Annotated in this window: 38 protein-coding genes, 1 other RNA gene and 1 pseudogene; 18 read left to right on the plus strand and 22 right to left on the minus strand. The window is 60.7% G+C overall.

Annotated features, from left to right (window positions below; genetic code table 11):
* Positions 1 to 127: 127 nt before the first annotated feature.
* Both KGA97_RS16860 and KGA97_RS16865 read left to right on the plus strand, forming a co-directional pair.
* Positions 128 to 1255 carry an NAD(P)/FAD-dependent oxidoreductase gene (locus KGA97_RS16860; protein WP_192228978.1) on the plus strand — a complete coding sequence of 376 codons (1128 nt, stop codon included), beginning with the start codon at positions 128 to 130 and terminating at the stop codon, positions 1253 to 1255.
* A gap of 90 nt (positions 1256 to 1345) precedes the next feature.
* Positions 1346 to 1972, plus strand: coding sequence for a transcriptional regulator (locus tag KGA97_RS16865; protein WP_008026625.1), 627 nt, complete (start codon positions 1346 to 1348; stop codon positions 1970 to 1972).
* A 327-nt stretch (positions 1973 to 2299) separates the two neighbouring features.
* Here KGA97_RS16865 and hmpA read toward each other — a convergent pair whose 3' ends face one another.
* Positions 2300 to 3481, minus strand: a complete 1182-nt coding sequence (hmpA, locus tag KGA97_RS16870) for an NO-inducible flavohemoprotein (RefSeq protein WP_223481129.1) — start codon at positions 3479 to 3481, stop codon at positions 2300 to 2302.
* A gap of 156 nt (positions 3482 to 3637) precedes the next feature.
* Between hmpA and norR the strand changes: the two genes are divergently transcribed.
* The 5 genes from norR (at position 3638) to KGA97_RS16895 (ending at position 8101) form a co-directional block, all read left to right on the plus strand.
* Positions 3638 to 5188: a nitric oxide reductase transcriptional regulator NorR gene (gene norR, locus KGA97_RS16875; protein ID WP_223481130.1), complete on the plus strand. Its 1551-nt coding sequence runs from the start codon at positions 3638 to 3640 to the stop codon at positions 5186 to 5188.
* Positions 5189 to 5410: 222 nt separating this feature from the next.
* On the plus strand, positions 5411 to 6313 hold the full coding sequence (locus tag KGA97_RS16880; RefSeq protein WP_008026621.1) for a chemotaxis protein CheV: 903 nt from the start codon (positions 5411 to 5413) through the stop codon (positions 6311 to 6313).
* Positions 6314 to 6338: 25 nt separating this feature from the next.
* On the plus strand, positions 6339 to 6797 hold the full coding sequence (locus KGA97_RS16885; RefSeq protein WP_192228975.1) for a GNAT family N-acetyltransferase: 459 nt from the start codon (positions 6339 to 6341) through the stop codon (positions 6795 to 6797).
* Positions 6798 to 6941: 144 nt separating this feature from the next.
* Positions 6942 to 7268: a hypothetical protein gene (locus KGA97_RS16890; RefSeq protein WP_223481131.1), complete on the plus strand. Its 327-nt coding sequence runs from the start codon at positions 6942 to 6944 to the stop codon at positions 7266 to 7268.
* A gap of 83 nt (positions 7269 to 7351) precedes the next feature.
* Positions 7352 to 8101, plus strand: coding sequence for a YkgJ family cysteine cluster protein (locus KGA97_RS16895; protein WP_223481132.1), 750 nt, complete (start codon positions 7352 to 7354; stop codon positions 8099 to 8101).
* Here KGA97_RS16895 and KGA97_RS16900 read toward each other — a convergent pair.
* The 3 genes and pseudogenes from KGA97_RS16900 to KGA97_RS16905 form a co-directional block, all read right to left on the minus strand.
* Positions 8098 to 9141 (minus strand): methyl-accepting chemotaxis protein, encoded by a 1044-nt coding sequence (locus tag KGA97_RS16900; protein ID WP_404943255.1) that lies wholly within the window; start codon positions 9139 to 9141, stop codon positions 8098 to 8100. The genes KGA97_RS16895 and KGA97_RS16900 overlap by 4 nt on opposite strands.
* Positions 9142 to 9399: 258 nt before the next feature.
* Positions 9400 to 9681 (minus strand): annotated as a pseudogene (locus KGA97_RS29605) (PAS domain-containing protein); the annotation flags it as partial.
* A 155-nt stretch (positions 9682 to 9836) separates the two neighbouring features.
* Positions 9837 to 10094 (minus strand): hypothetical protein, encoded by a 258-nt coding sequence (locus KGA97_RS16905; RefSeq protein ID WP_008026610.1) that lies wholly within the window; start codon positions 10092 to 10094, stop codon positions 9837 to 9839.
* 190 nt (positions 10095 to 10284) lie between these two features.
* Between KGA97_RS16905 and KGA97_RS16910 the strand changes: the two genes are divergently transcribed.
* The 7 genes from KGA97_RS16910 to KGA97_RS16940 all read left to right on the plus strand — a co-directional run bounded on the left by KGA97_RS16910 (position 10285) and on the right by KGA97_RS16940 (position 20195).
* On the plus strand, positions 10285 to 11445 hold the full coding sequence (locus KGA97_RS16910; protein WP_223481133.1) for an efflux RND transporter periplasmic adaptor subunit: 1161 nt from the start codon (positions 10285 to 10287) through the stop codon (positions 11443 to 11445).
* Entirely contained in the window at positions 11442 to 14546 is a 3105-nt protein-coding gene (locus tag KGA97_RS16915) for a multidrug efflux RND transporter permease subunit (protein WP_008037306.1), read from the plus strand. The genes KGA97_RS16910 and KGA97_RS16915 overlap by 4 nt, the downstream gene beginning before the upstream one ends.
* Before the next feature lie 9 nt (positions 14547 to 14555).
* Positions 14556 to 15233, plus strand: a complete 678-nt coding sequence (locus KGA97_RS16920) for a heavy metal response regulator transcription factor (protein ID WP_007916978.1) — start codon at positions 14556 to 14558, stop codon at positions 15231 to 15233.
* The gene (locus KGA97_RS16925; RefSeq protein ID WP_008032291.1) at positions 15223 to 16587 is read left to right on the plus strand and encodes a heavy metal sensor histidine kinase; all 1365 of its coding nucleotides are present in this window, start codon (positions 15223 to 15225) and stop codon (positions 16585 to 16587) included. The genes KGA97_RS16920 and KGA97_RS16925 overlap by 11 nt, the downstream gene beginning before the upstream one ends.
* Positions 16588 to 16821: 234 nt before the next feature.
* Positions 16822 to 17046 carry a hypothetical protein gene (locus KGA97_RS16930; protein ID WP_008032290.1) on the plus strand — a complete coding sequence of 75 codons (225 nt, stop codon included), beginning with the start codon at positions 16822 to 16824 and terminating at the stop codon, positions 17044 to 17046.
* A gap of 194 nt (positions 17047 to 17240) precedes the next feature.
* The gene (locus KGA97_RS16935) at positions 17241 to 18551 is read left to right on the plus strand and encodes an OprD family porin (RefSeq protein ID WP_223481134.1); all 1311 of its coding nucleotides are present in this window, start codon (positions 17241 to 17243) and stop codon (positions 18549 to 18551) included.
* Between the two features lie 147 nt (positions 18552 to 18698).
* Positions 18699 to 20195, plus strand: coding sequence for a sensor domain-containing diguanylate cyclase (locus KGA97_RS16940; protein WP_223450560.1), 1497 nt, complete (start codon positions 18699 to 18701; stop codon positions 20193 to 20195).
* A gap of 179 nt (positions 20196 to 20374) precedes the next feature.
* Here KGA97_RS16940 and lpxC read toward each other — a convergent pair whose 3' ends face one another.
* From lpxC to rsmI, 18 genes are all read right to left on the minus strand, one after another.
* Positions 20375 to 21286 carry a UDP-3-O-acyl-N-acetylglucosamine deacetylase gene (gene lpxC / locus KGA97_RS16945; RefSeq protein WP_008025989.1) on the minus strand — a complete coding sequence of 304 codons (912 nt, stop codon included), beginning with the start codon at positions 21284 to 21286 and terminating at the stop codon, positions 20375 to 20377.
* A gap of 112 nt (positions 21287 to 21398) precedes the next feature.
* Positions 21399 to 22592, minus strand: a complete 1194-nt coding sequence (ftsZ, locus tag KGA97_RS16950; RefSeq protein WP_008025988.1) for a cell division protein FtsZ — start codon at positions 22590 to 22592, stop codon at positions 21399 to 21401.
* A 70-nt stretch (positions 22593 to 22662) separates the two neighbouring features.
* The gene (gene ftsA, locus KGA97_RS16955) at positions 22663 to 23922 is read right to left on the minus strand and encodes a cell division protein FtsA (RefSeq protein ID WP_008025987.1); all 1260 of its coding nucleotides are present in this window, start codon (positions 23920 to 23922) and stop codon (positions 22663 to 22665) included.
* Between the two features lie 14 nt (positions 23923 to 23936).
* Entirely contained in the window at positions 23937 to 24806 is an 870-nt protein-coding gene (locus KGA97_RS16960) for a cell division protein FtsQ/DivIB (protein ID WP_223481135.1), read from the minus strand.
* 4 nt (positions 24807 to 24810) lie between these two features.
* Positions 24811 to 25767, minus strand: coding sequence for a D-alanine--D-alanine ligase (locus KGA97_RS16965; protein WP_008025985.1), 957 nt, complete (start codon positions 25765 to 25767; stop codon positions 24811 to 24813).
* Complete coding sequence (gene murC, locus KGA97_RS16970; RefSeq protein ID WP_008037298.1) at positions 25764 to 27224, minus strand: UDP-N-acetylmuramate--L-alanine ligase; 1461 nt, start codon at positions 27222 to 27224, stop codon at positions 25764 to 25766. The genes KGA97_RS16965 and murC overlap by 4 nt, the downstream gene beginning before the upstream one ends.
* Positions 27217 to 28287: an undecaprenyldiphospho-muramoylpentapeptide beta-N-acetylglucosaminyltransferase gene (gene murG, locus KGA97_RS16975; protein ID WP_008037296.1), complete on the minus strand. Its 1071-nt coding sequence runs from the start codon at positions 28285 to 28287 to the stop codon at positions 27217 to 27219. Before murG ends, murC begins: the two co-directional genes overlap by 8 nt.
* Positions 28277 to 29494, minus strand: coding sequence for a putative lipid II flippase FtsW (gene ftsW, locus KGA97_RS16980; RefSeq protein WP_008037295.1), 1218 nt, complete (start codon positions 29492 to 29494; stop codon positions 28277 to 28279). The genes murG and ftsW overlap by 11 nt, the downstream gene beginning before the upstream one ends.
* Positions 29491 to 30837, minus strand: a complete 1347-nt coding sequence (gene murD, locus KGA97_RS16985) for a UDP-N-acetylmuramoyl-L-alanine--D-glutamate ligase (RefSeq protein ID WP_223481136.1) — start codon at positions 30835 to 30837, stop codon at positions 29491 to 29493. The genes ftsW and murD overlap by 4 nt, the downstream gene beginning before the upstream one ends.
* Positions 30838 to 30843: 6 nt before the next feature.
* Complete coding sequence (mraY, locus tag KGA97_RS16990) at positions 30844 to 31926, minus strand: phospho-N-acetylmuramoyl-pentapeptide-transferase (protein WP_008037292.1); 1083 nt, start codon at positions 31924 to 31926, stop codon at positions 30844 to 30846.
* Positions 31926 to 33293 (minus strand): UDP-N-acetylmuramoyl-tripeptide--D-alanyl-D-alanine ligase, encoded by a 1368-nt coding sequence (locus KGA97_RS16995; protein WP_223481137.1) that lies wholly within the window; start codon positions 33291 to 33293, stop codon positions 31926 to 31928. Before KGA97_RS16995 ends, mraY begins: the two co-directional genes overlap by 1 nt.
* Positions 33286 to 34749, minus strand: coding sequence for a UDP-N-acetylmuramoyl-L-alanyl-D-glutamate--2,6-diaminopimelate ligase (locus KGA97_RS17000; RefSeq protein ID WP_008025973.1), 1464 nt, complete (start codon positions 34747 to 34749; stop codon positions 33286 to 33288). Before KGA97_RS17000 ends, KGA97_RS16995 begins: the two co-directional genes overlap by 8 nt.
* Entirely contained in the window at positions 34749 to 36488 is a 1740-nt protein-coding gene (locus KGA97_RS17005) for a peptidoglycan D,D-transpeptidase FtsI family protein (protein WP_177318160.1), read from the minus strand. The genes KGA97_RS17000 and KGA97_RS17005 overlap by 1 nt, the downstream gene beginning before the upstream one ends.
* On the minus strand, positions 36488 to 36781 hold the full coding sequence (gene ftsL, locus KGA97_RS17010) for a cell division protein FtsL (RefSeq protein WP_032828607.1): 294 nt from the start codon (positions 36779 to 36781) through the stop codon (positions 36488 to 36490). Before ftsL ends, KGA97_RS17005 begins: the two co-directional genes overlap by 1 nt.
* The gene (gene rsmH / locus KGA97_RS17015; RefSeq protein WP_008037287.1) at positions 36778 to 37725 is read right to left on the minus strand and encodes a 16S rRNA (cytosine(1402)-N(4))-methyltransferase RsmH; all 948 of its coding nucleotides are present in this window, start codon (positions 37723 to 37725) and stop codon (positions 36778 to 36780) included. The genes ftsL and rsmH overlap by 4 nt, the downstream gene beginning before the upstream one ends.
* Complete coding sequence (mraZ, locus tag KGA97_RS17020) at positions 37722 to 38177, minus strand: division/cell wall cluster transcriptional repressor MraZ (RefSeq protein ID WP_008025967.1); 456 nt, start codon at positions 38175 to 38177, stop codon at positions 37722 to 37724. Before mraZ ends, rsmH begins: the two co-directional genes overlap by 4 nt.
* 353 nt (positions 38178 to 38530) lie before the next feature.
* Positions 38531 to 38884, minus strand: an RNA gene (gene rnpB / locus KGA97_RS17025) — RNase P RNA component class A.
* Between the two features lie 75 nt (positions 38885 to 38959).
* Positions 38960 to 39865, minus strand: a complete 906-nt coding sequence (gene rsmI, locus KGA97_RS17030) for a 16S rRNA (cytidine(1402)-2'-O)-methyltransferase (RefSeq protein ID WP_162130705.1) — start codon at positions 39863 to 39865, stop codon at positions 38960 to 38962.
* A 176-nt stretch (positions 39866 to 40041) separates the two neighbouring features.
* On the opposite strand from rsmI, the gene KGA97_RS17035 reads away from it, so the two are divergent.
* The 4 genes from KGA97_RS17035 (at position 40042) to KGA97_RS17050 (ending at position 43488) form a co-directional block, all read left to right on the plus strand.
* Positions 40042 to 41853, plus strand: coding sequence for a penicillin-binding protein activator (locus KGA97_RS17035; RefSeq protein ID WP_008037284.1), 1812 nt, complete (start codon positions 40042 to 40044; stop codon positions 41851 to 41853).
* Positions 41853 to 42215, plus strand: coding sequence for a YraN family protein (locus tag KGA97_RS17040; protein ID WP_223481138.1), 363 nt, complete (start codon positions 41853 to 41855; stop codon positions 42213 to 42215). The genes KGA97_RS17035 and KGA97_RS17040 overlap by 1 nt, the downstream gene beginning before the upstream one ends.
* A 104-nt stretch (positions 42216 to 42319) precedes the next feature.
* A complete protein-coding gene (locus tag KGA97_RS17045) occupies positions 42320 to 42913 on the plus strand; it encodes a phosphoheptose isomerase (RefSeq protein WP_008025961.1) in 594 nt (197 codons plus the stop codon).
* Positions 42910 to 43488, plus strand: coding sequence for a BON domain-containing protein (locus KGA97_RS17050; RefSeq protein WP_008025960.1), 579 nt, complete (start codon positions 42910 to 42912; stop codon positions 43486 to 43488). Before KGA97_RS17045 ends, KGA97_RS17050 begins: the two co-directional genes overlap by 4 nt.
* Positions 43489 to 43521 lie beyond the last annotated feature (33 nt).

The following is a 43521-nucleotide window of genomic DNA, read 5'->3' on the forward strand; positions in this document are numbered from 1 at the left end:
AGGCTTGCCCGCGAAGGCGGTGTGTCATTAAACATATATTGAGAATGACACACCGCCTTCGCGGGCAAGCCTCGCTCCTACAGGGGGCACCGACACTATTGGCATTTGCGCTCGACAGGAGACATTCATGAGCCAGGCAGACTTCATCATCATCGGCGGCGGGATCGCCGGCGCTTCCACCGGTTTCTGGCTGTCGCAGCACGCCCGAGTGATCGTGCTCGAACGCGAATCCCATCCGGCCTACCACTCCACCGGACGCTCGGCGGCGCTATTCACCGCCGCTTACGGCACACCGCAGGTCCGGGCGCTGACCCAGGCCAGTCGCGATTTCTTCGACGCCCCGCCTGCCGGCTTCTGCGAACACCCGTTGCTGACCCCGCGCGGCGAAATGACCGTGGACTTCACCGGCGACCCGGCCGAGCTCAACAACCAATACCTGAGCGCCAAAGCCACGGTGCCAGAGATGCAACTGCTCAGCGCCGACGAGGCCTGCGCGCGCCTGCCAATCCTGCGCCGGGAAAAAGTCCACGGCGCGATCTACGATCCGACCGCCAGCGACATCGACACCGACGCCTTGCACCAGGGTTACCTGCGTGGCATCCGACGCAATAAAAGTGAAGTGCATACCGACACTGAAGTCCTGAGCCTGACCCGCGACGGCGAAGGTGTGTGGCAGGTTCAAACCAACAGCCAGACCTTCAGCGCCCCGGTCATCATCAACGCTGCCGGCGCCTGGGCCGACAAGATCGGCGAACTGGCCGGCGCGAAGCCGCTGGGCCTGCAACCGAAACGCCGTGCAGCATTCATCTTCGCCGGGCCGGAAGGCGCGGACATCCACCATTGGCCGATGCTGGTCAGCCTCGACGAGTCGTTCTACATGAAGCCGGACGCCGGCATGTTCCTTGGCTCGCCGGCCAATGCCGACCCGGTTGAACCACACGACGTGCAGCCCGAAGAACTGGACATCGCCATGGGCATCTACCAGATCGAAGAAGCCACCACCCTGACCATCCGCCGCCCGACCCGCACCTGGGCCGGCCTGCGCAGCTTCGTCGCCGATGGCGATTTGCTGTCCGGTTTCGATCTGCAGGTGCCGGGGCTGTTCTGGGTTGCGGCGCAAGGCGGTTACGGCATCCAGACTTCACCCGCCATGGGCCAGGCCAGCGCCGCGCTGGTACGCGGCGAAGCACTGCCCGAGCAACTCAAGCGTTTTGGCCTGGACGCCGGGATGCTGTCCCCTGCTCGCCTGGGCTGACCGGCGTCCTCAGGTGACGTGTCGACACGATTACGGCAAACTTCCAGCGCCCTTTTTGCAGGGCGCTGACGCTGCCTGGAGCTCCATTGTATGAACGCACCTGTAAAAGACCCGGCCCTGGACAACTTCCGCGCGATCGCCGATGCCATCGCCACGTTGTTCTTCCCCCACGCCGAGGTGGTGCTGCACGATCTGCGCACACAGAAAGTCGACTACATCGCCAACAACCTGTCGAAACGGGAAGTGGGTGACGACTCGGCGCTGGAAGACATGCTCAGCGATGACATCAGCGAACGAAACATCGGGCCGTACGAAAAGTTGAACTGGGATGGTCAGAAAATTCGCAGCTTGAGCAGCGTGCTGCGCGACAGCGACGGTCATCCGCTGGCGGTGTTGTGCATCAACCTGAATATTTCGTTGTTCGAAAATGCCAAGGCCGCGCTGGACCTGTTCCTGTCGCCGAGCAAGCTGATCCCGCAACCGGACTCACTGTTCCGCGATGACTGGCAGGAGCGCATCAATACCTTCCTTCACGGCTGGCTGCGCGAACGTCAACTGAGCCTGAACCTGCTGACCCGCGACCACAAACGCGAACTGGTACTAGCCCTGCACGCCGAAGGCGCCTTCAAAGGCAAAAGCGCCTCGAACTATGTGGCCAACGTGCTGAACATGGGACGGGCGACGGTGTACAAGCATTTGAAAGAATTGAAAGGCTGAAACACCCCGGATTGCCAGCGACACACGCCCTGTAGGAGCACGGCTTGCCTGCGAAGGCGTCTTCAAGATCGCCATCGCCGGCAAGCCAGCTCCTACAAGGTTCTGCGCAAACCACACGATGTTGAGCCCCCCCCAAAAACCTGTAGGAGCCAGCTTGCTGGCGATGGCGATTTTGAAGACACCATCGCCGGCAAGCCGGCTCCTACAAGGTTCTGCGCCAGTCACACAACTCTGATGCGTCCCCAAATCTGTAGGAGCACGGCTTGCCGGCGAAGGCGATCTCAAAGACGCCTTCGCAGGCAAGCCTTGCTCCTACGGGTTTTGTGTTTATTCCAACGCCGAAGCCGGGCCGAAGAACTCGTAGCGGCTTTGCTTCTCCGGCACACCCAAGGCTTTCAGGTGACGTTTCACCGCCGCCATGAAGCCTTTAGGCCCCAGGAAGTACGCATCCAGATCGCGCTGCTGTGGCAACCACTCACCCAGTTGTTCCTGACTCAACAACCCGACCTTGTGCGCCGCCGGGCTCACGCCGTCATCTTCGTCGTAGCAGTAGAAACGCTTGAGTTGCGGGTGACGCTCAGCCAATCCATCAATCCAGTCACGGAACGCGTGAACGCTGCCATTGCGTGCGCAGTGGATAAAATGCACCGGCCGCTTGGTTTCCAGTGCCGCTTCGAGCATGGCCAGGGTCGGGGTAATACCAACGCCGCCGCTGATCAGCACCAACGGTTTATCGCTGTCGCTCAGGGTGAATTCGCCCGATGGCGGGAACAGTTGAATGCTGGCGCCTACGTGCAGTTGATCATGCAAATGGTTCGAGGCGCGGCCACCGTGTTCACGCTTGACGCTGATGCGGTACTGACCTTTGTTCGCCAGGGCCGACAGCGAATAGTTACGACGAATCTCTTCGCCATCGAGGATCAGTTTCATGCCGATGTACTGGCCGGGTTCTGCCGCGAGTATCGGACCTTTGTCTGCCGGTTCGAAGTAGAACGAAATGATTTCCGCGCTTTCCTCGACCTTGGCCGCAACGATGAACTCCCGCGCACCGCGCCAGCCGCCCGGGGCCTGTTCTTTCTGGTCGTAGATGCTGGTTTCAGCGCCGATCAGGATCTCGGCCAGTTGACCGTACGCCGCGCCCCAGGCACTCATCACTTCCGGCGTGGCAATCTCGTCACCCAACACTTCGGAAATCGCACGCAACAGGCAGGTGCCGACAATCGGGTAGTGTTCCGGGAGGATTTGCAGCGCCACGTGCTTGTTGATGATTTTGGCCACCAGGTCGCCCAATTGGTCGAGCTGATCGATGTGGCGCGCATACATCAACACGCCGTTGGCCAGGGCGCGAGGTTGATCACCGGTGGCCTGGTGCGCCTGGTTGAACAGCGGGCGGACTTCCGGGTATTCGGAGAGCATCATGCGGTAAAAATGCGTGATCAATGCTTCGCCGCCGCTTTCCAGCAACGGTACAGTGGATTTGACGATTGCACGGTCTTGAACGCTAAGCATAAGGTGACTCCTGAACGACTTGGTTTTCTAACTGACTGCCCTATGCCTATCAGTTTCCGTGCCAGTTATTTAATCGTTACAAATCAACAAGTTAAAAACATTCTAGTCATAACGACACCCCCTACCTTATAGTCATACCGACTACACGGAGTCACTATGACTGCAAAATCCTTGCTCACCACACTGCTTCCCCTGGTCTCGGACCTGTCCCGCGAACTCCCCGAGGGCGAGCGCTATCGGCGCCTGCTCGAAGCCATGCGCGCCTTGCTTCCCTGCGACGCCGCCGCACTGCTGCGCCTCGATGGCGAGTGGCTGGTGCCGCTGGCCGTCGACGGCTTGAGCACCGACACCCTCGGCCGACGCTTCAAGGTCAGCGAACACCCGCGCTTCGAAGCCCTGCTCAGTAGCCCCGGCCCGACCCGTTTCGCCGCCGACAGCGACATGCCCGATCCTTATGACGGACTGGTCGATGGCCTCGACGATCACCTTGAAGTCCATGACTGCATGGGTTGCCCGCTGTTTATCGACGAACGTCCGTGGGGTTTGCTGACCCTCGACGCCCTCGACCCGGAACGCTTGGAACCGATCGAACTGGACGCCCTGCAAGCCTTCGCCAGCCTTGCCGCCGCCACGGTCAATGCCGCCGAGCGCATCGAACGGCTGGCCAATCGTGTCGAAGACGAGCATCAACGCGCCGAGGTGTACCGACAGGCCAGCGGCCAGCAGAACCGCGAAATGATCGGTCAGAGCAAGGCCCATAAACGCTTGGTGGAAGAGATCAGCCTGGTCGGCGGCAGTGACCTGACCGTGTTGATCACCGGCGAAACCGGGGTCGGCAAGGAACTGGTGGCTCAGGCGATTCACGCCGCCTCGCCCCGGGCCGACAAGCCGATCATCAGCCTCAACTGCGCCGCGCTGCCGGACACGCTGGTGGAAAGCGAACTGTTCGGCCATGTGCGCGGCGCCTTCACCGGGGCAACCAGCGACCGTCGCGGCAAATTCGAACTGGCCAATGGCGGCACGCTGTTTCTCGATGAAGTCGGCGAACTGTCGCTGACGGTGCAGGCCAAATTGCTGCGCGTGCTGCAAAGCGGTCAATTGCAGCGACTGGGTTCGGACAAGGAACATCAAGTCGATGTGCGGCTCATCGCCGCGACCAATCGCGACCTGGCCGAAGAAGTGCGCAGTGGCCGTTATCGTGCCGACTTCTACCACCGGTTGAGCGTTTACCCGCTATTGGTGCCGGCCCTGCGGGATCGCGGGCGGGATGTGTTGCTGCTCAGCGGTTTCTTCCTGGAGCAGAACCGTTCGCGCATGGGCCTCAACAGCCTGCGCCTGAACAGCGATGCCCAGGCATCGTTGCTGGCGTATGACTGGCCGGGCAATGTGCGGGAGCTGGAGCATTTGATTGGGCGCAGCGCGTTGAAAGCGCTGGGTAACTGCAGGGAACGGCCAAAGATTCTCAGCTTGAGTGCGGCGGATCTGGATTTGCCCAGCGGCAGCGTTGAGGTAACGCCCGAGTCGCCGACCGCGACTCCAGTGACGTTGGTGTCAGGGGATTTGCGCGAGGCGACTGAAAGTTATCAGCGGCAATTGATCAGCGCGTGCCTGGATCGGCACCACAGTAACTGGGCGAGCGCGGCGCGTGAGCTAGGCTTGGATCGGGCGAATCTTGGGCGGATGGCCAAAAGATTGGGCATGAAATGAACGCTTTTGTAGGAGCCAGCTTGCTGGCGATGGTATCGCCGTGGTTTGTCTGACTGACCGCGGAAATGCTATCGCCAGCAAGCTGGCTCCTACAGGTTCGGGGTAGCATTTCGATTGCATCGGCATTTAGCCTAAAGCCTGCCCCCATCAAGTCGATAACCCGGCATCGATAGCTTTTGGCGACTTCCATTCGCCCATCACCTTTTTCCACAGAAGGTTTTTATGTCCTCCACCAAAGCCCGCGCAGATTCACTTTCGCTTCTGCTGTTTACCTTGCGCAGCGGCAAGTTGATGGCGATCAACCTGCTCAAGGTCAGTGAAATCATCCCCTGCCCGCCGCTGACCAAGCTGCCGGAGTCGCATCCTCACGTCAAAGGCATCGCCACCCTGCGCGGCGCGTCGTTGTCGGTGATCGACCTGAGCCGTGCGATCGGCGAGCGGCCGCTGGAAGACCCGAACGGCGGCTGCCTGATCGTCACCGACGTCAGCCGCTCCAAACAGGGCCTGCACGTTCAGGCGGTGAGCAAGATCGTCCACTGCCTGACCACCGACATCCGTCCTCCGCCCTTCGGCTCCGGCGGTGTGCGCTCGTACATCACTGGCGTGACCTCGGTCGACGGCACGCTGGTGCAGGTGCTGGACATCGAAAAGGTCATCCACGGCATCGCCCCGGCGCAGATCGAAACGGCCCCGACCGAACTGAGCATGGAAGACGCGGAAGTGCTCGGCAACGCGCGCATCCTGGTGGTCGACGACAGCCAGGTGGCCCTGCAGCAATCGGTGCACACCCTGCGCAACCTCGGCCTGCAATGCCATACCGCGCGCAGTGCCAAGGAAGCCATCGATTGCCTGCTGGACCTGCAAGGCACCGCCCAGCAGATCAACCTGATTGTTTCAGACATCGAAATGTCAGAGATGGACGGCTACGCCTTCACCCGCACCCTGCGCGAAACCCCGGATTTTGCGCACCTGTATGTACTGCTGCACACCTCGCTGGACAGCGCGATGAACAGCGAAAAAGCGCGTCTGGCCGGCGCCAACGCGGTGCTGACCAAGTTCTCTTCGCCGGACCTGACCAAGTGCCTGATCGAAGCGGCCAAGGCGGTCGCCGAACAAGGTCACTGAGTTGGCCGAGGCTTTTTGTTTTCTGATGCGGCGCAACCTGGCGGAGGTTGTGCCCGCAATCACTTGGCCCCAGGGCATTGTCCTGCACGAATATCGTCCAGAACTGGCAGAAGACGTTCATCGTTTGATGGAGCTGGGTTATCTGGACGGTGGCGGGCGCGTACCGGCATTGGATATCTGGCAACAGCGGTTTGAGACGGACCCTGAATACGATCCCTCCCTGTGCTTCATTGCGCAGGATACCGACGGTATCGTGGGTGTATGCCAGTGCTGGACCAGCGCCTACATCAAGAATCTGGTCGTGCACCCGCGAGCCCAGGGTCAGGGTTTGGGCCGGGCGTTGTTGTTGAATGCATTCAACGTGTTTCAGCAGCGTCGCGAAGGTTTTGTGGATTTGAAGGTATTGGAAGACAACCTTCGGGCGCAGCGGTTGTATGAAAGTGCCGGGATGATCGTGGTCCGCCGGGAGCCGGTTCCGGCCTGATACATCGCCTTCGCGGGCAAGCCTCGCTCCTACATTGTGATCACCGTACCTGTAGGAGCGAGGCTTGCCCGCGAAGGGGCCGACACATTCAACCTCATCCCATCAGGCATACTCGGCCCACCCATGCCCAAGGATGCCTGACCCATGAAAGCCACCACTCTCACCTTCCTCTGCCTCACCGCCCTCGCCACCCAAACCCACGCCTCCACCCCAGACGCCTGGGCCGCTTTCGACAAAGCCATGCTTGCCAGTTGCATCAAGGCCAGCGGCCTGACGGACGCTTCCCCCGTCGGCAAAGCCGCACAGTTCGATGACCGTGTCGACTACACCGCCGTGCTCCTGCAAGGCCGCTACCCGCAAAAACACATGAAAGGCCAGCAAGGCACCGAGCTGTGCCTCTACAACAAAAAAAGCAAAACCGCCTACGTGACCGAATGGGACTCCATCCGCCTACCCGCCAAATCCCGGTAAATGGCGCATAACTTGCTTCGTCGCTGACTTCTGCGGTGGCATTCTGTCGCCATTTCGGGCCCTGACAAGCGACTGATCTTTCAATGAATACAACGTTTTCCTGCGTAGGTTGCGGCAAATGCTGCAATGACCATCACGTCCCCCTGACCCTGGCCGAAGCCCGGATGTGGGCGGCCGACGGCGGTCAGGTGATCGTGCTGGTGGAAGGCTTCCTCGGTAATGGCCTCGGCCTGCCGATGCAGCAACGCGAACATGCCGAGCGCCGCTCGGTGGTGGTTCAAAGCGGCGACTGCGAGGCCTACGTGGCCATCACGTTTGCGGCGTACAACGTCGGTCCCTGCCGGAATCTTGACGAAGACAACCTCTGCCGCATCTACGAACGCCGGCCGCTGGTGTGCCGCATCTATCCGATGGAAATCAATCCGCACATCCCCCTCAACCCGGCGATCAAGGAATGCCCGCCGGAATCGTGGGAAAAAGGCCCGGATCTGATCGTTGGCGGTGAATTGGTCGATCACGAGCTCGCAGGACTCATCCAGCGTTCCCGTCAGGCGGATCGCGACGATATCCGCACCAAAGATGCGATTTGCGCCTCACTGGGGATTCGGACCACGGCCCTGAAGGGCGATGGATTCACTGCGTATCTGCCGGACATGAGCGCGTTCGCCACAGTCATCGATCAGGTGGCACAACAGCCGCTGACAGGATCGGACAGTGACTGGCAGTTCCACGTATCGGGTGACGACATCGCCGGGCAAGTGTTGGCGGCGGGTGCGCACGTGGCCACCGAGACGCCGCTCAACTATGCCTTCATTTCGTTGCGCGCGGCTTAACGGCGGGCTCGCCAAAACTCTTGCGCCAACAACCGCAAGTCCCCCGCCAGCCCCGCCACATCGGTGGAATTCGCCTGGCTTTGCTGCCCCTCACTGACCGTGACCTCGCAGGCTGAGCGAATACTGATGATGTTGCGGTTGATGTCTTCGCTGACGCTGCTCTGCTCTTCCACCGCCGAAGCGATTTGCAGGCTCATTTGCGTGATCTGATTGACCCGCCGACTGATCGCGTCCAGCGAATCGGCGGCGCGTCGGGCCTGTTCGACGCTGTTGTCCACCTGTTCACTGCTTTGTTGCATCACCACCACCGCGTCCCGCGTGCCGTTTTGCAGGGTGCTGATCATGCGCTGAATCTCGTTGGTCGATTGCTGGGTACGCTGGGCCAGGCCACGGACTTCATCGGCCACCACCGCGAAACCGCGCCCGGCATCCCCGGCACGCGCCGCTTCGATGGCCGCGTTGAGGGCCAGCAGATTGGTTTGCTCGGCGATGCTGCGAATCACATCCAGCACGCCGGTAATCTCGCTGCTGTGCCCCTCCAGTTGATGAATCACCTCGGTGGCGCGCGCCAGCTCCTCGGCCAGACGCAGCACCGCATGGCGACTTTCACTCACCAATTGATGACCTTCACGGGTTTCGTTGCCGGCCAGGTCGGCCGCCTGGGACGCCTGCTGCGCATGACCGGCAACCTCGGCCACGCTGGCAGACATCTGGTGAATCGCCGCCGCCACCTGATCGGTTTCCGCCTGCTGGGCCAGCGTGCTGTTATGACTGCCTTGCAGGTGTTCGACCAGTTCCGCCGCGTGCCCGGCCAGGCGCTGCGACGCATCGCCGATGCGCCCCACCACCGCGCCGATCTGCGCTTCGAGCATCTGGAAGGCAAACTCGATCTGGCCGAACTGATCGCGGCGACCGGTGTAAACAGCCTGACTCAACGGGTTGTCGGCAATCTGCCGGGCGCGCTCGGTCAACGCTTTCAGCGGACGCAACATGAATCCGGTTCCGACCGCTGCCAAACCACTGCCCACGACAAACGCCAGTACGCCGAAAACGGCTGACGAAGGGTTTAGCCATGCTTCGATGCCCACCACGCAGGCCAATGTCGCGCTGAACAGCGCCGTCACCTTGAGACCCGGACCGAGCACCGGCAGCCGCTGCCACAGTGATGTACGACCACTGCGAAGCTGTGCGTAGGCTTTTTCCGCGGCTTCGATCTGCCGCACCGAGGGTTTGGTCCGGACCGACTGATACTCCACGGCTTTACCGTTCTGCGTCACCGGCGTGGCATACGCGCTCACCCAATAGTGATCGCCATTCTTGCAGCGATTTTTCACCAGCCCCATCCATGAGCGGCCGCTTTTAAGGGTCTGCCACATATGCGCGAAAGCCGCCGCCGGCATGTCCGGGTGGCGCAGCAAGTTGTGCGTCGAGCCCAGCAACTCCTCACGGCTGTAGCCGCAGATGTTGATGAAGTCGTCGTTGGCGTAGGTGATCGCGCTGGTCAGATCAGTGGTCGAGAGGATATTCGCATCAGCCGCAACGTCGACATTACGGCCGGTCACCGGGAGGTTGATCTTCATGGAAAGCGCGCTCGTTGGATGGAAAGAGTCGGCAGGGCTGCTGACTCTAAGCGCACTGATTCCACAAACGTTGATCTGGCTCAGGATATGAGCACTTAGCCATCACCGCGATTGAAAACCGCGGCCGATGGCCAATGGCGGGGGGGCGTTAAAACTCAGCGTTTGCCCATCGAACGACGGGTGCCGGGAGGCGCTGCGCCGGGGGTCTTGGTGTGGCCGTTCTTGGCGCCGTTCTTGTACCAGGGCTGGCTGGCGGTTTTCGCAGCGGCCAGTTCACCCGGTTTGAACGGGAACTTGAATGCCGGGATCGCGGCTTTGGTTTCGCTGTCTGCGCTGGAGTCGACGCTGTCTGGCAGGTCTGCCTGGTCGTCGCTCAAAGCGTCGGCAACCGGCGGTTGTGTCGGGGAAGTCATGAAAGCTCCGGGTGATGCAAAAGAGTCGGGCCCGGTCAGCGAGCCGCGAAAGGCGGCAGTTCAGTCACCACACATCCCAAACTGACAGCGCCGTCAGTTAGCAGTCACCTTCCTGACCGGCGAACAGGTTTATAAAGGAAGGTATAACCCTGACAAAATTCCGTCCTCCCAGCCCCGGCGCCCCACTCGCATGCGAATTCAGAAAAAACCCGCCCTGCTCGCCGCCCTCCTGATTGTCCTGGCAGCGCTGGGCGTGTGGTACGCCACCAAACCGGCCACGGCCAGACTCGCCGCGCCCACGGCGATCCCGGTTCGAGTGGTCAACGTCGCCGAAAAAGACGTCCCTCGTTACGTCAGCGGCATCGGCTCGGTGCTGTCCCTGCACAGCGTGGTGGTACGTCCGCAGATCGACGGCATCCTCACCAGAATCCTGGTCAAGGAAGGTCAATTGGTGAGCAAGGGTGACTTGCTCGCCACCATCGATGATCGCTCGATCCGCGCCAGCCTGGATCAGGCCCGCGCACAGCTCGGCGAAAGCCAGGCGCAGCTGCAAGTGGCGCTGGTCAACCTCAAGCGTTACAAACTGCTGAGCGTCGACGACGGCGTATCCAAACAGACTTACGACCAGCAACAAGCGCTGGTCAACCAGCTCAAAGCCACCGCCCAAGGCAATCAGGCGTCGATTGACGCCGCTCAGGTGCAGCTTTCCTACACACAGATTCGCTCCCCGGTCAGCGGTCGCGTGGGGATTCGTACGGTGGACGAAGGCAACTTCCTGCGCATGACCGACACCCAAGGCTTGTTCACGGTGACGCAGATCGACCCGATTGCCGTGGAGTTTTCCCTGCCACAGCAAATGCTGCCAACCCTGCAAGGCCTGATCAACGATCCGGAACACGCCCAGGTGAAGGCCTACATCGGTGCCGACACCGACGGCGAAACCGGCAACCTGCTGGGCGAAGGCCACCTGACCCTGATCGACAACCAGATCAACGCCAACACCGGGACCATCCGCGCCAAGGCCGAATTCAACAACCCCGGGCAGAAACTGTGGCCGGGCCTGCTGGTAACGGTAAAAATTCAGACAGCGCTGGAAAAGGATGCGCTGGTAGTGCCGCCCACCGTCGTACAACGAGGCCTCGATCAACACTTTGTGTACCGGGTCAAAGGTGACAAGGTTGAAACCGTCCAGGTGCAGATGGTCTATCAAGGCAGCGGTCAGGACATCATCAAAGGCGTGAAACCGGGCGACGTGCTGGTCAGCGACGGTCAGTCGCGCCTCAAGCCCGGTTCGACGGTCCAGGTGCTGACTGACCCCGCGCAAATGGTGCAAACGGAGTCGAAACCATGAAGGGCCACGGCTCGGTTTCTGCGTGGTGCATCGATCATCCGGTGGCGACGATCCTGCTGACGTTTGCCCTGGTATTGCTCGGCGTCATTGCGTTCCCACGGTTGCCCATCGCGCCGCTGCCGGAAGCCGAATTCCCGACCATCCAGGTGGCCGCGCAACTGCCCGGTGCCAGCCCGGAAACCATGGCCTCCTCGGTGGCCACGCCGCTTGAAGTGCAATTCAGCGCCATTCCCGGCGTGACCCAGATGACCTCGAGCAGCGCCCTCGGCTCGACCAACCTGACCCTGCAATTCACCCTCGACAAAAGCATCGACACCGCCGCGCAGGAAGTGCAGGCCGCGATCAACACCGCCGCCGGCAAACTGCCCAAGGACATGCCGAACCTTCCGACCTGGCGCAAGGTCAACCCGGCCGACAGCCCGGTGCTGATTCTCAGCATCAACTCGACCCTGATGCCCGGCCCCGAACTCAGCGATCTGGTGGAAACCCTGCTGTCCCGTCAGATCAGCCAGATCGACGGTGTAGGCCAGATCAACATCACCGGCCAGCAACGTCCGGCGATTCGCGTTCAAGCCTCGGCGGACAAACTCGCGGCCATCGGCCTGACGCTGGCGGACATTCGCCTGGCGATCCAGAACACCAGCCTCAACCTGGCCAAAGGTGCGTTGTATGGTGAGTCGAGCATCTCGACGCTGTCGACCAACGATCAGTTGTTCCACCCCGAGGAGTACAGCCAGCTCATCGTTTCCTACAAGGACGGTGCACCGGTTCACCTGAAGGATGTCGCCAAAGTCGTCAACGGTTCGGAAGATGCCTACGTGCAAGCCTGGGCCGGTGACAAGCCCGGGGTGAACCTGGTGATTTCCCGGCAACCGGGCGCCAACATCGTCGAGACCGTGGATCGCATTCAGGCCGCCCTGCCCGCTCTCGAAGCGATGCTGCCGGCGTCGGTGCAGGTCAAAGTGCTGGTTGACCGGACCCAGACCATCCGCGCCTCGTTGCATGAGGTGGAAGTCACCCTGCTGATCGCGATCATGCTGGTGGTGGCGGTGATGGCGCTGTTCCTGCGTCAGTGGTCGGCGACGCTGATCGTGTCGGCGGTGCTGGGTGTGTCGCTGGTCGCCAGTTTTGCCCTGATGTACATCATGGGCTTCAGCCTGAACAACCTGACGCTGGTGGCGATCGTGGTGGCCGTGGGGTTCGTGGTCGACGATGCGATTGTCGTGGTGGAGAACATTCACCGACACCTGGAGGCCGGCGACGGCATGCGCGAGGCGGCGATCAAAGGCGCCGGCGAGATTGGTTTTACCGTGGTCTCGATCAGTTTTTCGCTGGTGGCGGCGTTCATTCCGCTGCTGTTCATGGGCGGCGTGGTCGGGCGGCTGTTCAAGGAATTCGCCCTGACGGCCACCTCTACAATCATGATTTCAGTGGTGGTGTCGCTGACGTTGGCGCCGACCCTCGCCGCGCTGTTCATGCGTGCGCCGGTGCATCACGCCCACAGCAAAAAAACCTTTGGCGAACGCTTGCTGGCCGGCTACGAAAAGCTCCTGCGCCGTGCCCTCGCCCATCAGAAATTGATGATCGGGGTGTTCGGCATGTCCCTGGCCCTGGCCATCGCCGGCTACATCTTCATTCCGAAGGGTTTCTTCCCGGTGCAAGACACCGGTTTTGTCCTCGGCACCACCGAAGCCGCCGCCGATATTTCCTACGGCGACATGGTGAAAAAACACCTGGCGATGGCGGAAATCGTCGCGGCAGATCCAGCGGTCGCGGCGTTTTCCCACTCCGTCGGCGTCTCCGGCAGTAACCAGACCATCGCCAACGGCCGCTTCTGGATTTCCCTGAAAAAACGCAGCGAGCGCGACGTCTCGGCCAGCCAGTTCATCGACCGCATCCGTCCGCAACTGATGAAAGTCCCGGGCATCGTGCTGTACCTGCGCGCCGGCCAGGACATCAATCTCAGCTCCGGCCCGAGTCGCGCGCAGTACCAATACGTGCTCAAGAGCAACGACGGCGCGACCCTAAGCACCTGGACCCAGCGCCTCACGGAAAAACTGCGCGCCAACCCGGCGTTCCGCGACATTTCCAACGACCTGCAACTGGGCGGCAGCATCACCCACATCAGCATCGACCGCAGCGCCGCCGCGCGTTTCGGCCTGACTGCCAGCGATGTCGACGAAGCGCTGTACGATGCGTTCGGTCAGCGGCAGATCAACGAGTTCCAGACCCAGATCAACCAGTACAACGTGATCCTGGAACTGGACACCAGGCAACGCGGCAAGGCCGAAAGCCTCAACTATTTCTACCTGCGCTCGCCGCTCAGTGGGGAAATGGTGCCGCTGTCGGCGCTGGCGAAATTCGATGCGCCGACGGTTGGCCCGTTGTCGATCGCCCATGACGGGATGTTCCCGGCCGCCAACCTGTCGTTCAACCTGGCGCCCGGCGTGGCGCTTGGCGATGCGGTGATCATGCTCAACCAGGCCAAGGCCGAGATCGGCATGCCGGCCGCCATGAGCGGCAACTTCCAGGGCGCGGCCCAGGCGTTCCAGAGTTCGCTGGCCAGCCAGCCGTGGCTGATTCTGGCGGCGCTGGTGGCGGTGTACATCATTCTCGGCGTGCTCTATGAGAGCTTCGTCCACCCGTTGACCATCATCTCGACGCTGCCCTCGGCGGGGCTCGGGGCGGTGATCATGCTGTGGATTTGCGGCCAGGATTTTTCGATCATGGCGTTGATCGGGCTGGTGTTGCTGATCGGTATCGTGAAGAAAAACGGCATCCTGATGATCGACTTCGCCCTCGACGCCCAACGCAACCGTGGCCTGCCGCCGGAAGAGGCGATTTTCCAGGCCTGCATCACGCGGTTCCGGCCGATCATCATGACCACCCTCGCCGCCCTGCTCGGCGCGCTGCCGCTGATGCTCGGCTACGGCACCGGCGCCGAACTGCGCCAGCCACTGGGGATCGCGGTGGTCGGCGGCTTGCTGGTGAGCCAGGCGCTGACGCTGTTCACCACTCCGGTCATATACTTGTGGCTGGAGCGACTATTTCATCGGCCCAAAAAACCAGCGCCCGTACCGGTGCTGGCGACCACAGACTGAGGCGGGGTCATGCGCGTTCTGATTATCGAAGACGAGGAAAAAACCGCGGATTATTTGCACCGCGGCCTGACGGAACAGGGTTACACCGTGGACCTGGCGCGGGACGGCGTTGAAGGCCTGCACCTGGCGCTGGAAAGCGACTACGCGGTGATCGTCCTCGACGTGATGTTGCCGGGCCTCGACGGCTTCGGCGTGCTGCGCGCCTTGCGTGCGCGCAAGCAAACCCCGGTGATCATGCTCACCGCCCGCGAGCGTGTCGAAGACCGCATCAAAGGCCTGCGCGACGGCGCCGACGATTACCTCGGCAAACCGTTTTCCTTCCTCGAACTGGTGGCGCGTCTGCAAGCGCTGACCCGGCGCAGCGGCGGTCATGAACCGGTGCAAGTGAGCATCGCCGACCTGTGGATAGATTTGATCAGCCGCAAGGCCACCCGCGCCGGCACGCGTCTGGACCTGACCGCCAAGGAGTTCTCGCTGCTCAGCGTGCTGGCCCGCCGGCAAGGGGAAATCCTCTCGAAAACCGCGATTGCGGAAATGGTCTGGGACATCAATTTCGACAGCGACGCCAACGTCGTCGAAGTCGCGATCAAACGCCTGCGCGCCAAACTCGACGGGCCGTTTGACGAGAAACTGCTGCACACGATCCGTGGCATGGGTTATGTGCTGGAGAGCCGTGGTGTCCAGTAATTCGATTGCCCTGCGCCTCAGTGGAATGTTCACGCTGGTGGCGCTTTTGGTGTTTCTGCTGATCGGCTGGGCGCTCTATCAGCAGGTCGACAAAGGCCTGGGTTTGCTGCCCGAAGCCGAACTGGACGCACGTTACAGCGTGCTCGAATCCACCGTCGGCCGTTACGGCACGCCCGAGCATTGGGTGAAGATCAACAACAAGCTCAAGCTGCTCGGCGAAGAAGACAAACGCATCAGTTTCTGGATCACCAGCGGCGATCCGCACTACGAATATGGCAACCCGACGCCGCAGATCCGCGCCTTCGCCGAGGGCCCGCTGGGCATGCGCGATTTGCAGTTGCCGGGCCAGCCTTATCCAATGAAAGTGCTGGTCAGCCAGTTCCCGGCCAAGGATCAACGCCCGCCGCTGCGCTTTATGATCGGCATCGACACCGAGACGTTTTTTCAAACCCAGCATCATCTGCTGATTGCGCTGATCAGCCTGGCGATTGTCGGCGTGCTGCTGGCCTCGGCACTCGGTTATTGGGTGGCGCGGATCGGCCTCAAACCGTTGATCAAGTTGTCTCAGGAGGCTCAGCGCCTGGCGCCGCCGCTGCGTTCCGGGCGTTTGCGCTTATCGTCGTTGCCGCCGGAGCTCAATCAGTTCGTCAACTCGTTCAATTCCACTCTGGAACGGGTCGAACAGGCTTACTCGCGGCTTGAGTCGTTCAATGCCGACGTCGCACATGAACTGCGCTCACCGCTGACCAATCTGATTGGTCAGACCCAGGTTGCGCTGACGCGCGGGCGTTCGGCGGAACACTATTTCGAAGTGCTGCAATCGAATCTTGAGGAGCTTGAGCGACTGCGTTCGATCATCAACGACATGCTGTTCCTCGCCAGTGCGGATCAGGGCAGCAAGGCGACCAAACTGACGTCTACCTCGCTGGCGGATGAAGTGGCGACGACGCTGGAGTATCTGGATTTCATTCTTGAAGACGCGCAGGTTCAAGTGCAGGTCCGTGGCGATGCGCAGGTACGGATCGAGATCGCGCATCTGCGTCGGGCGCTGATCAACTTGCTGAGCAACGCGGTGCAACACACCGAGCCTGGGCAGGTGATTCAGGTGCAGATCGACGTCGAGGACCATCAAGTCAGCATCGGCGTGGCAAACCCCGGTGCACCGATTGCCAACGAACATCTGCCGCGATTGTTCGAGCGCTTCTACCGGGTCGATGCGTCGCGCAGCAACAGTGGCAACAACCACGGCCTGGGGCTGGCGATCGTCAAGGCGATTGCGTTGATGCACGGCGGGGATGTGTTTGTGCGCAGTGACCACGGCATGAATACCTTCGGTATTCACCTTCCTGTCTGACAGACCTGAAAATCTCGCCCCACGCCCCCCCCTGTAGGAGCTGGCTTGCCAGCGATGGCGTCTTCGAAAACAGCGCAAAACTGAAGACCGATCGCCAGCAAGCTGGCTCCTACAAATCGGTGATCTTTGCTTATCCCGCAACAGTCCTTTATTGAATTGGCTCTGTTTCCCATCGGCCAGGATCCTTATCTTTGCGCCACCAAACAGCACTTGCCAAGCAAGAAGGTTTTAAAGATGTCCAACACTATGGGTATTGCCAGCGCTTTCGTTTTGTCCTCTTTGTTCCTCTCCCCATTCGCCATGGCTGAAGAGTCGCAGTCCTTCGTCGCACACAATGCAGCGCGCGCTGCAGCGTTTGAAGAACATCAGAGCGAAATGACGGCCAAGGCGCAGGACGCTGCGCAAACCCCTCAAGCGTCGACCATTCAGGCCCAGCCACGGGTCGAGAAAGATAGCTGATCGCTCACATCGCTCTATTTCCCTCGACACTTTTCATTGGCTCTTCCTGTTGAAAAGTTGTCTTCAAAGCCGCTGCTATCAGCGGCTTTTTTTTGTTGTGGTTCAAACGCTGTCCGGTTCGTCTTCCCTGACAAGAAACATCCCGCACTTCAAAACAATGAAGTGTTCAGTAGACCCAAGGAGCTGTACCGCTAGTGCGTTTCCCTCAAAGATTCAACCCGCTGTTCATTGCAATCGCCGTAACGATGCCAATCAACGCCAAGGCCGCCGACCAAGAAGGTTTTGTCGAAGGTTCGAGCCTCAACCTCAATGCCCGCAACTACTACATGAACCGCAACCGCCTGCAGCAGGCGGACGACAACATTGAATGGGGCCAGGGTTTCCTGGGGGTCTTCGAATCGGGTTTTACCGAAGGCACCGTCGGTTTCGGTCTGGATGCCCACGCCATGCTCGGGCTCAAGCTCGACGGCGGAGGCGGCACCGATAATTCGAGCATCCTGCCGGTCGGCGATGGCAATGGCAAAGCGCCGGGGTCGTTTTCGACGGCGGGTGGCACGCTGAAAATGCGCGCCTTCGATACCGAGCTGAAGGCCGGTGACCTGTTTCTCGCCAACCCGGTGATCGCCGGCGGCGAGACGCGCATGCTGCCGCAGACCTTTCGCGGCGTCAGCTTGACCAATCACAGCTTCGACGGTTTTCTGATCGAAGGTGGCCAGGCGAGTTTCACCAAGCCCTACAACCAAAGCGGTCATACGCGCATCGGCACGTCCTATGGCAGCCTCGCCGAGGGCGACGAAAGCCAGCACCTGAACTGGGCCGGCGTGGCCTGGAGCGGCCTGCCGGGGTTGACCAGCAGCCTTTACGCCGCCGAACTCAAGGACATCTGGAACCAGTACTACTACGACCTGGATTACACCTACGCGCTAAACGAACGGGTCAGTCTCAATCCGGGCCTGCACGTTTATCACACGCAGGACACCGGCGATGCGCTGCTGGGCAACATCGACAACAACACTTACAGCCTGCATTTCACCGTCGGCGTGGGCAATCACAGCGTCACCGCCGCTTACCAGCGGGTCAACGGCAACACGCCGTTCGACTACATCAGCCAGGGCGACAGCATTTTTCTCGACAACTCCCAGCAGTATTCCGACTTCAATGGCCCGAATGAACGCTCGTGGAAACTCAAGTACGCCTACGACTTTATCGGACTCGGCCTACCCGGCCTGACCTCGGCAGTGTCTTACTCTCGGGGCGAGCTGGACCTGACCAAAGCCGATCCAGACAGCCGCGGCTACGCCTCGTGGTACAGCGCCGACGGCAAAAATGCCAAGCACTGGGAGCGTGACATTGATCTGAAGTACGTGGTCCAGGGCGGCAAGACCAAGGACCTGGCGGTGCGCCTGCAATGGGCCACCAACCGTGGGGGCAACGGTTATGGCGCGCTGGATCAGGACACTGATGAATACCGGCTGATCGTCGACTACCCGCTGAATGTCTTCTAAGCTTCGCTAAGCAAAAGGCCAGCATCTTTTGCTGGCCTTTTTTTTATCCGGCCTTTATACAAGCCCTCTGGACGCGACCGGTTTCTGGGACTCTGCCCGACTCTTGTAAAAAACTTTCATAACACCTTATTTGCAGAAGCCAGAACCATGAGTGTGAGCAGTGTGAAATCTCAAGATCCGATCGGGTCGACACGATCGGAGCGACTTCTGATTCTCGGCAGTGTGCTGTTGGTGATTGCGATACTCAGCATCGTGACGTTTCTGCTGATCCGTGAGCGCGCCAACGCCGAATTGTCCGCCGCTCGCGCCGCCAACAACATCGTGCAATTGATCGACGCCGACGTGCTGCGCAATGTCGAACTCTATGATATTTCCCTGCTGGGCTTGATCGCCGCCTCCCAGCGAGAGGATCTCAAGAGCGTATCTCCAGCCATTCGCCATATGGCCTATTTCGACCGCGCCACTGCCGCGCCGTACAAGGGCAATATTTTGTTGCTCGACAACAAGGGCGACGTGATCGCCGACTCGGCTTCGGTGGAGCCCAGGCAAGGCAACTACGCCGATCGCGAATACTTTCAATCTCACGTGAACAACCCGGACCCAGGCATGTTCATCAGCCCCCCCTTTAGAGCCAGGTCGCCCGAACAGGATTGGCGTATCAGTTTCAGTCGGCGGCTGAGCGGCTCCCAGGGTGAGTTTCTGGGAGTAGCCGAAGCCGCCATGCGCTTGAGTTACTTCGATCAGTTGTTCAACAGTTTGAGCATCGGCCGCGATAGCACGGTCAATCTGATCAGCAAGAATGGGATTCTCCTGGCCCAACAACCACGCCTGGCCGAAGAGCTGATTGGCAAGGATTTCAGTAATCGCCCCAATTTCCAGCGCATCGTCAAAGAAGGCAATGGCAGCTTCACCAGCATGTCCGATCGATACCGTGACAAGCGTCTGTACACCTTTTCCAAGGTCGGAAATTTGCCACTGATCGTCATCGTTGCGCTGTCCAGTGATGAAGTTTTTGCGGCCTGGAAGCGCACGGCAGTGGTGGTCAGCTCTGCAACCGTAGCCTTGTGCGTAAGCCTGCTGTGGCTGACGTGGTTGCTACGCCGTGAATTGCGCCGACGTCACAACGCCGAACACGAGCTGGCACAACTGGCCGCCACCGATGCCTTGACCGGCGTAGCCAACCGCCGAACGCTCGATCAAACCCTGCGCCATGAGTGGTTTCGCGCGCAACGCTCCGGCAAACCGCTGTCGGTGTTGATGATCGATGCCGACCACTTCAAAGCGTTCAACGATCAACATGGCCATCAGGCGGGTGACGATGCGCTGCGCGCACTGGCCAAGGTGATCGCCGAGAATGTGCGGCGACCGACGGATCTGGTCGCCCGCTACGGAGGGGAGGAGTTCTCGGTGGTGCTGGCGGAAACGGACAGCGCAGGCGCGCGGCAAATTGCTGAACACATTCGGTCTGCGGTGGAACAACTGCCGTTTGTGGCGGGCGTGGAATCGCCGATTACTGTCAGTATCGGCATCAGTACCTGGACTTCGACGACTGATACCAGCCTTGAACAGTTGCTGATTGCGGCGGACAAAGCGCTGTATCAGGCCAAGGAAAGTGGGCGCAATCGAGTGGTGGCTACGCAGTGAAATTTTCGCTGTAGCGGCCGGCCTCTTCGCGGGCAAGCCTCGCTCCTACAAGTTCAATGCGTACCCTGTAGGAGCGAGGCTTGCCCGCGAAGGCGTCATCACTACCACCACACGACTTTCTGGCAGGCATAAAAAAAGGCCACCCGAAGGCAGCCTTTAAAAACTAGAGAGGTTTTTACTTACACCGCCGCAACCGGACGCATGTAAGAGATCGGTGCAGTGCTGGCGTCTTCGAAAGTCACGACTTCCCAAGCATCTGGCTGCTCAATCAACTTGCGCAGCAGCTGGTTGTTCAATGCATGTCCGGACTTGAAGCCCTTGAACTCACCAATCAGGCTATTGCCCAGCAGGTAGAGGTCACCAATTGCATCGAGGATCTTGTGCTTCACGAATTCGTCTTCATAGCGAAGGCCGTCTTCGTTCAGTACACCATCCGCGTCGACCACAATAGCGTTTTCAACGCTGCCGCCGAGTGCGAGGTTGTGCTTGCGCAGGTACTCGATGTCACTCATGAAACCAAAGGTACGGGCGCGGCTGACTTCTTTTACGAACGAAGTGCTGGAAAAATCCACGCTTGCACTTTGTGTGCGGTTACGGAAAACCGGGTGATCGAAATCGATCTCGAAACTCACCTTGAAGCCTTCGAAAGGGACGAAAGTGGCGCGCTTGTCGCCGTCTTCCACTGTCACTTCCCGCAGGATCCGGATGAACTTCTTGGCTGCGTCCTGTTCTTCCAGGCCGGCCGATTGAATCAGGAATACGAAAGGTCCAGCGCTACCATCCATGATCGGGACTTCGGACGCGGAGAGCTCGACGTAGGCGTTATCGATGCCCAGGCCGGCCATGGCCGAGAGCAAGTGCTCAACCGTGTCCACTTTCACGTCACCGTTGACCAGCGTCGTCGACATAGTTGTCTCGCCGACGTTGGCAGCACGAGCCGGGATCTCGACCACTGGATCGAGGTCGGCACGGCGAAAGACGATTCCGGTGTCGATCGGTGCAGGCTTGAGGGTCAGGTATACCTTCTCCCCGGAGTGCAGACCTACACCGGTGGCACGGATAATATTTTTCAGTGTGCGTTGTTTAATCATGGCTTGGGCCGCTTCAGCGCAAATTGCGAACTGGTATCAACAAAGGCTGGCGATGATAGCAGACCAGACCTTTGCTGAACACCAATCACCTTCATAGCCCTGATACATTCCATTAATCGGCCTGACGACGCAGGAAAGCCGGGATGTCCAGGTAGTCCAGATCATCTTGCGGATTCATCTTCGCGGCAGTCGCAGCACCGGCCTGAGCCTGGTTGCGCATGACGGTCGGACGGTCCAGGTCACGGTAGTTCACCGCTGGAGCTTCCTGACGAGCGGGAGCCGATTGTTGCGGTTGCGGCGCCATGGAAGTGTGAACGGTATTGTCGATGACCTTCACAGGCTTCTCGATTTTCGCGCCCAGACCAGTGGCAACGACTGTTACGTGCAGCTCGTCGCGCATGTCCGGATCGATAACGGTACCGACCTTGACCATCGCGTGCTCGGAAGCGAAGGCTTCGATGATGCTACCCACGTCGGAGTACTCACCCAGGGACAGGTCAGGACCGGCGGTGATGTTCACCAGGATGCCGCGTGCACCTTGCAGGTTCACGTCTTCCAGCAGCGGGTTGCGAATGGCCGCTTCGGTGGCTTCGCGTGCACGGTTCGGACCGCTGGCGCAGCCAGTGCCCATCATCGCCATGCCCATTTCGCTCATCACGGTACGAACGTCGGCAAAGTCGACGTTGATCATGCCCGGACGCTTGATGATGTCGGAGATACCGCGAACGGCACCGGCCAGTACATCGTCTGCCTTGGCGAAAGCCGACAGCAGGCTGGCGTCTTTACCGAGGATGGTCAGCAGCTTCTCGTTGGGAATGGTGATCAACGAGTCGACGCTTTCCGACAGCAGGCGGATGCCTTCGTCGGCCAGTTGCATACGCTTGCGACCTTCGAACGGGAACGGACGGGTCACCACCGCAACGGTGAGGATCCCCATTTCCTTGGCCACTTCAGCAATGATCGGCGCAGCACCGGTACCGGTACCGCCGCCCATGCCGGTGGTGATGAACACCATGTTGGTGCCCTGCAGGACTTCGGCAATGCGCTCGCGATCTTCGAGAGCGGCCTGACGACCTACTTCAGGGTTGGCGCCGGCGCCGAGACCTTTGGTCACGCTGGTGCCCAGTTGCAGGATGGTCCGCGCACTGATGCTCTTCAGCGCCTGGGCATCAGTGTTGGCGCAGATGAATTCAACGCCTTCAATGTTGCTCTTGACCATGTGATTGACAGCGTTGCCGCCGCCTCCGCCAACACCGATAACCTTAATGACCGGGCTTGCGGGGATGTTGTCTACGAGTTCGAACATTTTCCCTCTCCTTTGATTCTCTAGTTTTTTCGCCTACTGCCTGTATCTACAACGGTGCTGCGGTAATTCTTCAGAAGTTGCCTTGTACCCAGCTCTTGATGCGATCGAGCAAGGCGGCTTTCGGTTCGTCATTGCTGTAGCTGTCGCGGCTGCTGATGCCCGAGAACGAAATCCCGTCGGACTGCTTCTGCAGGCCGTACATCAACAGGCCGACGCCGGTGGAATAAATCGGGTTGCGCACCACGTCGTCGAGACCCTTCACGCCATGTGGCACGCCCAGGCGGACCGGCATGTGGAAAATCTCTTCGGCCAGTTCGACCGCGCCTTCCATCTTCGACGTACCACCGGTCAGCACGATGCCGGCCGGGATCAGGTCTTCGTAGCCGCTGCGACGCAGTTCGGCCTGGATCAGCGTGAACAGCTCGTCGTAACGCGGCTCGACCACTTCGGCCAGGGCCTGGCGGGACAGCTCGCGCGGTGGACGGTCGCCAACGCTCGGGACCTTGATGGTTTCACCGGCACCGGCCAGTTTGGCCAGGGCGCAGGCGTAGCGAATCTTGATTTCTTCGGCGTACTGGGTCGGGGTGCGCAACGCCATGGCGATGTCGTTGGTCACCTGATCGCCCGCAATCGGGATCACTGCGGTGTGACGGATCGCGCCTTCGGTGAAGATCGCGATGTCGGTGGTGCCGCCGCCGATGTCCACCAGGCACACGCCCAGCTCTTTCTCGTCGTCGGTCAGTACCGAGTACGCGGAGGCCAGTTGCTCGAGAATGATGTCGTCGATTTCCAGACCGCAGCGGCGCACGCATTTTTCAATGTTCTGTGCGGCGTTGACGGCGCAAGTGACCACGTGGACCTTGGCTTCCAGACGTACGCCGGACATGCCCAGAGGCTCACGTACGCCTTCCTGGTTATCGATCACGTAATCCTGCGGCAGGGTGTGCAGCACGCGCTGGTCAGCCGGGATTGCCACAGCCTGGGCAGCGTCGAGGACGCGCTCAAGGTCGGCGGAGCTGACTTCGCGATCACGAATCGCCACGATGCCGTGGGAGTTCAGGCTGCGGATGTGATTGCCGGCCACACCGACGAACGCCGAGTGGATTCGGCAACCGGCCATCAGCTGCGCTTCTTCGATGGCGCGCTGGATCGATTGCACGGTGGACTCGATGTTCACCACCACGCCTTTTTTCAGGCCGCGGGACGGATGAGTGCCGATCCCGACGATTTCCAGCGTGCCGTCGTCCGAGACCTCGCCTACCAGCGCCACCACCTTGGAGGTGCCGATATCGAGACCGACGATCATTTTGCCGCTTTGCACGTTTGCCATGGGTCCTGCCTCTCTTAATTCTTCGCGACAGCGGGTTGGGCTGTCGTAGGCGCTACAGGTTCCCGCCAGCCAACAGCGAGGCCGTTGGCGTAGCGCAGATCGATGCGCGCAATGTTCGTAATCTGTTCTTTAAGCGTCTTGTCGTAGATGGCAATGAAGCGGCGCATCTTTTCCACCAGGTTGCCGCGGCCCAGCAGCAGTTCGATCCCCGGGCCCGCACTGCCTGCGCCGGTGGTCAGGAACCAGCTGCCTCGTTCACGCAACTCCAGGCGTGCAATCGAGAAGCCCAACGGCCTGAGCATCTGGCTCAGCACCTGGTATTGCTGCATCACTTGCTGCTGAGCCCGTTGTGGGCCGAACAGCTGTGGCAAGTGTTCGTAGTTCGCCAGCTCACGCGGGGTGAACGCCTGCCCCTGGTTGTTCAACAGCGATTCATCGCCCCAACGGGCCACCGGCAGTTGTTCTTCCAGGCGGATCACCACTTGATCCGGCCACACCCGACGTACTTCGGCGTGGGCAATCCATGGCATCTGTTCCAGCTCGGTGCGCATGCTCGCCAGGTCGATGGTGAAGAAGCTCGACGCCACGTACGGGGCGATTCGCTGCTGCACCGCTTGCTGGCTGATGTAACTCAGGTCGCCCTGCACCGCGATCTTGGTGATTGGCCGGTCGGCGTACGGCAGCAAACGCTGTGCGCCTTCGTAAGTGCCAAACCCCAGTGCGACCAGCAGCACCGGCCAGAACAGGCTTTTCAGAAAACCAAAATTGGCTTTCGGCAGGCGCGCAGACATCGGCTCTTTGGCCACCATTCGGCTGGCACCCCGCGGCACCGGCTTGCGGCCGGGTGCTGGAGGGGGCTGATGTCTGAGCTGTGCGCCTTGCATGGTCTTACCCTCGAACCTCAACACTGGCGGCCAGGATCGCCAGGACCAATTGCTGGAAATCCAGACCGGCGGCACGGGCCGCCATCGGGACCAGACTGTGATCGGTCATGCCCGGTGCGGTGTTGACTTCCAGGAACCAGAACTGCCCGTCGGCGTCCTGCATCACGTCAGCCCTGCCCCAACCGGCGATACCCAGCGCCTCACAGGCTTTCGCCGTGAGGTCCATCAGTTCTTTTTCCTTGTTGCTGTCGAGGCCGCACGGGATCCGGTACTGGGTATCGGAGGCCACGTACTTGGCGTCGTAGTCGTAGAAACTGTGCGTCGTGCCCAGGGCAATCGGTGGCAACACCTGGTCACGCAGGGTGGCGATGGTGAACTCCGGACCTTGAATCCATTGCTCGACCAACACTTGCGAATCGTAGGTACTGGCCGCTTTCCACGCGTCGATCAACTCCGGCGCGGAAGTCACTTTGGCCATCCCGATACTTGAACCTTCATGGGCCGGTTTGACGATCAAAGGGAAGCCCAGTTCCGTCGCCGCCGAAATACAATCGGCCTCGGAACTCAGTACCGCGTGGCGTGGCGTCGGAATGCCGAGGCTGTGCCACACCTGCTTGGTGCGCAGCTTGTCCATGGCCAGCGCCGACGCCAGAATGCCGCTGCCGGTGTACGGAATGCCCAGGCATTCCAGCAGGCCTTGCATGCTGCCGTCTTCACCGCCACGACCGTGGAGAATGATGAACGCGCGGTCGATTTTCTCGTTGAGCAAACGCTGCAACAGGTCATCACCGACATCGAGACCGAACGCGTCCACACCGGCGCTTTGCAGCGCTGCGAGAACCGCGTTGCCCGACTTCAGGGAAACTTCACGCTCCGCACTCTTGCCGCCGAACAGCACGGCAACGCGGCCGAAATCTTTCGGCGCGACAGTGGAGACGAGGTTGGCGTAAGCAGCAGTCATTTCAACTTCCCCACGCTTGGCGCGGCAACGGCGCCAGCGAACAACGGACTCTTCAACAGTTTCGGTGCGAGACCGCCGATATCACCGGCGCCCTGGCACAACAGGATGTCGCCGGCACGCAGCAGCGGCTTGACGACAGGCGCGAGATCGACACCGCGCTCGATGTAGATCGGGTCGAGCTGACCGCGCTGACGGATGCTGTTGCACAGCTTGCGGCTGTCGGCACCCGGGATCGGCTCTTCGCCGGCCGGATAGACTTCCATCAGCAACAGCACGTTGGCGTCGGCCAGTACATTGACGAAATCGTCGTACAGGTCGCGGGTGCGGCTGTAACGGTGCGGCTGGTAGACCATCACCAGACGGCGCTCCGGCCAGCCACCACGCACGGCCTTGATCACGGCCGCGACTTCGGTCGGGTGGTGACCGTAGTCGTCGACCAGCATCACGCTGCCGTCTTCGACCGGCAGTTCGCCATAGACCTGGAAGCGTCGGCCGACACCCTGGAACCCGGACAGGCCCTGGACGATGGCTTCATCGCTGACGCCTTCGTCAGTGGCGATGCAGATGGTGGCCAGCGCGTTCAGCACGTTGTGGTTACCCGGCATGTTCACCGAGACGTCCAGCGGCTCGCGGTCAGGACGCAGCACGGTGAAGAAGGTCTGCATGCCCTGCTGACGCACATTGATCGCGCGCACATCGCAGTCATCGCCGAAGCCGTACGTGACGACCGGACGTTTGACCTGCGGCAGAATTTCACGCACCACCGGATCGTCCAGGCACACCACCGCCAGACCGTAGAACGGCAGGTTGTGCAGGAACTCGACGAAGGTTTTCTTCAGTTTGTTGAAGTCACCGTCGTAGGTCGCCATGTGGTCGGCGTCGATGTTGGTGACCACGGCCACCAGCGGCTGCAAGTGCAGGAAGCTGGCGTCGCTTTCGTCGGCTTCGGCGATCAGGTAGCGGCTGGTGCCGAGCTGGGCATTGGTGCCCGCGGCATTCAGACGACCACCGATGACGAACGTCGGGTCGAGGCCACCGGCCGCAAATACCGAAGCGATCAGACTGGTAGTGGTGGTTTTGCCGTGTGTACCGGCGACGGCGATGCCGTGGCGATAGCGCATCAGCTCGGCCAGCATCTCGGCACGCGGCACCACCGGAATACGGCGTTCAAGCGCAGTGGCGACTTCCGGGTTGGAGGTGTTCACCGCGCTCGATACCACCAGCACGTCGGCGGCAGCGGCGTTCTCGGCACGGTGGCCGATAAAGATCTGGGCGCCGAATGATTCGAGACGCTCGGTGACCGGCGAAGCTTTCAGGTCGGAACCGGACACTTCATAGCCCAGGTTCAGCAACACTTCGGCGATCCCGCACATGCCCACGCCGCCGATACCGACGAAGTGGATGCGACGGATGCGGCGCATTTCCGGGTGCGGCATGGCTTTCTGATTCTCAACCATGGGCCACCTCCAGGCAGGTATCGACCACGTTACGGGTCGCATCGGGTTTGGCCAGGCGGCGTGCCGCAGTGGCCATGTCGGTGAGTCGTTGTGGTTGCATCAGGACCTCTGTCAGGCGTGCGGCAAGATCCGCTGCGCCAGTCGTTCTTTGCGGCATCAGGAAGGCAGCGCCTTCACGGGCCAAATAATCGGCGTTGCGGGTCTGGTGATCGTCGATCGCGTGGGGCAAAGGCACCAGCATCGAGGGCAGACCGGCGGCAGCCAGTTCACTGATGGTCAACGCGCCTGCGCGGCACACCACCAGGTCGGCCCAGCCATAGGCGTGGGCCATGTCTTTGATGAAAGGCTGCACTTGCGCCTCGACGCCAGCCGCGCGATAGCGCTCTGCAGTCACTTCATCGTGGTTTTTGCCGGCCTGATGGAACACGTCCGGACGCAGGTCGGGGGCGACGTGCGACAGGGCTTCAGGCAGTAATTTGTTCAACGGTTCTGCGCCCAGGCTTCCGCCGAGGATCAGCAAACGCGCCTTGCGACCAGCCAGGGCAGGTCGCGGTGTGTCGAGGAACAGCTCGGTGCGCACCGGGTTACCGGTGGTCCGTCGGCTGTCCGACAGGGTAAAGGTGTCGGGGAACGCTTCACAGACTCGGGCGGCCAACGGCACCAGCAACCGATTGGCGGTACCGGCCACGGCGTTCTGTTCGTGAACGATCACCGGCACACCGGCCAGTTTGGCTGCAACGCCGCCAGGACCGGTCACATAACCACCGAAACCGACCACGCACACCGGCCGCAACTGGCGAATGATCGCCCGCGCCTGCCAGACGGATTTGAGCAACATCAACGGCGCCTTGAGCAGGGACAACTTGCCCTTGCCGCGCAGACCGCTGGCGTTGATCCGGTGCAGCTCGATGCCGGCCATCGGCACCAGGTCATTTTCGATACCACGTGGAGTGCCAAGCCAATGCACGGTGTAACCACGGGCCTGGAACTCGCGAGCGCAAGCCAGTGCCGGGAACACGTGTCCGCCGGTGCCGCCTGCCATGATCAATACGTTAGCGCCCATGGGTCGGCTCCTCGGCGAAGTCGCTCTCATGGAACTCCATCTCCTCACTGCCCAGGTGGGTTCGACTCTCCCACTCAATGCGCAGCAACAAGCCGAGACAGGCACAGCAGATCACCAGCGAGCTGCCGCCATAACTGAGGAACGGCAAGGTCAGGCCTTTGGTTGGCAGCAGGCCGACGTTCACCCCGATATTGATCAGGAACTGACCAATCCACAGGAACGACAGACCGTACGCAATATAGGCAGCAAAGAACTGCTTGGCCTTCTCGGCCCAATAACCGATGTACATGCCGCGAATACAGACAAAGACGAACAGCGCCACGGTGCACAGGGAACCCACGGCACCCAGCTCTTCGGCCAGAACCGAGAACACGAAGTCGGTGTGGGCTTCCGGCAGGTAGAACTGTTTCTGCACGCTGTTGCCCAGGCCTACGCCCAGCCACTCACCGCGACCGAACGCGATCAATGCTTGCGACAACTGATAACCGGCGCCGAACTGGTCGGCCCACGGGTCGGCAAAGTTGGTCAGACGCGCCATCCGGTATGGCTGCACCTGAATCAACAACACCACCGCCGCAACCGCCAGGACCACCATCAACGAGAACCGGAACAGCCCGACCCCGCCAAGGAACAGCATCGCCGCAGCCGCGCCCATCATCACGACGGTGGCACCGAAGTCCGGCTCCATCAGCAACAGCCCCGCCATCGGCAGCAGTACGATGAACGGCTTGAAGAAACCCATCCAGCTTTCACGCACTTCTTTCTGGCGACGCACCAGATAACCGGCGAGGTAGATCACCACGAACACCTTGGCAATCTCGGAAGGCTGAACGTTGAAGAAACTGAAACCGATCCAGCGCATCGAACCGTTCACTTCACGGCCGATCCCCGGAATGATCACCATCACCAGCAAGCCGAACGCACCGATCAGCATCAGCCAGCCCAGGCGTTGCCAGGTGGCGATCGGAATCATCATGGTAACGATGCAGGCAGACAGGCCCAGCACCACGTAGATCAAGTGGCGAGTCATGTAGTACAGGGCACTGCCCGACTGCACGGCGCCCACTTCGGTCGAGGCCGAGGCGATCATGACCAGCCCGAGGCCGAGCAAGGCCAGGCAACCGGCGAGCATCGGAAAATCGAGGTCGATGCCGCGCCCGGTGATGAGCGGCGAAGGAAACGGCTTGATGATATTGAGCAGGCTCATGCCAGATCCTCCACTGCCTGGACGAACTGGTGACCACGGTCTTCGTAATTCTTGAACATGTCGAAGCTGGCACAGGCCGGCGACAACAACACCACGTCGCCCGGTTGCGCAGCGGCGCGGCATTGCTCCACCGCTTCGACCAGCGAAGCAGCGCGGATCAGCGGCACGGCGTCGCCAATGGCCTCACCGATCTTGTCGGAGTCGCGGCCCATCAGGATCACGGCGCGGCAGTTGGCCGCCACCGGATCACGCAGATCATTGAACTCGGCACCCTTGCCGTCGCCACCGGCGATCAGCACGACCTTGCCGTCGATGTCCGCGCCCAGGCCTTCGATGGCGGCCAGTGCGGCGCCGACGTTGGTGGCTTTGGAATCGTTGTAGTAGCTCACGCCGTCCAGGTCACGAACCCACTGGCAGCGATGTTCGAGACCGGCGAACGTGCGCAGGCTCGACAGCATGGCGTCGAACGGCAGGCCGACCGCGTGGCCCAGGGCCAGCGCTGCCAGGGCATTCGACTGATTGTGGGCGCCGCGAATTTTCAGCTCGCGCACCGGCATCAGGTTCTGGAATTCGAAGGCGAGGTATTTCTCGCCGTCTTCTTCGCGGATACCAAACGCCTTGAAATCGGGTTTGCTCAAACCGAAGGTCCAGCAGGGCTGACCTTCGCCCATCAACGGACGGCTCAGGGCGTCCTGACGGTTGACCACGAACTGCTTGGCGCCACGGAAAATCCGGTGCTTGGCCAGGTGATAGGCCGGCAGGCCGCTGTAGCGGTCCATGTGGTCTTCGCTGACGTTGAGCACGGTCGCCACTTCGGCGTTGAGCTGGTCGGTGGTTTCGAGCTGGAAGCTCGACAGTTCCATCACGTACAACTCGATGTCATCGCGAAGCAGGTCCAGCGCCGGCGTACCGAGGTTGCCGCCGACAGCGACGCGCTTGCCGGCCGCAGCCGCCATCTCGCCCACCAGCGTGGTCACGGTGCTTTTCGCATTGGAGCCGCTGATGGCGACAATCGGCGCCTTCGAGTTACGCGCGAACAGCTCGATGTCGCCGGACAGCTTCACGCCACGAGCGGCGGCAGCCTGCAGGGCCGGGGTCGCCAGCGCCAGGCCGGGGCTCACATAGAGCTCATCGGCGCGGCACAGGAATTCGACGTCCAGCTCGCCACAACGCACTTCCACGTGCGGATAGTCACGCTTGAGCGTGGCCAGTTCCGGTGGATTTTCCCGCGTATCGGCCACGGCAAACGACGTGCCCCGGTTCGCCAGGAAGCGAACCAGGGACATGCCGCTCTTGCCGAGGCCGACAACGATGCGGAAGTGGTCAGAAGCGATCAGAGACACGAGTTTCTACCTCAGCTTCAGGGTGGCAAGGCCGACCAGCACGAGAATCACGGTGATGATCCAGAAACGGACGATCACACGCGGCTCGGGCCAGCCCTTGAGTTCAAAGTGGTGGTGAATCGGTGCCATGCGGAACACACGGCGACCGGTCAGTTTGAAGGAAGCAACCTGAATGACGACTGACAGGGTCTCCATCACGAACACGCCGCCCATGATGAACAGGACGATTTCCTGGCGAACGATCACCGCGATGGTGCCCAGGGCCGCGCCCAGCGCCAGCGCGCCGACGTCGCCCATGAAGACTTGTGCCGGGTAGGTGTTGAACCAGAGGAAGCCGAGGCCCGCACCGATCAACGCACCGCAGAACACGATCAGTTCACCGGCGCCGGGTACGTACGGGATCAGCAGGTATTCGGCGAATTTCACGTTACCCGACAGGTAGCAGAAGATCCCCAGACCACCACCGACCATCACGGTCGGCATGATCGCCAGGCCGTCGAGGCCGTCGGTCAGGTTGACCGCGTTGCTCGAACCGACGATCACGAAGTAAGTCAGCACGATGAAACCTGCGCCCAGCGGAATGCTGTAGTCCTTGAGCATTGGCAGGATCAGGGTGGTTTCGACCGGCGTCGCGGCGGTCATATAGAGGAAGATCGCCGCGCCGAGACCAAACACCGACTGCCAGAAATACTTCCAGCGGCTCGGCAGGCCTTTGGAGTTTTTCTCGATGACCTTGCGATAGTCATCGACCCAGCCGATGGCACCGAACAGCAACGTCACCAGCAACACGGTCCACACATAGCGGTTGCTCAGGTCAGCCCAGAGCAAGGTGCTGACGCCGATGGACGACAGGATCAGCGCGCCACCCATGGTCGGGGTGCCGGATTTGGACAGGTGCGATTGCGGGCCGTCGTTACGAACGGATTGACCGATCTGACGGTTCTGCAACGTGCGGATCATCCACGGGCCATAGCACAGCGACAAAACCAGCGCGGTCAGCACACCGAGAATCCCGCGCAGGGTCAGGTACTGAAAGACCGCGAAGCCTTTGTAGAACTGTTGCAGATACTCCGCTAGCAGCAGCAGCATTAATGTTTCTCCAGACTGGACCCGCACAAAGCGGCAACGATGTTTTCCATCGCAGCGCTGCGCGAGCCCTTGATCAAAATGGTGGTGTTTGTGTCTTGCTCGGCGCCGAGGGCCTTGATCAGTTCAGCCTGAGTGGTGAAGTGATAAGCCTGCTCGCCAAAAGCGTTTACGGCGTGAGTCATCAACGGCCCGACCGCGTAAAGCGCAGAAACCTTGCCACGGGCATACTCGCCCACGTCGCGGTGCCCCTGCTCCGCCCAGTCGCCCAACTCGCCGATATCCCCGAGCACCAGAACGGTGCGGCCGGAAAAGCCGGCGAGTATATCAACGGCCGCGCACATCGAGGTGGGGTTCGCGTTGTAAGTGTCATCGATCACGCGCATGCCATTGCTGGCCAGTTGCGCGACGGTACGGCCCTTGACCGGCTGCACCGCGCCGAGGCCGGTGGCGATGCCGGACAGCGACACGCCCAAGGCGTGCGCGGCAGCGGCGGCGGCCATGGCATTGGCGACGTTATGGGTGCCGAGCAGGTTCAGTTGAACGCGCTCCACACCGTCAGGGCTGTGCAGATTGAACGCCGGGCAACCGCGAGCATCGCGGTCCAGATCGCTGGCGTAGAAGTCGGCGCTGACGTTGCTCAGGGCAAAGGTCAGCACTTTGCGACCGGCGGCGCGGGTCTTCCAGATGTCGAAGGCCTTGTCGTCAAGATTGAGCACGGCGATGCCATCGGCCGCCAGCCCTTCAATAATCTCGCCCTTGGCTTCCACGATTTTTTCCGGCCCGCCGAACTCGCCGACGTGGGCGGTCCCTGCGTTGTTGAGCACGGCCACGTGGGGCTTGGTCATGCCAACGGTGTAGGCAATTTCGCCGAGCCGCGAAGCACCCAGCTCGATCACCGCGGCGGTATGTTCCGGCGCGAGTTCAAGCAAGGTCAGCGGCACGCCGAGATCATTGTTCAGGTTGCCACGGGTCGCCAACACCGGACCGCGTGTGCGCAGGATGCTCGCAAGCATTTCCTTGACCGTGGTCTTGCCGCTGGAGCCGGTGATGGCGGCGACTGGGTGAATAAACGCAGCACGGTTCATCGCACCCAGTTGGCCAAGGGCCTGACGGGCGTCCTTGACCAGCAATTGCGGCAGCCCACTGTCGGGCACTTCGCGCTCGACCAGGGCAGCCACCGCGCCTTTGTTCGCCACGTCGTTCAGGTAGTCATGGCCGTCGAAACGCGGGCCAGTCAAGGCAATAAACAGTTGGCCCGGCTTGATCGCACGGCTGTCGATGCTGACGCCATCGAACGTGGCATCGGCGATGATCATGCGGCCATTCAGCGCGCCGGTCAGTTCGCTCAGTTTCAAGTGTTTAAGCATGAGCCACCTCCCACGCGGTCAGTGCGCGATCAGCCTCGACCAGATCAGAGAAGTCATGACGCTGGCCGTTGATTTCCTGATAGTCCTCGTGACCTTTACCGGCCAGGACAATCACGTCATCCACCGAAGCACTGGCGATCAATTGCGCAATGGCCTGACCACGACCGGCGACGAACGTCACCTTATCCACGTTGGTGAAACCGGCGCGGATGTCATCGAAAATCACTGCAGGGTCTTCGGTGCGCGGATTGTCATCGGTGACCAGCACGCCGTCAGCAAGACGTTCGACCACTTCAGCCATCAGCGGGCGCTTGCCGCGATCGCGATCACCGCCGCAGCCGAACAGGCACAGCAAGCGACCTTTGGCGTGCGGACGCAGGGCCATCAATACTTTTTCCAGCGCATCCGGGGTGTGGGCGTAATCGACCACCACCAGCGGTTGAGTACCGCCGCCCAGGCGCTGCATGCGACCGGCCGGGCCTTCGAGTTTCGGCAGGACCTTGAGGATTTCGTCCAGCGCGTAGTCGAGACCGAGCAAGGCACCGACCGCTGCCAGGACGTTGCTCAGGTTGAAGCGACCAAGCAAGGTGCTGCGCAGATGATGCTCGCCTTGCGGCGTGACCAACGTGGCGCGCACGCCTTCGTCGTCGAACTGCGCTTCGCGGCAAAACAGGTAGGCGCTGCTGTCGAGCAGGCTATAGGTGATCAAGCGCGACTCACGTTTTTCAGCAGCCAGTTGCCGGCCGAAATCGTCGTCGAGGTTCACCACCCGACATTTCAGATCGTTCCAGTCGAACAGCTTGGCCTTGGCTTCGCCGTAGGCCTGCATGGTGCCGTGGTAATCCAGATGATCGCGGGACAGATTGGTCATCACCGCCACATCAAACGCCAATGCCGTTACACGGCCCTGATCCAGACCATGGGAAGACACTTCCATGGCCACGGCTTTGGCGCCGGCCTTTTTCAGGTCAGCGAGGGTCGCTTGCACGGCGATCGGGTTCGGCGTGGTGTGCAGGCCGCTTTCCAGCGCGCCATAGAAACCGGTACCCAGTGTGCCGACAATGCCGCAATGCTGGCCGAGCAAATCCAGTGCTTGCGCAACCAATTGGGTCACGCTGGTTTTGCCGTTGGTGCCGGTCACGCCGACCAGGTTCAGGTGGCGGCTCGGTTCACCGTAGAAACGCCCGGCGATATCGGACAGCTGCGCCGCCAGGCCTTTGACCGGAATCAGTGGCACGTCGGTGATCGGCAGCACGGTTGCGCCTTCGACTTCATACGCCACGGCTGCAGCACCGCGCTGCAAGGCGTCGGCAATGTGCGCTCGACCGTCGAACTTGCCGCCAGGAACGGCAAGAAACAGATCGCCAGCCCGCACATTGCGGCTGTCCAGTGTCAGTTCGCGGATCAACAGATCGCGGCCAGCGTGGGCGAAAATCTTGTTCAGGCTCAGAGACATCAGCCGCGCCCTCCATTGGCTTTCAGCGGAACAACCGGTGTTGCGTTGGCTTGCTGCACCGGCGGCAGGTTGTCCGGCGTGACGTTCATCAGGCGCAGGGTCCCGGACATCACTTTGCTGAACACCGGCGCCGATACCAGGCCACCGAAATAGCCGGCTTTGGTCGGTTCATCGATCACCACCACGATGGCGTATCGCGGATCGCTCATCGGGCCGAAGCCTGCGAACAGCGAGCGGTAGGAGTTCTCGGCATAGCCTTTGGTGCCGACCGACGTTTTACGCGCCGTACCGGACTTGCCGCCGACGTGATACGCCGGCACTTGCGCACGGAATACACCGCGCGGTGCTTCGATCACTTGTTGCAGCATGGTTTGCATGGTTTTCGCCACGGCTTCCGGCAGCACTTGCGTGGTTTGCGGCGCCTTGTCGGTCTTGATCAGGGTCAGTGGCGCGAGGCGACCGTTGTTGGCCAGGGCCGAGAAGGCGTGGACCAACTGGATCGCGGTCACGGAAATACCGTAGCCATAGGACAGCGTGGCGGTTTCAGCCTTGCGCCATTCGCGGTAGTTCGGCAGGTTGCCCACGCGTTCGCCCGGGAAACCCAGGCCGGTGTCTTGGCCGAGGCCGACTTTCTGCGCCAGGCGGAAAATGGTTTCGCCGCCGATATCGAACGCGACCTTGCTCATGCCGACGTTACTGGAGTTGATCAGAATGCCGGTCAGGTCGAGTACCGGGCCTTCAGTCTTGGATACGTCCTTGATGGTGTACTTGCCAATCTGCAGGCTGCCCGGGTAAACCTCGACGGTGTCGGTCGGTTTCCAGCGGCCGGTTTCGATTGCGGCACTCATGGAGATCGCTTTCATGGTCGAACCCGGTTCGAACACGTCGATCATTGCGCGGTTACGCATCATCGCCGGTTGCAGGTTGCGACGGTTGTTCGGGTTGTAGGTCGGCTGGTTGACCATGGCGAGGATCTCGCCGGTCTTCACGTCCATGATCACCAGGCTGCCGGCCTTCGCGCCGTTCTCGATGATCGCGTTGCGCAGCTCGCGGTTGGCCAGGTATTGCAGACGCAGGTCAATGGACAACGCCAAGGGCTTACCGGCCTTGGCGTTTTTGGTCACCTGAACATCTTTGATAAGTCGACCGCGCCGGTCCTTGATGACCTGCCGCTTGCCAGGGACACCGGCGAGCCATTCGTCATAGGCCAGCTCGACACCTTCACGACCGTGGTCATCAATGTCGGTAAAGCCGACCATATGAGCAGTCACTTCACCGGCCGGGTAGAAACGGCGGAATTCCTCGATGCCGTAGACGCCCGGCACTTTCAGGTCGAGCACGGACTGGCCTTGCTCAGGCGTCAGCCCGCGCACCAGATAGATAAATTCTTTATTAGCCTGCGCTTCGAGACGTTCGGCGAGGGCTTTCGGATCCTGACCCAACGCGGCCGCCAATGCTGGCCACTTCTCTTTGGCCGTTTGCATTTCCTTGGCGTTGGCCCACAGCGTGGTGACCGGAGTACTGACAGCCAAAGGCTCGCCGTTACGGTCGGTGATCAGACCACGGTGAGCCGGAATCGGAATATGACGAACGCTGCGCGCGTCGCCCTGGCCTTTCAGGAAGGCACGGTCGACCACTTGCAGGTCAATGATGCGCCAGCAAATTGCCGCGACCATGACGCCGAGCAAACCCACCACCAGGCGAAACCGCCATGGAAAGAGTGCGCCTTCGAGTTTCATCATGGCGCCACCATCTGCACGTCAGCGGCGCCAGGAATGTGCATCTTCAGTTGCTCGGTGGCCAGGACTTCGATGCGGCTGTGCGCCGTCCAGGTGCTCTGCTCGAGAATCAACCGGCCCCATTCCGCCTGCGCCTTGTCGCGCACGCTCAACTCGTTGTAAAGCGAGTTCAACAGCTGACGGTTCCAGTGGGCGCTGTACGACACGCCGATGGCCGACACGAGCACGCCAACAAACAGCAGCAGCATGAAAAAGCTTCCGCCGGGAAGTGGCTTGGCGAAAAGCTTGCTCACCGCAGCTTCTCCGCCACGCGCATGACGGCGCTACGGGAACGTGGGTTGGCTTTGAGTTCGGCCTCGGAGGCGGACTGCGCTTTGCCATGGATTTTGATTTTCGGTTCGAACGCGACGTGACGGACCGGCAGGTTGCGCGGCAGGTTGTCGGCTTCGCCTTTCACCAGTTTGCGCATGAACAGTTTGACGATGCGGTCTTCCAGCGAGTGAAAACTGATGACCACCAGGCGGCCACCGATTTCCAGGGATTCCAGCGCAGCTTCAAGGCCGGCTTCCAGATCGCCCAGTTCGTTGTTGACGTGAATACGCAGGCCCTGGAATGCACGGGTCGCAGGGTTCTTGCCCTTTTCCCATGCCGGGTTGGCGACTTTCAGGACTTCAGCCAGATCGCCGGTGCGTTCGAACGGCTTGATGTCGCGACGCTCGGCTACGGCACGGGCCATGCGGCCAGAGAAACGTTCTTCGCCGTATTCCTTGAACACCCGGGCGATTTCTTCCACCGGCGCGGTGTTGACGAATTCGGCAGCGCTGATCCCGCGGGACGGGTCCATGCGCATGTCCAGCGGGCCATCATTGAGGAAACTGAAACCGCGCTCAGGGTCGTCGAGCTGTGGCGAAGACACGCCCAGGTCAAGCAGAACGCCGCTGACCTTGCCGGCCAGACCGCGTTCGGCGACTTCCGAACCGAGCTCGGCAAAGCTGCGCTGCACAACGACAAAGCGGCCGTCTTCGGCCGCTAGCGTCTGCCCGGTGGCAATCGCTTGAGGATCCTTGTCGAATCCCAGCAACCGACCCTCGGGACCAAGCTGGCTGAGGATCAACCGGCTGTGTCCGCCGCGCCCGAACGTGCCGTCCAGATAGCAGCCATCAGGACGTACGGCGAGAGCCTCGACGGCTTCGTCAAGCAGTACGGTGATGTGGTTAAAGCCGCTATCAATAGTCACAGGATCAAATCACGCAGTTCATCAGGCATGGCGCCCGGTTGTTGAATAGCAGCCAGGTCAGCGGCAGAAACCGCATCCCAGGCATCCTCGTCCCACAATTGGAACTTGTTCAGTTGGCCTACCAGCATCGCGCGCTTATCCAGTCGGGCATATTCACGAAGACGCGGCGGAACCAGGAAACGACCACTGCCATCGAGCTCGAGGTCGACGGCATTACCAATCAGTAAACGTTGCAGGCGGCGGTTCTCTTCGCGAAGCGAAGGCAGTGCGCGCAGTTTGGTTTCAATAATTTCCCACTCATCGAGGGGGTAAACACACAAACACGGATCAACGGCATCAATTGTGACGATTAACTGACCGGAACTACGCGAAACGAGCTCGTCACGGTACCGGCTCGGCATGGCGAGACGGCCCTTTGCGTCGAGACTGATAGCGTTAGCTCCGCGAAACACGTCAGCGTTTCTCCAAATATTAGCGTTTTGCGTTCAAAAAACCCACTTCATGCCACTTTCCACCACTTGCGCACACTATAGGAATGCGGCCACCGCACCGTCAAGGCGCGGATTAAAGGAAAACCCTTACAGAACTGAGATTTAGGAGCGTATTGGGAGGGGTAACGGCAATCTGGCGGATGAATTTGCTCGATAACTTGAATCAGCACAGAAGGCTGCGTTCAGAAGTTAAAGTAGTTTGTTAAGAGTAAGATTTTTTCGGTATTACAAAAGAGGTTATGCGATTGATTGTGCAGGAGGGAAATTGCCATTACGAGCGCCCTGCTCAACGATTCAAACAGGGAGGGAAAAAGGTGGAGAGTCGATCTGTAAGCCGGGTTCTGTCTTGAACAGTCATTCGTCTACGATGGCCATCACTGGACATCTTTAGCAACCTACCCGGTCCCAGCGCGGGCCACGCCTTGGGACCCTATTTGGTCTTGCTCCAAGTGGGGTTTACCTAGCCACGAACTGTTGCCAGACGTGCGGTGCGCTCTTACCGCACCTTTTCACCCTTACCGGCGCCGAAGCGCTTAGGCGGTTATTTTCTGTGGCACTTTCCGTAGGCTCACGCCTCCCAGGCATTACCTGGCACTTCGCCCTATGGAGCCCGGACTTTCCTCCCCCCCCTAATTTTCATAGAGGGCAGCGACTGTCCGATCGACTCTCCGCCGCGAAGGTTAACGGCAGAGCGGCCGAAGAACAAGCGTTAAACGCCATCAGCCACGCCTGCACGTCGGGATTTACTCGCCCTTCTGCTTATCCAGCGCGACCTGATACAGGACATTCTTGCGTTCGCCGGTAATTTGCGCGGCCAATGCTGCGGCCCGCTTGAGTGGCATTTCTTCGAGCAACAGATTGAGGATGCGCATGGCTTCACTGCTGACGGCATCCTCCGTCTCGGGGGCAGACCAGCCCGCCACCAACACCACACACTCACCGCGCTGCTGATTGCTGTCCGACTCGACAAACTCGCGCAGCTCGGCCAATGGCAGGCCTTTCAGGGTTTCGAAGGTTTTGGTCAGTTCGCGCGCCAGCAACGCCAGACGCTCGCCACCGAAGACCAGCTCCATGTCTTGCAGGCATTCCAGGATCCGGTGCGGGGCCTCGTAGAAAATCAGCGTGCGCGGCTCTTCCTTTACCAACTCCAGACGAGCCCGACGACCGACCGCCTTGGCCGGCAGGAAGCCTTCGAAGATAAAACGGTCCGACGGCAAACCCGCCGCCGACAGCGCCGCAATCAATGCACAAGCCCCCGGGACCGGCACGACATTGATTCCGGCCGCACGGGCCTGACGCACCAGGTGATAACCCGGATCGGAGATCAACGGCGTCCCGGCGTCGGAGATCAGCGCCACATCGTCACCGGCAAGCAGGCGGGTAATAAAGCGGCTACCTTCATCCCGCTCGTTGTGCTCGTGGCAAGCCGCCAGCGGCGTGGGGATGCCGAAATGCTGCATCAACCGCTGGGAGTGACGGGTGTCTTCGGCAGCGATCAATGCCACTTCGCGCAGGATCTTCAGCGCGCGCGCACTGATGTCGTCCAGGTTGCCGATGGGCGTCGCCACCACATAAAGCGAGCCAGCAGCGGAATTCAAAGCACCTGGAGCAGTCAAAGCGCACACCTCATGATCGGTAAAAGCCGCCATTGTAGCGCGTAGCGACGATTGCGATACGCGCAAGCAACCCCGGGTTTTTCAGGCTACGGTGCAGTGCTGCAACATTTGTACGAGCTAAATTGATCGATTCACGCCAGTAGCATCGCGCCCCGGCCAGTGCTTGGGTACAATTCCACGCTTATTTGATCGAGTATCAGGAACACTACATGATCGCTTGCCTGCGGCTGTTCACTGCCCTCTGCCTCGCTGCCTTGCTGGCGGCTTGCGCCAGCTCGCCCTCTTCCAGCCTTGGCGAACTTCCACGGACCCCGGATGCCAGTATCGAGCAACTGCTCGATCAGGCCGCCAAAAGCAAAACGCCGGAACAAGCCGCGCTGTTTCGCCTGAGCGCGGCCGACCTCGCTTATCGCCAAGGCAATGCCGGCCAGTCCGCGCAAATCCTGCAACAAGTGCCGGTCGAGCAACTCAAGCCAGGCCAACAGGTCTTCGCCAACACGCTGGCGGCCGAACTGGCCATGACCCGCAATCAGCCGAAAGCGGCGCTGACCGCTTTGAGCCATCCAAGCCTGCAACGCCTGGGTGAATTGCCGGAGGAACAACAGATTCGCACCGGCACCGTGCACGCTCGTGCCCTTGAGGCCGATGGCCAGACCCTCGCCGCCGCACGGGAGCGTATTTTCATCGCGCCGATGTTGAGCGGTGAAGCGGCAGGCAAAAACCACGAAGCGATCTGGACCCTGATCGCTTCGCTGCCAACCGACCAATTGCAACCAACCACCAAGGACGACCTCGGTGGCTGGATGGGCCTGGCGCTGGCGGTTAAAACGGCCGGCACGCTTGAGCAACAACAAGCTGCGATCGACAACTGGCGCGCCCAGAACCCTAAACACCCGGCCGCCATTCAGTTGCCGCTGTCACTGACCAAACTCAAGGAACTGGCCAGCCAGCCTCTGAGCAAGATCGCCCTGCTGCTGCCGCAAGACGGCCCGCTGGCATCGGTCGGCAAAGCGCTTCGCGAAGGTTTCATGGCAGCGCACTACCAGGCTCAACAGGCCGGCCAGAAGCCGCCTGCCATCGAGTTCTATGACAGCTCGCGCCTGACTTCCCTTGACGAGTTCTATCGCAAGGCTCAGGCCGATGGCGTGCAACTGGTCGTCGGCCCGCTGGAAAAACCACTGGTCAAACAGCTCAGCACTCGCCCACAACTGCCGATCACGACCCTGGCGCTGAACTACAGCGAAGGCGAACAAGGCCCGGCCCAGTTGTTCCAGTTCGGTCTTGCCGCTGAAGACGAAGCCCGCGAAGTGTCCCGTCGCGCTCGCGCCGATGGCCTGCATCGCGCCGCGATCATGGTGCCAAAAGGCGAATGGGGCGACCGCGTACTCCGAGCGTTCAGCCAGGACTGGCAGGCAAACGGCGGCAGCATCGTTGCCACCGAGCGCGTTGATCAGCCAGTGCAACTGGCCCAGCAGATTGCCGACATGTTCCAGCTGCGCCAGAGCGAAGGTCGTGCCAAGAGCCTGCAAAGCACCGTCGGTTCGCAGGTCGCTGCCCAGCCTTCGCGTCGCCAGGACATCGAATTCATCTTCCTGGCCGCCACACCTCAGCAAGCCCAGCAGATCAAACCGACCCTGAACTTCCAATACGCAGGCGATGTGCCGGTTTACGCCACGTCCCACGTATTCAGTGCCAGCGGCGACGTGAACCAGTACAACGACATGAACGGCATTCGCTTCTGCGAAACCCCATGGTTGCTGGACGCCAATGATCCGCTGCGCAAGCAAGTGACCACACAATGGCCACAAGCCGCCGGCAGCCTGGGTCGCTTGTATGCGATGGGCGTTGACGCCTACCGCCTGGCTCCGCGCCTGGGGCAACTCAAGGCGCTGCCGGACAGCCGCATCGAAGGTCAATCGGGCAGCCTAGGCATGACTCAGAACCAGCGCGTCGTGCGCCAGTTGCCGTGGGCACAGTTCGCCAACGGCCAGGTTCAACGCCTGCCGGACACCCCGCGCTGATGCCTGACCGGTCACGCCAGCAAAGCGGTAAAGATGCCGAGCGCCATGCGCTCGAGCATCTGCAACAACAGGGTCTGCGCCTGCTGGCGCAGAACTGGTTGTGTAAACGCGGCGAGCTTGATCTGGTCATGCTTGATGGCGATACAGTAGTATTCGTTGAAGTTCGCTACAGAAAAAACACTCAATGGGGTGGCGCGCTCGATAGCATCGATGAGCGCAAACGGCAGAAACTGATTTTTGCCGCGCAGTATTTTCTTCAGCGCGAGTCGCGTTGGGCCAATTCCCCTTGCCGTTTCGACGTGGTTGCCATCGACAGCAGCCCCGATCAGTTGAACTGGCTGCAGAATGCCTTCGACAGCTGATCGCGTGCGTCCCGAACCGGACACTTTCACCCGACAATTTTGCTCTTTGCTTTGCGGGCTGCACATTCATGTGCCGAGTAGCCGCGCTAATTAAGGTCACACAGATGGACATGCAATCCCGAATTCGCCAGCTTTTTCAGGCCAGTATCGACACCAAGCAAATGGCGATGGACGTACTTGCACCGCACATCGAGCAAGCCAGCCAAGTGATGGTCAACGCCCTGCTCAACGAGGGCAAAATGCTCTCCTGCGGCAACGGCGGTTCCGCGGGCGATGCCCAGCATTTCTCGTCCGAGCTGCTCAACCGCTTTGAACGTGAGCGTCCGAGCCTGCCGGCCATCGCGTTGACCACCGACAGTTCGACGATCACCTCGATCGCCAACGACTACAGCTACAACGAAATCTTCTCCAAGCAGATCCGCGCGCTCGGCCAGCCGGGCGACGTACTGCTGGCGATTTCCACCAGCGGCAACTCGGCGAACATTATTCAAGCGATCCAGGCCGCACATGATCGCGAAATGATTGTCGTAGCATTGACGGGCCGCGATGGCGGCGGCATGGCGTCGCTGCTATTGCCCGAGGACGTCGAGATTCGCGTACCGGCCAACGTCACCGCACGTATTCAGGAAGTCCACCTGCTGGCGATCCATTGCCTTTGCGACTTGATCGACAGCCAACTGTTCGGGAGTGAAGAATGACCCCTAATCGCCTAGGCCTTCTGGCCTTGACCCTGTGCCTCGGCATCAGCGGCTGCACCTCGGTGGTGAATGCCAGCCGTGAAGCGCCGATCGATGATGATCGCGGCACACGCACCTTAGGCAGCAAGATCGACGACTCTCTGATCGACACCAAAGTCGGCGTGAACATCGCCAAGGCCGACCCGGCCCTGGACAACGATTCGCACATCGTCGTCACCAGCTTCAACGGCGTCGTACTGCTCGCCGGCCAAACGCCGCGCGCCGACCTCAAGGCCAAGGCCGAACAGGCCGCTGCCGCCGTGCAGCGCGTGAAAACGGTGCACAACGAACTGCAGGTGCTGCCGCCTTCCGGCTTCCTCGCCCGCCAGAACGACACCTGGCTGACCTCCAAGATCAAGACCCAGATGCTCACCGATCCGAACATCCCGGGCTCGCGCATCAAGGTTGTCACTGAAAACGGCATCGTCTATTTGCTGGGTCTGCTGACCAAGCAGGAAGCCGCCCAGGCGACCAATCTGGTGCAGGGTGTTTCCGGCGTGCAGAAGATTGTGAAGTTGTTTGAGTACATCGACTGATACCTGTTGATTGGTGACGGCATTCTTGAGAAG

Origin of the sequence: Pseudomonas sp. BF-B-15 (assembly GCF_019946675.1) — a bacterium.
GTDB lineage: Bacteria > Pseudomonadota > Gammaproteobacteria > Pseudomonadales > Pseudomonadaceae > Aquipseudomonas > Aquipseudomonas migulae.

What these genes read in the sequence shown, in the direction of transcription:
- ftsA (WP_008025987.1), bottom strand. Translation starts at nt 23,922, where the DNA reads ATGGCAAACGTGCAAAGCGGCAAAATGATCGTCGGTCTCGATATCGGC.
- ftsZ (WP_008025988.1), bottom strand. Translation starts at nt 22,592, where the DNA reads ATGTTCGAACTCGTAGACAACATCCCCGCAAGCCCGGTCATTAAGGTT.
- KGA97_RS16885 (WP_192228975.1), top strand. Translation starts at nt 6,339, where the DNA reads ATGCGGCGCAACCTGGCGGAGGTTGTGCCCGCAATCACTTGGCCCCAG.
- ftsW (WP_008037295.1), bottom strand. Translation starts at nt 29,494, where the DNA reads ATGAGCCTGCTCAATATCATCAAGCCGTTTCCTTCGCCGCTCATCACC.
- KGA97_RS16920 (WP_007916978.1), top strand. Translation starts at nt 14,556, where the DNA reads ATGCGCGTTCTGATTATCGAAGACGAGGAAAAAACCGCGGATTATTTG.
- KGA97_RS17045 (WP_008025961.1), top strand. Translation starts at nt 42,320, where the DNA reads ATGGACATGCAATCCCGAATTCGCCAGCTTTTTCAGGCCAGTATCGAC.
- KGA97_RS16880 (WP_008026621.1), top strand. Translation starts at nt 5,411, where the DNA reads ATGTCCTCCACCAAAGCCCGCGCAGATTCACTTTCGCTTCTGCTGTTT.
- KGA97_RS16895 (WP_223481132.1), top strand. Translation starts at nt 7,352, where the DNA reads ATGAATACAACGTTTTCCTGCGTAGGTTGCGGCAAATGCTGCAATGAC.
- KGA97_RS16960 (WP_223481135.1), bottom strand. Translation starts at nt 24,806, where the DNA reads ATGCAAGGCGCACAGCTCAGACATCAGCCCCCTCCAGCACCCGGCCGC.
- KGA97_RS17040 (WP_223481138.1), top strand. Translation starts at nt 41,853, where the DNA reads ATGCCTGACCGGTCACGCCAGCAAAGCGGTAAAGATGCCGAGCGCCAT.
- KGA97_RS17005 (WP_177318160.1), bottom strand. Translation starts at nt 36,488, where the DNA reads ATGAAACTCGAAGGCGCACTCTTTCCATGGCGGTTTCGCCTGGTGGTG.
- KGA97_RS16995 (WP_223481137.1), bottom strand. Translation starts at nt 33,293, where the DNA reads ATGCTTAAACACTTGAAACTGAGCGAACTGACCGGCGCGCTGAATGGC.
- KGA97_RS17000 (WP_008025973.1), bottom strand. Translation starts at nt 34,749, where the DNA reads ATGTCTCTGAGCCTGAACAAGATTTTCGCCCACGCTGGCCGCGATCTG.
- KGA97_RS16910 (WP_223481133.1), top strand. Translation starts at nt 10,285, where the DNA reads ATGCGAATTCAGAAAAAACCCGCCCTGCTCGCCGCCCTCCTGATTGTC.
- murC (WP_008037298.1), bottom strand. Translation starts at nt 27,224, where the DNA reads ATGGTTGAGAATCAGAAAGCCATGCCGCACCCGGAAATGCGCCGCATC.
- KGA97_RS16905 (WP_008026610.1), bottom strand. Translation starts at nt 10,094, where the DNA reads ATGACTTCCCCGACACAACCGCCGGTTGCCGACGCTTTGAGCGACGAC.
- KGA97_RS16940 (WP_223450560.1), top strand. Translation starts at nt 18,699, where the DNA reads ATGAGTGTGAGCAGTGTGAAATCTCAAGATCCGATCGGGTCGACACGA.
- KGA97_RS16915 (WP_008037306.1), top strand. Translation starts at nt 11,442, where the DNA reads ATGAAGGGCCACGGCTCGGTTTCTGCGTGGTGCATCGATCATCCGGTG.
- murG (WP_008037296.1), bottom strand. Translation starts at nt 28,287, where the DNA reads ATGGGCGCTAACGTATTGATCATGGCAGGCGGCACCGGCGGACACGTG.
- rsmI (WP_162130705.1), bottom strand. Translation starts at nt 39,865, where the DNA reads ATGGCGGCTTTTACCGATCATGAGGTGTGCGCTTTGACTGCTCCAGGT.
- KGA97_RS16860 (WP_192228978.1), top strand. Translation starts at nt 128, where the DNA reads ATGAGCCAGGCAGACTTCATCATCATCGGCGGCGGGATCGCCGGCGCT.
- KGA97_RS17035 (WP_008037284.1), top strand. Translation starts at nt 40,042, where the DNA reads ATGATCGCTTGCCTGCGGCTGTTCACTGCCCTCTGCCTCGCTGCCTTG.
- KGA97_RS16965 (WP_008025985.1), bottom strand. Translation starts at nt 25,767, where the DNA reads ATGACTGCTGCTTACGCCAACCTCGTCTCCACTGTCGCGCCGAAAGAT.
- mraY (WP_008037292.1), bottom strand. Translation starts at nt 31,926, where the DNA reads ATGCTGCTGCTGCTAGCGGAGTATCTGCAACAGTTCTACAAAGGCTTC.
- hmpA (WP_223481129.1), bottom strand. Translation starts at nt 3,481, where the DNA reads ATGCTTAGCGTTCAAGACCGTGCAATCGTCAAATCCACTGTACCGTTG.
- KGA97_RS16865 (WP_008026625.1), top strand. Translation starts at nt 1,346, where the DNA reads ATGAACGCACCTGTAAAAGACCCGGCCCTGGACAACTTCCGCGCGATC.
- lpxC (WP_008025989.1), bottom strand. Translation starts at nt 21,286, where the DNA reads ATGATTAAACAACGCACACTGAAAAATATTATCCGTGCCACCGGTGTA.
- KGA97_RS16930 (WP_008032290.1), top strand. Translation starts at nt 16,822, where the DNA reads ATGTCCAACACTATGGGTATTGCCAGCGCTTTCGTTTTGTCCTCTTTG.
- norR (WP_223481130.1), top strand. Translation starts at nt 3,638, where the DNA reads ATGACTGCAAAATCCTTGCTCACCACACTGCTTCCCCTGGTCTCGGAC.
- KGA97_RS17050 (WP_008025960.1), top strand. Translation starts at nt 42,910, where the DNA reads ATGACCCCTAATCGCCTAGGCCTTCTGGCCTTGACCCTGTGCCTCGGC.
- KGA97_RS16890 (WP_223481131.1), top strand. Translation starts at nt 6,942, where the DNA reads ATGAAAGCCACCACTCTCACCTTCCTCTGCCTCACCGCCCTCGCCACC.